A 57671-nucleotide genomic window follows, 5' to 3' on the forward strand; every position below is an offset into this window, starting at 1 on the left:
TTAAACACCCGAGTAATACAAACAATCATTGGAAAGCTTCGAGGCCTTAAACAAGTGATAAGCGCCGGTATTTCTTAAGTTCGATTTCACGGTTTCGAGTTCTCGTGCTCAATTCCTTGAACTCAATTTCTTAAGCTCAATTTCCCGCGGTTTTTAGTGATTTTCCTAGCGGTCTCGAAGGTAAGAAATTGAGCTTGCGATATTGAATGTGCGATCTCGAACTTAAAGGCGACAGGCTTCAGATGTTCAATAGGGCGACTTCACGGTAACGACTTCGCGTACTCAACTTCTTAACGGACGACACCGCTCCGAAATCAGCGTAGCGCCGAGGGAAATCGCACTACGTGAAGTCGCCTGTTAAGAAGTCGCCGTTTAGTCCCAGCTTCCAGCCCATCAATACACCCTGTTGTCGATGTAAAACTGGAGGAGCTAAATAAAAAACAACTTTTGGCCACGGATTCCCATGTCAGCGGGGCTAAAAGTTGCCCAGTTGAGCAAAGGTTTGCAACCACGCGTGGGCTGTTAACAGGGGAGTCGGAGAAAAGAACTTTTGCGTTTCGAGTATCAAAATCATAAAACAGCCTTATATACTTCTGGTTATGGCGAAGAATTCTCGAATCCGATACAGCGCGTCCATTAAACGTGGCGCGGCTGCAATCCTTACAGCAGCTGCAACTTCTGTCGCGCTGATCGCTGTGCCAGCAACTGCTTCGGCGCAGGATCTCGCAACAACTAGCTCCCAAATTCAAAACGATGCCCGCGAAGGTGCATGGGCAACCCGTAACAGCATCCAGGATCAGTTGGCTACTGTTGGCCCAGCAGCGCTTCCAGTGCGAGCAGCTGTTGATAATGCCATTAACGGTATGTTCCCTGGCCTTGTTGATGAGAAGATGGCAGCCGAGCAGGAGGCTGCACGCATCCAGGCTGAAAACGAAGCAGCTGCTGCACGTGAAGCTGAGCAAGCTCGCGCAGCAGCAGAAGAGGCAGCTCGTTTTGATCGTGGCTCTTGCCCTGCAAGCGCTGATGTGTGTGTTGACATTGATGGTGGACGCAGCTGGTTGCAGGATAATGGCCAGGTCACTTATGGTGCGGTTCCGGTATCTTCTGGCGGTATTGGTCAGGAAACCCCTCGCGGTACTTTCTACATCAACCGCAAAATTAAAGATGAGATCTCATACGAGTTCAACAATGCGCCTATGCCTTATGCCATGTACTTCACCAACAATGGACATGCATTCCACCAGGGTAATGTGGCAACAACCTCTGCAGGTTGTGTTCGACTAAACGCTCAGGATGCCATTTACTACTTCAACAATGTTGATATCGGCGACATGGTGTACATCTACTAAAATCTGATGCCGTTTAAGCGGGCGCTGTCACTGAATTAAGAATCGGTGGTAGGGCCCGATTTCATTGTGTTTTGGGTCCCCGGTTCGCGTGATTTATTTCATGTTTGATATGAGCGAGGAAACCGTGTAGCCTATATCGATGGTGTGTGTACATCTCATGTACTGCCCCATTTTTGAAGTGGAAAAACTTAAGACATCCCGTTTGGGAGTGTTCTGGAAAAGCGGAGGATATGGCTAAGGAAGGCGCTATTGAAGTTGAGGGTCGCATTGTCGAGCCTCTACCGAATGCAATGTTCCGCGTCGAGCTCGACAACGGACACAAGGTACTCGCCCACATCAGTGGAAAGATGCGCCAGCACTACATCCGTATCCTTCCTGAGGACCGCGTCGTTGTAGAGCTGTCGCCCTACGATCTGACTCGTGGACGCATCGTTTACCGCTACAAGTAAAAAGCTTAAAGCCTCCATAAATCAGGGCTGGTCGGGGATATCCCGGCTGGCTGACTCACCTTCAGGCATCGATGGCTGAAGCCCTGCGAATCACAATCCACCTCCCGGTTTCCGTCCGGGGAAAGCATTGCTTGGCAGGGGCGATTATGGGGAAAACCATCGCAACAACCGGAAAGGTAACTGCCACATGGCACGTCTAGCTGGTGTTGACCTCCCACGCAACAAGCGTATGGAAGTCGCTCTCACCTACATCTACGGAATCGGCCCAGCCCGTTCCAAGCAGCTTCTCGAGGAGACTGGAATCTCCCCAGATCTGCGCACCGACAACCTCAGCGATGAGCAGCTTTCTGCTCTTCGTGACGTAATTGAAGGCACCTGGAAGGTCGAGGGTGACCTCCGCCGCCAGGTACAGGCTGACATCCGTCGCAAGATCGAAATCGGTTGCTACCAGGGCATCCGCCACCGTCGTGGCCTGCCCGTTCGTGGTCAGCGTACCAAGACCAATGCGCGTACTCGTAAGGGTCCTAAGAAGACGATCGCCGGAAAGAAGAAGTAAAAAATGCCTCCAAAAGCACGCACTAACGCGCGCCGCACAGGCCGTCGCGTTGTAAAAAAGAACGTTGCTAACGGCAACGCTTACATCAAGTCCACCTTTAACAACACCATCGTTTCGATCACTGATACCAACGGTGCTGTCATCTCTTGGGCTTCCTCTGGCCACGTCGGATTCAAGGGCTCCCGTAAGTCCACTCCGTTCGCTGCTCAGATGGCTGCAGAGAACGCTGCCCGCAAGGCAATGGATCACGGCATGAAGAAGGTTGACGTTTTCGTCAAGGGCCCAGGATCAGGCCGCGAGACCGCTATCCGTTCCCTCCAGGCTGCAGGCCTGGAGATCGGTTCGATCTCCGACGTGACCCCACAGCCACACAACGGCTGCCGTCCACCAAAGCGTCGTCGCGTTTAATAGGGAAGGAAAGGTAATACAAAATGGCTCGTTATACCGGCCCAGCAACCCGTAAATCCCGTCGTCTGCGCGTCGACCTCATCGGTGGAGACATGGCGTTCGAGCGCCGTCCGTACCCTCCGGGACAGGCTGGCCGTGCACGCATCAAGGAGTCCGAGTACCTGCTGCAGCTCCAGGAGAAGCAGAAGGCTCGTTTCATCTACGGCGTCATGGAAAAGCAGTTCCGTCGTTACTACGCCGAGGCTAACCGTCGCCCAGGCAAGACCGGTGACAACCTGGTTATCTTGCTTGAGTCCCGCCTCGACAACGTCGTTTACCGCGCAGGTCTGGCACGCACCCGTCGTCAGGCTCGTCAGCTTGTTTCCCACGGTCACTTCACCGTGAACGGCAAGGCTATCGACGTTCCATCATTCCGCGTTTCTCAGTACGACATCATCAATGTTCGTGAGAAGTCCCAGAAGATGAACTGGTTCGAAGAGGCTCAGGACAACTTGGTCGACGCAGTCGTACCAGCTTGGCTCCAGGTCGTTCCTGAGAACCTGCGCATTCTTGTGCACCAGCTCCCAGAGCGCGCACAGATTGACATCCCACTACAAGAGCAGCTCATCGTCGAGCTTTACTCGAAGTAGTTTCTGCTTACCCGGCTGCCCCGGGTGCACAGGAATCTTCCGAATTTTTTAAAAACATCCTTCATGGCTTAAAAGCCTTTACCGACGTCAAATAGCGGTCGTCACTCAAGGAGAGTTCAATGCTCATTTCACAGCGCCCAACCATCACCGAAGAATTTGTTGATAACGCACGTTCTCGGTTTGTTATCGAGCCACTGGAGCCAGGCTTTGGCTACACGCTTGGTAACTCCCTGCGCCGTACCCTGCTGTCTTCCATCCCAGGAGCTGCAGTAACCAGCGTCAAGATCGACGGTGTACTCCACGAGTTCACCACCATCAGCGGTGTTAAGGAAGATGTTTCTGACATCATCTTGAACATCAAGGGATTGGTTTTGTCTTCTGATTCCGATGAGCCAGTTGTTATGCAGCTGGTCAAGGAAGGCCCAGGAGTTGTTACTGCCGGCGACATTCAGCCACCAGCAGGCGTGGAGATCCACAACCCGGATCTGCACATCGCAACCCTGAACGAGACCGCCAAGATTGAGATTGAGCTCATCGTCGAGCGTGGACGTGGCTACGTCCCAGCAACGGTTACTGCAACCGGTGGAGAGATCGGCCGCATTCCGGTTGATCAGATCTACTCCCCAGTACTGAAGGTCAGCTACAAGGTGGAAGCTACTCGTGTTGAGCAGCGCACCGACTTTGACAAGCTGATCATCGACGTTGAGACCAAGAACTCCATTACTGCACGTGACGCTCTGGCGTCGGCAGGCAAGACCCTGGTTGAGCTGTTCGGTCTCGCACGCGAGCTGAACATCGCAGCCGAAGGCATCGAGATCGGACCATCTCCTCAGGAGACCGAGTACATCGCTGCTTACAGCATGCCAATCGAGGATCTGGACTTCTCCGTCCGTTCCTACAACTGCCTCAAGCGCGAAGACATCCACACCGTGGGTGAACTCGCAGAGCGCGCTGAGTCCGATTTGCTGGATATCCGCAACTTCGGACAGAAGTCGATCAACGAGGTAAAGATCAAGCTTGCTGGCCTGGGTCTAACCCTGAAGGATGCTCCTGAAGACTTCGATCCTTCAACTCTTGAAGGTTATGACGCCGAAACTGGTGGCTACATCGATGTCGAGGCGGAAGATTCCGAGTAAGTCGCATGGTCCAATCTTTGGGCCGCGCTAAATCAACGTACAAGGAGTACATCTAATGCCTACCCCTAAGAAGGGCGCCCGCCTCGGCGGATCCGCAAGCCACCAGAAGAAGATCCTCTCTAACCTGGCTGCATCTCTGTTCGAGCACGGCGCAATCAAGACCACCGATGCCAAGGCTAAGGCTCTGCGTCCATACGCTGAGAAGCTGATCACCAAGGCTAAGTCCGGTACCGTTGCGGATCGCCGTAACGTTCTTGCACTGGTTCCTAACAAGGAAGTTGTTGCATACCTGTTCAACGAGCTTGCACCTAAGTTCGAGAACCGTGCAGGTGGTTACACCCGCATCATCAAGCTGGAGAACCGTAAGGGCGACAACGCTCCTATGTCCCAGATCTCCCTCGTTTTGGAGGAGACTGTCTCCGCAGAAGCATCCCGCGCAACCCGCGCAGCTGCTTCCAAGAAGGCTGCTGAAGAGGCTCAGGCTGAAGAGGCTGAGACCGAAGAGGTAGCAGAGGCTCCAGCTGAGGAGACCGCAACCGAAGAGGCTGCAGAAGAGAAGTAAATTTTCTCTAACTCCGCATTAAATGCTCGTAGTGAACAACGTTTACTGCGGGCATTTTTTATATATCTTTTCCCCGCCCGGCTGCAGCAAGCAGCTGTAAAGGTGGGGCGTGGCGTCGAAAAGCAAAAATAGAAGGGCAGACATGGACAATTCAACGGTGCGCATCCGGCTGGATCTGGCGTATGACGGCACGGATTTTCATGGCTGGGCGAAGCAGGGGACCAGCGAACTACGCACGGTGCAAAAAGTGTTGGAAGACAATTTGAGCATGGTGTTGCGTGAACCTGTTGAATTGACCGTGGCCGGGCGAACGGATGCGGGTGTGCATGCAGCTGGCCAGGTGGCGCATTTTGATGTTCCGGTGCAGGCTTTAGAGCAGCGCAGCATTGATGGCGATCCCACCAAATTGGTTAGGCGCCTGGGCAGGTTGCTGCCTGATGATATTCGCGTGCACGGCGTACGTTTTGCCGAGCCCGGGTTTGACGCCCGGTTTTCCGCATTGCGCAGGCACTACGTGTATCGCATTACGACGCACCCTGCCGGCGCACTCCCAACCCGCCGGTATGACACGGCGCAGTGGCCAAAACCCGTGGACGTCGAGCGCATGCAATTAGCTGCCGATGCGTTGCTGGGCCTGCATGACTTCGTGGCGTTTTGTAAAGCAAAGCCCCACGCGACAACGGTGCGTGAATTACAAAAATTTGAATGGCGCGATGTATCCACTGATATCGAGCCACAGGTATATGAAGCCCATGTGGTGGCAGATGCCTTTTGCTGGTCAATGGTGCGCTCGCTTGTTGGATCGTGCATGGCAGTGGGAGAGGGGCGACGATCATCCGGTTTTACTGCAGAATTGCTAGATGCAAGTGAGCGCAGCCCGATGGTTCCTGTAGCACCTGCGAAAGGTTTAAGCCTGGTTGGCGTTGATTATCCAAGCGCTGATAAGTTACAGGAAAGAGCTCAGGAAACCCGGGCTGTCCGGGAGTTTCCTGACGTGTCCGCGAGCCTAAAACTAGAAGATCAATAAAAGGGACTAAACTCGTTTTTCGTATCTTTCAGTCATCACGGCTGTTTAGAAGACGCGCGCCACGAAATTGGCACAATCACAAGAAAGTGAAGTGGAAACCTAGATGCTGACGACACTATGGATTGCGGTGTTGGTTTTTACCGTTCCAGGATTGGTCGTCTCGTGGGTTTCTGGATTAAAAGTGCCGTGGGCTATCGCAGCGTCCATCCCCGCCACCTTTGGTATTTATGGTCTTTCCGCGTGGTTGCTAGGCATGTGGGAGATGCGTTTTGATCTCCACTCGGTAGTTATATCCACCTTGGTGTTCGCCGCAGTTGCTTTAGTATGGCGGCTGTTGTTTGCTGGCGGTTGGTTGTGGCGCAGGCGTAAAGCACGGATCCGTAGGCAAGCACTTGTAGAGGAAGAGCCTGCTGAAGATTTGGATGTTTCGGCAGAAGAACCAGAAACCCCGCAACGCCGTGGTTTTTGGCGTTTTCTCTTTGATTACATGCGCACCGGTGGCATTTTAGACCACCGGTGGTTGCTCCCTGCAGCAGGTTCGATTGCTGGCGCATGGCTGATTATTGACCGAGCAGTGGACCTGCTTTTGAGCACCGAACATGGTTTGGGCGATATTGTCCAAGGCTGGGACGTGCACTGGCATGCCTCAACGGTGCGTTTCATTGACGAGACCGGTATCGCATCATCAACCATGATGGGGCAGCTGCGCAACATTGAAACGCAGCAAGACTTGTTCTATCCCAGCGCATGGCACGCAGGTGCCTGGGTGCTTTCTGATGTGGGCAACTTGACCATCGTTGAAGCCACCAACCTAACCGGTATTGTGCTGTCCGGTTTACTGCTGCCGTTGGCCATAACGTTGATTGCCTGGCGGATGATCAACAACCGTGGGTTAACAGCTCAGATCGGTGCAGGTCTTGCAGGATTAATCACCATGGCATCCCCGGTGTTGTTCTGGGTTGGCAACTACGTGGGAGCTTGGCCATATGTTGCAGCAATTGGTGCATCCGGCGTTGTGCTTGCGCTGTTTATGTCTACACCTGCGGTCCCGATCAGGATTTTTGCAGCTGCGCTGGCGTTCATGGGAATGTTCCAGCTGCACCCAGCTCCGGCAACAATTGTGATCATGGCCTTGCTGCTGTGGTGGGTATTTAACCTTCTGGTAATTCCAAGCCGCAAAGTAAAGGGCTGGAAAGCAGGGATTGGCATCCGATTAAAGGATGTTTCAGTTCTAGCAATCACGGGCATCATTGGTGTGATTTTGATGCTGCCTCAGGTGATTTCCGGTTCCGAGCAAACAGAAGATGTGCTGTCTTATTCCGCAGAGGAACAAGTCACCCGCGGTGAATCATGGCTGATGTCGATCTTCATGGAAACACGTCACGTTGATTTCTTTGGTGATATTGATATCACCCCAGTACTAGTCTTCGCTGCAATCGGTGGTGTGATTGCACTGATTTGGCGTGGCAACCTGTGGGCACCGCTGTTCTACTTTGCCAGCGTCGCGCTAACAGCGAACTCTTTGAAGCCTTTTGACCAGCCGTGGGGTGATTGGCTCAATATTGTTGGTGGATTGCATTACTCCACTGGACACCGTTTGATCATGCCAGTAGCCCTATTTACTTTTGCTGCTGCGGGCATCGGCATGGCTGCATTGATTCGGTTGATCTGCCTAGGTCCCATCAAGAAGTTCGCCGCTGTGTCCGGTGTGGTTTCTGTAGTGATGGCACTAGTTGTTTCAGTGCCATTGCAGTCATGGGCAAAGGACTTTGTGGAGCAAGGATCAGAAACCACGATTCTTGCACCACACAATGATGAACGCATGGTCAGCAACAATGACCTAGCTGCATGGGATTGGTTGATTAAGCAGCCAGGCGGTGCAGACATGAACATCATGGGTGATCCAGCAGATGGCAATGGCTGGATGTACGCCTACAACGGCTTGCACTCAGTGGCTAGACACTACGCATGGCCAGCAGCAGGAGAAGGATCTGCAACAGCAATGTTGTTCTGGTGGCCACAACTACTTGGCGTGGGTACTGAAGAAAACCCAGACCAAGTCAATGATGTAGATCAAGCTGCTCGTGACCTCAACGTTGGTTACTTCATGATCAGCCCGTGGACGTTCTGGGACTTCCAGATCCCGAACTTCCGCCAGATTGATCTGCTATGGGAAACCCCAGGTGTGACACCGGTGTACAAGAAGGGCGACTCAGTGATCTTCGCAGTCAACGATATGTTCACCGACGCTGAACTTGATCAAATGCGTGCTCCTGGAAATTCCCCAGAGCCACTGCCAGAGCTCCCTACTTTGGGTGAGCTTGGTTTGGCAGAAAATGAAGATGAATGGGATCAGACCTATTACCATCGTCCAACGGTCCCAGCTGGCGAAATCCCTGAGTCAACGACAGATGAGGTTCTGTACGCACCAGATCCCACCAAACCTCACACGGTACCTAACTGATTACAAGGAGTATTCAGTAAAATACCCACAGTTGGTGAAACCTAGTTTTCGATAAACAGGCTCACCATCTTCCGAGGCTTGCAACACGGCGGTGCCATAACCTAAATCGCGTGCAGCATGCAGCGTTGCCAAGGTGATGGCTCCGCCGAAGCCTTGTCGACGCTCACTTTCAAGCGTGGAGATATTGTAAATCCCGGCCACCCCTGAATGCAGGAAAGCTTCCGCCGAACACACTGCGCGGCCTTGAACATAGCCGACTAGATAGATCGCTGGTGAATCCTTAGCTAAAGCAAATTTTGCAGCTTCGGAATAGAAACGCCTCACAGTTTCAGCCGGTGGATTCCAATTCGCGGAAAGAACCGCAGCATAATCTTCTAACTCTTTAACAGTTGTCACGATTCGGATTTCTAAACCTTCAGCAGTTGCTTCAGGCAGCGGCTGGGTTAGATCTTTCCACATGCCGCCTTCGGTTTCAGATGCGCTCCACTGGGCTTTTTCCAGGAGTTCGCCGAGGTTTTCAGGAGTTGATGCTGGTCCGACCCACCAGGAAAACGGACGTTGTGTGTTTTTAACGTAAGTGGTGGTTTCAGCAATGCGGTTGACTGCTGTGTTTGAGGTAAAACTAGCGCCTGCAATGATGTTGAAGGTGTCATCATCAAGACCACTATCTGCAATGAGGAGATCATTGGTCTGCGTGATTGTTGCTCCATCAAGATGTCGGTGCAGATGGCAGGAATGTTTCGCCAGGTTGTTTTCTAATGCGCGTTGTAATTGAAGTAGATCGTTCATGGAGCTTCATTCTATGATGCGCCGCATGACCTGTGGCTCAGGAGATGAAGAGCTGGTGCCAAACAAACCTAGGCACCGCCATATTCGACCAAAAATGTGTTTGCTGGATGCTTCCTTGGTCACCAGTGCTGGTTTTAAGATCTTGAAACCAGCGTAGGCGACCAAGAACTTCAATTCCCCAACCCTTTTTGGTCGCTATACAAAGTAAAGCAGGAGCCCTGAAAAGTAACGCACAAATCAGCAGCCATTGGGGGGACGGGGGCTAATAGCGGTGGCCAGATTGCAACTGTAGTTGGTTTGGGTCCTATAACCATCCGATAAACAGCACACACGACCAAATCCATAGGAGCTCACAAAATTCTTGGTCGCCAGATCAAATGTGCAGGCCCGGAAACGGTCGTATTTGACCAAAACTTGCTCTTGGAAGAGCTCGCTTGGTCTCTAAGTGAAGTGGGGTGGAAAAACTGAGATTGAGCCCAGAAAAAGTGATTCCACAGATTCACTTCTAAGGCTCTTACAGGCCCTGGGTGATACAAACACTCATGTGGAATTTTCAGTGGCTTAAATGGCTTGTTAGAGGCATTCGTTAAAAATGATGGTTGGCCAACCGCAGGGGATTAAGCAGTATCGCGAAAATAGCGCATGACTTTAAAAAACCTACCCATTGTTAGACTGCAAAATCCGCCATTTGGTTCCCTGAAAGGCCATTTTGAGAACTTTCCCACTTCGACTAGCCCCGTAACCTGGATTAGCACTAAGGTTCCAGCTCAAGGGGATTTTTAACGCTGGGGGAATACATGGCTGAAGGTATGTTGATGCCCACGACATCGGCGCAGGTGTCGGGGCATAAATTTCTAGTTCGGCGCATTGAGCACGGGCTGGTGATGGGCGATGTGCGCATGATTCATGATCCGTTGAGTAGGCGTCGCCGGGCGTTGATTTTTGGTGCAGTGGCGTGTGTGATGCTGGCGGTGGGATCGTTGGCGTTGGCTATTTTTCGCCCGGCCATGGATCCGGCAGATGCGCCGTTGATTCGTTCGGAATCTGGGGCGCTTTTTGTTCAGCTTGATGGGGTGGTGCATCCGGTTGCCAATATGGCGTCAGCGCGGTTGATTTTGGGGGAACCTGTCGAGCCGGTCAATGCCAGCGATGTGATCATTACTGAGATGCCACGCGGGGTGCCGATGGGGTTGCCGGATGCACCGGGGATTTTTAGCACTCCAACAGATGAGGAGCCGGAGCGCGATTGGTTTGTGTGCCAGGACGTTGGCACGGGGGACCTGCACGTTGTGGTCACTAGGGATGGGCTAGGGCCTACCCTAATTGCGGAAGGAAATGGGTGGCTGGGGGCGTCGAAAAGCGAAAACGGTGAGGTGAGCTGGCACCTGATCACCGCAGACGGACGCCGCGAATTGCCAGCGTGGGACAGCCCGCACGGGCGTATTATGCGCCGCTACCTGGGGATTTCCGATCATACCCCGCGCATTTACCTCACCACCGAACTACTCAACGCGATCCCGGAGCGCAGCGCCATCGCCTTCCCAAACCCGCTACCTGAGCTTGTCGACGCCTTCCCCCGCAGCTGGTTACGCGCCGACGGGGCGCTCGCGGAGATCACGCTACTGCAGCGTGCTGTGCTTATCGACGCCGGCTCCAGTGTTTTCTCCGACCCCACCGCAGTCTTGGGCCTGCATCCAGATATCGATGCTTCATTACAGCTGCCCGCTGACACAGTTGCGTGGCAAGATTTATCCGGTGGTTTTGCCTGCGCGGACGGCGAAGGCCAGATGGGATTTTTGGAAACTTTAGAATCTGGTGTGGAGCTATCGGGGGATTCCCGCGCAAAAAGCTTTAGCACGCACACTGGTGGGGCCGTGGGCGTGGACAGCGGATTCGGCTACTACGTGGTCTCTGATGTTGGGCTAACGCATGCTGTTTCTAGTGGTGAAGAAATGGTGGCATTGGGGTTAATGGATGTTGATGTCGTGCCGTGGAGCGTATTGAGGTTGCTGCCGCAGGGGAGTGAACTGAGCCGGAAAACTGCACTCGCGCCTGCATATTAAAGAGTATGGTGGCCTTACATGAGTGCATTAGTTGACCCGGACAGTACTTTTTTAAAGACCATCGGAAAACTGAGCAACAGCTTGTCCATTGGTCGAGGGGTGGATCAAAAAGAAGTAATCCCCAAAGGTTGGAACGCCCATTGGGAAGCCGTGAGGAAACTGAAAAAAAGCTTTTCCGGGATTCCCGATGGCCAGCGGGTGCGGTTAGCCAAGAAAACTTCCAACCTTTTCCGAGGACGATCTGATTCAGGTGTCGGCTTAGATGTATCGGGCCTTGCCGGGGTTATTGCCATTGACCCCATCAACGCCACTGCTGATGTGCAAGGCATGTGCACGTATGAAGATCTAGTCGATGCCACGTTAAGTTATGGGCTGATGCCTTTGGTCGTGCCCCAACTAAAAACCATCACCTTAGGTGGTGCGGTGACTGGAATGGGTGTGGAATCCACCTCTTTCCGCAACGGACTGCCACACGAATCCGTGTTGGAGATGGACATTTTTACTGGCACTGGGGAGATCGTGACGTGCTCGCCAACCCAGAACGTGGATCTTTACCGAGGCTTTCCCAACTCATATGGTTCACTTGGCTATGCAGTCCGGCTAAAAATTGAACTTGAACCGGTCCAAGATTATGTGCAGCTGCGCCATGTTCGCTTTAACGATCTGGAGTCGTTGACCACAACTCTTGAAGAGGTTTCAACTTCAAAGGAATTTGATGACCAGCCAGTTGATTATTTAGACGGCGTGGTATTTTCACCCACCGAAGCCTACTTGGTTTTAGGTACCCAAACCTCTCAACCTGGGCCTACCAGCGATTACACCAGGGACACAAGCTACTACCGTTCCCTGCAGCACCCAGAAGGTGTTTTATACGATCGCCTCACCATCCGCGATTACATCTGGCGTTGGGACACCGATTGGTTCTGGTGCTCCCGAGCCTTTGGCACCCAAAACCCAGTGGTGCGCAAATTCTGGCCTAGAGATCTTCTGCGGTCAAGCTTCTATTGGAAAATCATTGGTTGGGATAGGAAATATTCCATCGCAGACCGCTTGGAAGCCCGCAAAGGCCGGCCTGCCCGGGAACGTGTTGTGCAAGACGTAGAAGTCACAGTGGATAAACTTCCCGAATTCCTTGAGTGGTTTTTTGCCTCCTGTGAGATCGAACCCGTGTGGCTGTGCCCAATCAAACTACGGGACACTTCCGAGGTAGCCGTTGAATCTGGGGAAATTTTAAATTCCCAAGATGCCCTTGATGCCGGTGCTGATGAACACCCGTGGCCGCTGTATCCCCTTAAAAAGGACGTGCTGTGGGTCAATATCGGATTTTGGTCATCAGTTCCTGTTGATCTGATGGGCTCCGATGCACGAGAGGGAGCATTTAACAGAGAGATTGAACGCGTCATGGCAGAGCTAGGCGGACATAAATCGCTGTACTCCGAGGCGTTTTACACCAGGGAAGACTTTGAACAGCTCTATGGCGGAAAGATCCCCACACTGTTGAAGAAACGTTGGGATCCTGACAGCCGATTCCCTGGTTTATATGAAAAGACCGTAAAAGGAGCCTAAGATCGCTCACTGTAGGTAGAGGCTCGTGGTCACTACTGGTGGCCACAAAAATATGCCGATAATTACACAAAGAGAAAGCACAGAATTATGAGTAACGCCGTAGCGCAGGACCTCATGACCATCGCCGACATCGTCGAGGCCACGACCACTGCACCCCTTCCATTCCACATCACTGCTTTTGATGGAAGCTCAACTGGTCCTGAAGATGCTCCCTACCAGCTGCATGTTGCTAACACCGATGCAGTATCTTATATCGCAACCGCCCCAGGTGACCTGGGATTAGCACGCGCCTACCTCATGGGTGATCTGATCGTTAAAGGTGAACACCCCGCGCATCCTTACGGCATTTTCGATGCTCTGCAAGAGTTCTACCACTGCTTTAAACGCCCAGACGCATCCACCACGTTGATGATCATGCGGACGTTGCGCAAGATGAACGCCCTAAAGTTCCAAGAAATCCCACCAATGGAACAAGCACCCGCATGGCGCAAAGCACTGATCAATGGGCTTGCCTCCAGGCATTCAAAATCTAGAGACAAAAAAGCCATTAGCTACCACTACGATGTGGGCAACGAGTTCTACTCACTGTTTTTAGATGAGTCCATGACTTATACCTGCGCGTATTACCCAACACCAGAAGCAACCCTGGAAGAGGCCCAAGAAAACAAATACCGCCTTATCTTTGAAAAGCTGCGCCTCAAAGAAGGAGATCGCCTCCTTGATGTGGGATGCGGCTGGGGTGGAATGGTGCGCTACGCCGCCAAACACGGTGTGAAAGCAATCGGTGTCACCTTATCTGAACAGCAATATTTGTGGGGCCAGGAAGAAATTAAACGTCAAGGACTAGAAGACCTGGCAGAAGTTCGCTTCATGGATTACCGCGATGTACCCGAATCTGATTTTGATGCGATCTCAGCCATCGGTGTCATCGAGCATGTTGGTGTGAACAATTATCCTTCCTACTTTGAGAAACTCAGCAGCAAACTCAAACCAGGTGGGTTGATGCTCAATCACGGAATCACCTACCCAGACAACCGACGCCGCCAGGCTGGTGCGTTTATCGATCGCTATATTTTCCCAGACGGTGAACTCACCGGCTCTGGCACCGTCATCAAACACATGCAGGACAACGGATTTGAGGTACTGCATGAAGAAAACTTACGTTTTGATTACCAACGCACGCTTAGTGCATGGTGCGAAAACCTCAAAGAAAACTGGGATGAAGCAGTAGCTCTTGCTGGTGAACCCACCGCCCGTCTTTTTGGTTTATACATGGCAGGTTCAGAATGGGGATTTGCCCACAATATTGTTCAGCTCCACCAAGTGCTGGGAGTGAAACTCCATGAGCAGGGAAGTCGCGGAGAAGTTCCTGAAAGAATGTGGTGGACTGTCTAAACAAACAATCTTTGTTTGAAAATCTGCTAGGGACAGGTGCTAATTGTGGGTAAACTCGATTAGCAATTAGCGACTGTCCTTTTCCCGCGTGCTTTTGCAGCCATACAACATATTTCAGGATGCATCTTTACTTATGCCCATGTCACCATTGATGTTTAGTGAGGTTTCCTTTTTGAGCACGGGGATATTCAATTAACCCATGGGCACGATGCGAGAAATGGTCAGTGACCGCATTGACCGGCTACAAGAAGCGCATGCGCGTTCAAAGCAGAAGAAGTTCGGCTTCTTAGTTCGTCCAGGCACCCTCATTTTGGGTTGGTTGGTCACGATCATCGGGCTGATCACCATCCCATTGCCAGGTCAAGGCTGGTTAACAACCTTCATCGGTGTGGGTATTTTATCGCTTGAGCAAAAATGGGCGAAGAACCTACTGGGGTGGGGAGTGCATCAATATGACCGCTTCTTCACCTGGTACGGCAAAAAATCATTCCGTTTCCGCATGGCCATGTTGGCATTGATGATCCTGCTGATTTGGGTGGTGTTTATCGTGACATTTTGGTTGATGTGGCACGCTGGCACCATTCCGTGGGCTGATGAGTTTTTCACCTGGTTGGGGTTGAGCCGCTAGTTTTCCAGGAGCGGGAATTAGACAAGAGTTGGCGAATCTTAATAAAAATTAATTTGGAGATAGCTGAAGAAAAACTGATTGAGTGGCATAGCAAATGAACTATCTTGGTGGTAGATTGGTGATTTTCTGTAGTCGCGACGCAATCTCTTCTACATCAGGATGATATGTAGCGACATCAGTAATGAGGGCGAAAAAGTCATCGTCAGAAATTGCCGAATCGTGTATCCCATGAACTTGAAGCATCAAAGCACTAAGCAGGGCACCTAGTCGTTTGTTTCCATCAATCAATGGGTGGTTTGCTTCGATACTGCTCAGAAGTGCAGCAGTTTTGTGCCATATGTCGGGGTATAAATCCTGACCTTCAAATGTAGCCCAAGGGCGCTCAACTGCAGCGGATAGTAATCCCCAATCACGGGAATAGAAACCATGTTCCTCCAACCACGGACGTAGAGACTCTAATTGGAAGAATTCACGTGGATCGTTCATGCGTCTTTAAGTCTTTCCATTAATGCGCTTCGTCTTGAGAAAATTTCATCTAGCGCATTTGATGTGGTTGCGCGCGCTTGGACTTGCTCCCATTCTTGCTTGATGAGAGAAGTGATCACTTGTTGCTTAGATTTTCCTTCAAAAGCCGCGAGCTCAGAAAGTTGTTGGGATTCCTGAGGTGTTAAACGGAGATTCATAGCCATTCCTCAATAGTACTATTTTGGTACCAAATTTTGAAGGGGTGAGTAGAAGTTAATTCACGCTACTGTTTCGTTGTAGCCCAAACACCACAGCCAACACCGTGAGAATCCCAACGATAACTGCCATTACTATGAGACTTCGCTGCCGTGGTGAATCATCCGGCGGTGCAGGAACACTTAAGGCGATCTCACGAACTAGGGGAGTCGTGGGATACATCTCTTGGGTTAAAGCAAGGTAGGGGTCGATTGCTCCTCTGGCAGGGTCGATGCTGTTGAAGATCCGTGTGCGAATTTCTTCAGGTGTGGCAAAAGGAAAATGTTGCCGAAGCAGTGCTGCGGTAGCGCTGACAACGGGAGCTGCAAAACTTGTTCCTTCGAAGGGGCTTTCACCTGCGGTGGTGATCATGTGGCTGGCAAACCCGTCGCCGCGTGGTGATAGACCGGCGGGGATATGGCTTGGGGCAGAGAGGACTTGTTGGTTTCCTGGCATGGAATATTCTGCGAGGGTGTGTGAGTCAAAGCGTGCGGACACTGAAAGTACTGTGTCTGAATGTGCTGGATAAACAATAGAACCGATGGGGCAATCTTGGCCGAGGTTTCCGGCGGCAGATACGACGATGACACCTTGGTGTTCTGCGCGGTTGAGGGCATCGGTGAGAGGTTGGAAGGCATCGATACCTTCGGGGATATCTGATAAACAAGACACCACAGAAATGTTGATGATGTGCGCGTCGGCATCAAGTGCGCGGTGGATTGATTCGGCCAGAGTGCTAAGTGTTCCCACGGAGGAATCTTCGCGGGTGCGTACATAGGAACTGGTTTGTTTGATTGAAATGATCCCGGCGTCTGGGGCTACACCAATATAAGGGTCGGAGCTGCCGTCATAGGGCCAGCCTGTGCCGGGGTTTCCTTTAGAAGCTATAACCCCTGCGACGATGGTGCCGTGGCCGTCGCAGTCAATGAGTTCTCCTGGAAGATCTGGGCTTTGGTGGGCATTGACAAAGTCACCGCCGGGAACCAAATGGGGTAGGCGGGGATGAGGGGATACTCCGGTGTCGATAACTGCAACCATCACGCCTGCCCCAGTTGCTAGCTCGTGGGCTTGTGAAAGTGATTGGGCTAAATGTTCATCGAGTGCGGCTGATGATGGATCTGTGATTGCAACTTCGGGGCAGGGTAGGGCTTCAACTTCTTGGGCCGTTGAGATGGGAGTGGTAGATAACATCAAGGCTGCCACCAAGCTGATGGAAAGTTTCCGGCACATTTATCCACCGAATCCAATATCAAGTGCACGCAGCATCCCAAACACATCAAGTAAATGCAGTGCGAGTGGCAGGCTAACGGCAAGGCAGAGAGATTCCAGTCGTTCTAGCCACACAATGGTGGTGGGTTCTAGCGTGGGGATTGTAGAAATCCACAAAGCAACGGTGATCAGCACTGCCATGATGACAACCGCGCCAATTAAAGTGACGATGGAGTGTGAGCGGGCAACTGAACATGTTAGAGCTATAAAGCTTAAGGCAGAGAGCGTCATCAATGACCACGTGGGAACGGCGGCTTGGTGTCGGTTGGCGTGAAGCAGGGTTGCCACAGCGATACACAGGCAAAAGATGGTGCTGGTCCACGTTGCTGGGGTGGTGACCAGCAATATTAAAGGCCCGCTGATAACCGTGATGCCTAGGATCTGGGCGTCGAAAAGCGTCTTGGTTTTGTGGATTTTTATATCCGGATTGGTCATGGTGAGGTCGCTGACGGAGAGATCTTCGCCGGCGGTGGGCAGGGTGGGTACGCGAAGGCCTGCGAGTGATGCTGCAATTTTCGGGGCAAAGCAGATCCCGATCGTGGCTAAAGTGACCGTGGTTGCTGCTGGTCCGCTGAAATCTTCGGTTGCGTTTTTGTCCCAAAGCGCGGTGATTGAGCCCAGTGTGAAAAGGCATATTCCTGCAGTGGCCAATGTGGCGATAAGCAGAAGTGGTGGGTGGTAGACCACGTGAACGACTAAGCATGCTACTAAAACGGCGCAGGAAGATGAAAGAAGTATCCAGGTCCACGACCACGAACCTGCATCACCACTGCCTGCAACCAGCAACGCCACCGCCACTCCTGCGCCAACAATGATCAAAATCGGCAGGATATTTCTGAGAAGAGGTGTGCGTGACCCCGGGAGGAACAACAACAAAAGTGCACACAGAGCAGCGAAAATCCCGATGCGCCCAGGAAGAGCGATGCCAGAGGCCGCCGGGCTGGATAATAAAACCGCGCTTCCACATAACCCAGCGAAGGTCATCAATTCAACTAGATAACCGTTGCGGTGTTCGGAAGATAACTCCACCAAAGCTTCTGCCACATCGCGGACAACGGGCGCTTCCAAATCTCGTTCGGGTGATAGCACCACTACGCTTCCTTGCTCTACTTGAGTTTGGGAGAGCGGAATGCCGCAATCAATGGGACTTCCCGCTGCGGTGTGGGCAACCCATGGCCTGGAAATGCGAGGAGCTTGGGTGAGTTCTAAGACTTCGTCCAAGATGTCAGCAATGCTTGAACCTGCTGGTAGTGACATATCTGCTACGGCGGCTGGTGTATCACCAACCGCAAGGTCGATTCGGATGCTTACTCTTAAGGCATTAGAGATCGCCAAAATTTTTCAAACCCCCAAATTAAAAAATCCCCCAATGATGTGTAGTTGAGTATGCCAGCAAACATGCCTGCGTAGCAGTGTTGGTGAGAATTCCCCCAATTTTGAAAAGTAGGGAACCTTTTGGCTGATTTTGCAGTCAAACCCTATTGATAGCCCTTTTTTAAAAAAGGACCTAACGCCGCAGAAGCAACAGGGAAACTCGGGGGAGTTGAACAATTCATGACAACATCGATGGAATCACAACAGGTATCTGAACATGTTGTAGAGCCTTTAACATGGCCAGAACGTGATCCGGCACCGCCACTGCCAACGGAACCACTGATTGCAGAAACCGTGCCGCAAGCGGTACGACCAAAACCGAAACCGCTGCTCAAAGTACTCATGCCAGTGATCATGGTGGCTATGGTTTTAGCGATGGTCGGTCTAATGATCCTCACCAGCGGCCAGCTCAACCCCATGGTTTTAATTTTTCCTTTGATGATGGGAATGAGCGTGTTGATGATGTTCGCCCCACCTGAAGGTGATGATACTGATGAGATCCGGCGTACTTATTTACGCCACTTGGGGGCATTGCGGGCAAAAGCCACTGAACATGCAGCGATGCAGCGCAGACATGAATGGCACAGGCATCCGGATCCTTCCACATTGTGGTCAATGCTGGGCAGTAGGCGGATGTGGGAGCGCGCTAAAGATGATCAAGATTGTTTAGAAATCCGTTTTGGTTTGGGTGTGACCAGGCTTGATCCAGCGATCACCGTCAGTGATTCCGGTGCGCCGGAAGATCTCGATCCGGTGTGTGCGGTGTCGTTGCGTCACACCATTAGGGATGTGGGCTCGGTGCAAAGCATGCCGGTGTCAGTACAGCTGCAGGCCTTTCGTTTCATTGGGCTTAATGGGGCGGGCGCGCATGATTTGGCGCGTGCGTTGGTGTTGCAGTTGTTGTATCACCACGGCCCAGAAGTAGTGGGCATTAAAGCGATCGGGGAGTCTAATTGGGAGTGGCTGAAATGGGTGCCGCATACGCGTGATCTGGACAAAGCAGCCTTCCGGATTTTGTTGGTGGATTCCGTGTTGACCAACGGCACTGAAAGCTACATTGATGATCCCAAATGGACCACGATCATTAATGTCGGCGCCCAGGCGAGCACCGCGTTGGGCCAGCTGGCGGAGGATGAGGGGCTGCTGCTGCACGTCGATAAGCGTTTGCAGGTAACCACCGCCCACGGCGTGGAGGAGCTGGGTACACCGGATGCGGTGAGCTTGGAGCTTGCGGCTGCCTTTGGCCGCCGGATGACTGCTTTTCGACGCACCCCCACAGCACACGCCGCCATTTCCGGGGAATTGTTGTCCTTGTTGGGAATCGAAGATGTGGAGCATTTAACTCCGGAAACTTTATGGGCGACCAAGCGGACTCAACCGCGCACGCGTCTGGCGGTGCCGTTGGGACTCAACGCCTCGGGACAGCCGATGGTGTTGGATTTGAAGGAATCCGCCCACGGTGGAATGGGGCCGCATGGGTTGTGCATCGGTGCAACAGGCAGCGGAAAATCCGAATTGCTTAGAACGCTTGTTCTAGGGTTGTCTATCACTCATTCGCCTGAAGAACTAAACCTGGTGCTGGTTGATTTCAAGGGTGGTGCCACCTTTTTAGGCTTTGAGCAATTGCCACATACGTCTGCGGTGATCACCAACCTGGAGGAAGAATCAGTGCTGGTTGAACGCATGCACGATGCGATTTCCGGTGAAATGAACCGCAGGCAAGAAGTACTTCGCCAGGCCGGAAGTTGCGCCAACGTGGATGAATACAACCAGCTAGAGGGTGTTACCCCGATGCCAGCGCTGCTCATTGTCATTGATGAATTTTCTGAACTTCTAGGCCAGCACCCTGATTTTGCTGATCTTTTTGTTGCAGTCGGCCGGTTGGGGCGTTCCCTTCATATTCATTTGTTGCTCGCCAGCCAGCGCTTGGAGGAGGGACGGCTTCGTGGCTTGGATTCTCACCTGTCCTACCGCATTGGCCTGAAAACTTTCTCCGCTTCTGAATCTCGCCAGGTTTTAGGTATTACCGACGCATATCAATTACCCAGTCAACCCGGTGCAGGTTTTTTAAAATCCGATGTTGATACCGTCACCCGATTCCAGGCAAGTTACGTTTCCGGCCCCATTGTGCGTCGCCACCGCCTTGCGCCAACACAATCTCGGGTGCGGCTTTTTGCTGGGTGGGAAGAGGCGGAAGAAGACATCGTTGTTGAAACAGGAAAAGAATCGCTTATCGACGCCGTGGTCACCCGCGCAATCACCGCAGCTAATAAGCGGGGCTTAAGCGCTCATCGCATTTGGTTGCCACCACTTCCCGCAGAAGTATCCATCGGTGCGTTGGCTGAAGATATCGGTGAATTACGTGCCGTTATTGGGATGATCGACAGGCCATACCAGCAACGCCAAGACCCATTAGAAATCAATTTCTCACTTAGTGGTGGTAGTGGACACTGGGCTATTTGCGGTGGGCCACAAACCGGAAAATCAACAGCATTGCGCAGCATCGTTGTGTCCATGGCAGCTACCCACAGCACAGAGCACATTAGATTCTACGTGCTTGATTTATCCGGAACCTCGCTGGAAAACCTCTCCCGATTACCCCACGTTGCCGGAGTGGCAGGACGTAAAGATCCAGAACGAGTCCGCCGCGTTGTCGATGAAGTACAAGGACTGATCAACCACCCAGAACAACGCCACACCTTCCTCATTGTTGATGGCTGGCACACCATCACCCAAGAATTTGAAGAACTTTTTGACGCCTTTGTCAGCATCGCCGCCAACGGCTTAGCCGCTCGAGTCCATCTAGTGTTAAGCACCCAACGCTGGAGCTTAATCAGACCCGCCGTTCGAGACCTGATAACCGGCAGGATCGAATTGAAGCTGGGCGAAGCAATGGATTCTGTCATCGACAGAAAAGCACAACTGCGCGTTCCCGCAAAACCTGGCAGAGGTCTCAACCTTGATAAAGAACACATCTTGATTGCTCAAACTTCAACCCAAGACGTCGCCCAAGTAAGCCTCATGGCGAAAGAGCAAGGCTGGCAACCAGTTCCACAACTGCATGTGCTCCCAGCACAGATCCTCTTGCATGAACTTCAATCCACTACCGCGCCGGGAATCCCGATTGCACGAGGCGGAGCAGAGCTTTCTACTTTGACCTGGGATCCAGAAACAAGCCGCCACCTTTTAGCTTTTGGTTCCCAAGGTTGCGGTAAATCTTCACTAATCCGCACGATTGTTACAGGGCTGACCATTGTTGGGCGTGACAAAGCCCGCCTAGTGTTTTTTGATCTTCGCCGCACCCACCTTGATCTCGTGCCAGCCGATATGCTGGCTGCTTATTGTGCGACATCAACGGCAGTGCACAACACGGTCAAAGATATGGTGACCACGCTATCTGCCAGGCTTCCCGGCCCGGGTGTCACTGCCCAAGAACTCCGCGATCGGTCCTGGTGGCAAGGCCCTGATATTTACCTTGTCATTGATGATTATGATCTGCTTCCCGCAGGTACGCTGCATCCACTGCGCGAGATCATCCCGCATGCCCGTGACGTCGGCCTGCACATCGTGCTTGCCCGCAAAGCAGGCGGCGCATCACGCGCGCTATATGATCCGGTGCTCGCTGAGATCAAGGACCAATCACCGCAGGTAGTGCTTTTCGACGCCGACCGCGACGAAGGTGCCATCCTAGGCATTAAGCCCTCGGCCCAACCACCTGGACGCGCCACAATGTCCATCCGAGGTGAAAATATTGGTGTTGCACAGATGGCACGAATGGGTGATGAATCATGAGTATTGAAACTATCGCCATCACAGTTTTAGAAACCGTCACGATCTTTGATGGCCCTGAAACCATTTACCGTTATGACCTCACCGCAGAAGGCATTCTGGATGGATGGGCATTGCCTGCCGTGTTGGATCAAACACAACAAATCGCTGCAGATAATTGGCCATCAGTAGACGTGGTGGTCGATGCCACAGATGCTGTGGTTGAAGCCCTAACAACGATGTTTTCTTCCAAGGGGGTGAAATGCAGTGGGGTTGAGATTGAGGTGGAAAAACCTCCTGTTGAACAAGCACCCAAAATTGACCGCCCCACCAGTGGAAAGCAGGTCCGCCACTTCTACGGCATCAAACCGCTTCATCTGGTGTTGGTGAGTGTGCTTGTTGGATCAATAGCAGGGGTGTGGTTGATTTCAGGATTTATGGGGCCAGTGGATTCACCGCCAGTGGATAAGGTGGTGGAAATTGAAACGGAGGAGGCGTCGATAAGCAATCAACCCCAGCCACAGCCGACCGTGCTGGTGACCGAGGACTTGCTTATTGAGGCACCTTTTGGCTTTGAACTGCGAAGCGACGGGCAGTCGCGCTACCTGGAAGGCCCTGATCCGAACCTGCGCATCCACATCGGTGTCGACCCACTGCACGGCGCAGACGCCGAGCTGGTCGCAGAGGAACTGCGCAGACTTATCGCGGACGACCCTGTGCTAGAAGAAATTCCGGCAGGGCAGTGGGGTGAGAAAACCACCATCGACTACCGCGAAACCCCCGGCGATGGCTCCAATGTGTTGTGGGTGACCTGGTTTGGAGCCGACCGACAATTCAACGTTGGATGCCACAGCAAAGCCGCAGAAACCCTTGTTCACAAGGCACAATGCCGCAGCGTGATTGAACACCTGACGCTGAAATAACTCCTGCAATAAGGGCAAAATAAAAAAGTTTTGAAAAATAGGGAACCAAAACGCGATTTTTACAGTCCAACATAGATAGGAAAGGCAAAAAGACTTTTCCGGGGGAACACCAGAAAAACCTGGTGAACTTAAAAACCATTTCGTTCGAGGAGGGGCGAACCAATGTCGAATCTTTTTAGGACAGAATCCGATGTCATGCTGGCCACCGCAGGCCAGGTAGACGATACAAACGACCAAGTCCAAAGCGAACTCAGCCGACTGCGTGGAGTTGTTGATTCCGTACGCGGAAGCTGGGCTGGACAAGCACAAGTCAGCTTCGATGCGCTGATGAACCGCTGGAATGCATCCGCACGCCAGCTCCAAGAAGCACTGGCATCAATCTCCGACAACATCCGACACAATGCCCGCAGCTTTGAAAACACTGAAGCTGATAACTCCCAGGCATTCAACGCTGTCGGTGCAGGCGCCGGTGACAGCGCTGGACTACCACTGTAAAACTCTCAAAGAAGAATTAAGGAACCAAGAACATGGATATGATCCGCTATGAATTCGGTGCCATCCAAGGTGCCGCAACCGACATCAACTCCACCTCAGGCCGCATCAACTCACTTCTTGATGGCCTAAAATCCCAACTCCAGCCCATGGTGGCGAGCTGGGAAGGTGAATCCAGCGAAGCGTACAACGAAGCGCAGCTCAAGTGGGACCGCGCAGCAGCAGAGCTAAACACCATCCTTGCCACCATCTCCAACACCGTTGCCCAAGGCGCTGAGCGTATGTCTGACGTTAACCGCCGCGCAGCAGCAAGCTGGGGTGCATAAGGACTAAAAAACTATCGCGGGGGTTTTGTTGAAAGATTGTAGAGGCGAAAACACACCCCAGTTTTTCTAAATTCTTCTCTCACCCCGCCCGCTGAAGAAAGAAGGTCATCAGCTTTATAGCTGGTCACTTTCTTTTTGGTATTTTGATAGCCGAGATAGTACACTTTTATCTTTGTGTGTGGAGTCAAACCTCCTCTTATTAAAGGGAAGCGTTTGCACAGCAGGGCAAATTCGGGTCACCACCGGCCGCCGAACTTGATCCTTCCTCAACATATACCTGGCTGGCAGTTCTAGACAGACTAATTCAAGGAGTCATAGTGTCTACTTACCACCCGAAGAGCGGTGACATCACCCGTAAGTGGTACGTCATCGACGCCACTGACGTGGTCCTGGGTCGCCTGGCAACTCACGCCGCTGACCTACTTCGCGGCAAGGGCAAGCCTTTGTTCGCACCTAACGTTGACTGCGGCGACCACGTAATCGTGATCAACGCTGACAAGGTTGCAGTTACCTCCAACAAGCGCGAGCGCGAAATGCGTTACCGCCACTCCGGTTACCCTGGTGGACTGAAGTCCATGACCCTGGGTCGTTCCCTGGATCTGCACCCAGAGCGTACCGTTGAGGATTCCATCGTCGGCATGATGCCGCACAACAAGCTCAGCGCTGCTTCCGCAAAGAAGCTGCACGTCTTCGCAGGTTCCGAGCACCCATACGCTGCTCAGAAGCCTGAGACCTACGAGATCAAGAAGGTGGCCCAGTAATGTCCGAGCCTATCCAGAACGAGAACGTAGAGAGCAACGTCGCAGACGCTGCTGACATCGCAGCAGCAACCGCTGCAACCGAGGAGTTCACCAACACCATCGGTGACGCAATCGCAACCTCCTCCGAGGAAGAGACCATCGAAGCTGCACCAGTAGTTCTCGACGGCCCAATCCAGACCGTCGGTCGCCGTAAGCGCGCCATCGTTCGCGTCCGCCTTGTAGCTGGCTCCGGCGAGTTCAAGTGCAACGGCCGCACCCTGGAAGAGTACTTCCCTAACAAGCTGCACCAGCAGCTGATCAAGGCTCCTCTGGTCCTCCTGGACCGCGAGAACCAGTTCGACATCGTTGCAACCCTGAAGGGTGGTGGCCCAACCGGACAGGCTGGCGCATTCCGCCTCGCAATTGCACGTGCACTGAACGCATACAACCCAGCAGAGCGTGGACAGCTGAAGAAGGCTGGCTTCCTCACCCGTGACGCTCGTGCAGTTGAGCGTAAGAAGGCTGGTCTGCACAAGGCACGTCGTGCACCTCAGTACTCCAAGCGTTGATATTTACTCAACGTTTGCGCAAACCCGTTTCGCCGAATTTCTCGGTGGGGCGGGTTTTCCGCATTCTTGGGGTTTTGTGCTGTGAGATTAGAACGGTATAGGTCTGGGCGAGTATTGATATCGCACTGGGAACAGTAATGACTGCTAATGGATTTTTTTATGCAAGAGTCTATGGTGATCTACTACGAAAAGTGAGAATTCCTCATCTATAGCTTTTTCAAGTATGTAACTACGAGCGACGAAATGATCAATCATAAATAAGGCCAAAAGTACTTCTGACCGGGAACTTAGCCTTACTATAAGAGAATAGGGTCAGGCAAATACGTCCTTTTCCCTTACCGCTAGGTGCAAGGAAGATGGAGTTTCAATGACGAGATGAAGCATGATGACTCTGACAGTCTTGATGATCTGTAGTGTGGGTGTTTCCGGATGTGGCAATTATTTGGGAGATATCAACGTTAAAGGGCGCGCTGGTTTTTCGGTATCTGAATCTGGCGACCTTATTGTTCGTGTACAGCCGTGTGGTCTACCGATTGATACGGTCGACATGGCGGGCCCAATGCCGCAGGATCTACCACCCCAGGCAAACCCTCTGTATCTCGAATTAAGTGATCCCGACGGTCGTACCGATCCTTTTATAGTTGATCCCAGGAACTTAGAGTCTAGTTGGACGGTTGTAGCAGGTGAAGGGCTGCCGACAGATCCTGATGCGCTAATTATTGTTAATGCGAATGTCGAGGGTGAGAGTACTCAAACCTCACAGGTGTCAGCTTATATCAGGGATATTCAGGGTTTGAGTTCAGATCAAATCTATGTAGGGAACCTTGAAAGCTCACGAATTATTGATGAGAGTGAATTTCTTCATTGTCGCAAGTAGCGTGTGAATCAAACGTAAGCACACGATTTCTTCTTCGAGAAGATCCTGCACACCTCTAACCATGTATTTCTAAGCACCTGACACCTGGTCAATGACCACGAGGACCGTCTCGTGGTCATTGACCAGTCTTTTTCACCGTCTCTGCCTTCAGATCCTGTCTTAGCTGGGGGTGTCGCCTGACCTAAACCTGATACAGGTATGTCAGTGACGGTCAATTTCACAGCCTAATCTGGATTACGCTGACTTGGTTTTGGGGAATCAGTTGTTTCGTATCAGCGTCGTTATTTTGTTAATGACAAACAGTTAGTGTTCTGTGCGTTACGTTTACACAGCTTAACTGAAGAAATATTGTTCAACAGAGTTTTAGAACAGGTCGATTTGCGCTAAGCAGTGCATAATTAATCGCATGACTCGACTTTTTGGAACTGATGGCGTCCGCGGACTAGCCAATGAAGTACTCACCGCACCTTTGGCTTTGAAACTCGGTGCAGCAGCAGCCCACGTACTCACTGCAGAAAAGCGCGTGGATGGGCGTCGCCCGGTTGCGATTGTTGGTCGAGACCCTCGAGTTTCTGGAGAGATGCTCGCAGCAGCGCTTTCAGCAGGTATGGCCAGCCAGGGTGTTGATGTCATTCGCGTCGGTGTTATCCCAACCCCCGCCGTTGCATTCCTCACCGATGATTATGGTGCGGATATGGGCGTGATGATTTCTGCGTCGCACAACCCAATGCCTGATAATGGCATCAAGTTCTTTTCGGCAGGTGGACACAAACTCCCTGATGATATTGAAGATGAAATTGAGCGCGTTATGGACAGCTTGCCTGCTGAGGGGCCAACGGGGCACGGAATTGGTCGTGTGATCGAGGAAGCGCCAGATGCTCAAGATCGCTACCTAGACCACCTTAAAGATGCGGTCCCAACGTCTCTTGAAGGCATCAAAGTGGTTGTAGATGCTGCTAACGGAGCAGCCAGTGTCGTGGCTCCTAAGGCATATGAGGCTGCAGGGGCAACAGTCATTGCCATTCACAATAAGCCAGACTCCTACAACATCAACATGGATTGTGGTTCAACCCATATCGATCAGGTTCAGGCCGCAGTTTTGAAGCATGGTGCTGATCTTGGTTTGGCACACGATGGCGATGCTGACCGATGCTTAGCGGTAGACAAAGACGGCAATATTGTTGATGGCGATCAGATCATGGCTCTTTTGGCCATCGCTATGAAAGAAAACGGCGAACTTCGCAAGAACACCCTGGTGGGCACCGTCATGAGCAACCTTGGTCTAAAGATCGCGATGGATGAAGCGGGTATTACTCTGCGAACCACCAAAGTGGGTGACCGCTACGTGCTGGAAGACCTCAACGCAGGTGGATTCAGCCTTGGTGGAGAACAGTCTGGCCACATTGTTCTCCCAGATCATGGCACCACAGGTGATGGAACCTTGACAGGTTTATCCATCATGGCGCGCATGGCTGAAACCGGAAAATCCCTAAGCGAGTTGGCGCAAGCAATGACGGTACTGCCACAGGTTCTGATCAATGTGCCAGTTTCTGACAAATCCACCATCGTTTCCCACCCAAGCGTCGTTGCAGCAATCGCTGAAGCAGAAGCGGAGTTGGGTTCTACCGGTCGAGTGCTTCTTCGCGCTTCGGGCACTGAGGAACTTTTCCGCGTCATGGTTGAGGCTGGCGATAAGGAACAGGCACGCCGCATCGCAGGACGTCTTGCTGCTGTGGTTGCAGAAGTTTAGTTCACCTCTCGTGGGCTATATAAAACTCACCAAAAGTGATTGTATGGCCCCCATTCGCTGGTCAATGAATGCACCTCGGGGGAAGCTAGTACAACTTTTAAGAAAAATTTTCTGCGAATAGGGAACCTAAACGCCTTTAAAACAGTCAAACCATAGTGAAGGGCAAAATCACTGCCACGAAGCTGATATTGGTTGACACATTGTTAAAAAAAGGGGGAATTTTAGGTGTCTGGATTCGAACTAAAAATAGAAGAAACCTTAGCTACGCTGCGCGGACTTTTGGGGGAAACCGCGCAACAGCACAGTAAACATCGGCAACAAGTCCCGCACTTTTCACCATCGGCCTCTGGCCGAGGTTTTAGCGCGCAGGGCCGGGCCTTGGCGGAAATGTTTGAGGGGCTGCACCGTGGCGTCGAAAAGCGTATCGACGCTTTCACCCACACAACCCAAGCCGCCGCAGAAGAAGTTAAACGATTTGGCGATGCCGACCGCGTGTTTGGCGCTGGATTTGATGGGATTGAACCGAAGTGAATGATCCTTTAACCGGCTACGGAGCAGCAGTTTCCACGCTACAAAACGCAAGTGCAGGACTGTACCTCGGGCCCTCGAAATCCGAAAGCTACCTGCGCGGAATATACCAATCCATTGAAGGACTAAACACTGGCTCGTTAAGAGAAGCCGCCCAAGTAGCAGCAGGTGGAACAAACGAAGCCAGAATCCAAGGATGGCTAGGCCCGCTGGTGAAATTCTTCGGAACAGTCGGCGGAGGAATGATCGCCTCCGAGATAGCTGAGCGGGCAATTGACTGGTTTAAAAACCGCAACGATGTAGAAGAAGTAAGCGACGCTGCAGGTAAAGCCGCAGATGCCATTGACACTACCGTTTCTGAATCCGACCAAGGCATGATTCATATCATCCAGCAACTACTGGATATCGTATCGACCTTGGTGAAGGTTTTAGGCAGTATTGATCGAGGAAAATTTCCACAAGAGTTCAGAGACTGCGTGCAAACAGGATCTGATCTTATCGATCAAGCAGGGGACATGCTCGAAGGCGTGTGCGCTGACCGAGACGATGCAATCTCACAGTGCTTCTCCGCGTTGACGGAACATGGAAAACAGGTTTGTGAAACTGAGCAGAAGCCATTGTGCAGTGCAGCTTCTGCGACTTCTGGAGCTTCTGGAGCTTCTGGAGCAGCGGTTTCGTCGGCTTCGTCTGCTAGTAGTGCTGGTGGCTTTGATAGTTCTACGGACACTTCCACTTCAACCAATGGTGAGAAAGACAAAACTGCACCTGCATCTGCGGAGAAACTGGTCGAAAAGCAGGTTGAGAAGCCTGCCGGAAAGCCTGCTGAAAAGCATGAGTGTGAAGACAAACCGAAACCTGAACCAGTCGAGTGTGAGCCGACACCCGCCCCTGAGCCAGAGCCCGAGGAATGCGCGCCGGAACCTGAGCTGGAAGAGTGTGAACCTGAACCAGAGCCCGAGGATGTTTCTGAAGAATCTGATCTGATTGGGAAACTGATCAAGGGTGCTATAGGTATTGGAATTGTTGTTGTAGGTGTGGGATTGCTGGTGAACTTCCTGGAGCAGAGCATACCCATGATTGAAGAACCGCCTGCACCAGAACCTGAGCCGATTCCAGAACCAATTTCTGTAAAACCACTAGAGGCTGACTTAGATAAGGTGGCTGAACCTGCACCAAAGCCAATTCCACAAGCTAATTACACCGCAGCTGCAGCCACCAACTATTCCGCACCTGCTCCTGCTTCCCCAATCGCGCCAGCAGCACCTGAGGTTGAGGAACACCCTGCTCCAGTTGTTAACGTTCACAAAGCTGGCGGGTGGTAGTTGTGGAATACGCAGAATTTCTTCAACAGTTTCGGGAGCGCACAGCAAAGCGGATGGAGGAGTTTGAAAAGGCGATTGCCTCGACTCAACGAAAGCTTGATGACGTAGCGGAAGATGTAGAAAAGAAAAAACAGCCGATTGAGGTGGAGCCTTTGGAGAAGCCAGTTCGGGTGGCACGGCGATCATCAAGAGGCCGGGGACCAGTGAAATCGGTGTTAAGAGAAGCTTAAAGTGGAGTTCCGATTGAGATTTTAGTATTGAGTCGTTTAAGCGACGCGATTTCTACAATGAGTATTTGTATTACTCGGACCCCAAAAGGCGCTTAGAAGCGATTCTAGAAGGGCACTTTTCCAGCGGCAGGTGGTCAGATTTTTCGCGGGAGAAGAGAGCCCAAACATACATGACAAGAATCTTGAAAATCAGAAATCTTGGCACGCCTGTCTGGTTTTGAAAAAGAGACCGCACGATCACGGCTCGCATAGGGGAAGAAGAGCCAACCGGTAGACCTCAGGATTCACATCTGACACGCCAGCCACAGCCAGAACACCCCAAGGCCCCTACGCCAGCGAAACTACTTCTCGTTGAGGAACGCGAATGGAGAGGTGTCCTTTGGGAAGGCGTGCTCTTGGAGTTCCTCGCCGAAGTAGGAGGTAACGTTTTTAGCTTCGGCGTCTGGTTCGGAGAAGGCTTTGTACTTTTTCTCGTCGGCAAGCTGGTGGAGCAGGAATCCTGTGAGAAGACCACGGACGGTTTCTTGTGCTCCCGTTTGTGGTCGACCGATTCCTACGGCAAGTTTGAACATGGTGTCTTCTGAGAAGCCTTGTTGGTTGCCTTTTTCGGATTCGCGGTAGCAGATATCACCAGCCCAGTTTGCAGCTAGTTTTGCAGGTTCACCGGATTCGAATAGCCCAAGGCTGGAGGATCCAATGATTAGGCCGGGAGCTTTCGCTGCGAATGCTGCGTCGATTGCTGATGGTGAAGTTTTCGCTGGATAGATGGCTCCAACGGCGCGCACTAAGTCACGGTTTGCTGAGGCTAATACTGCAGATCCGCCACCCATTCCGTGGCCCACGATACCGAGGCGGCCAGGGCTGACGGTAACTGCGCCGGATCCAAGTTTCACTCCACCGAGAATCTGGATGGCGGATTCAAGATCAGAGGCGAAGCCTTTATGGTCGGGGATGAACCCAGTTTCAGTGTTGGGGGCGGCTACGGCGATGCCCCACGATGCTAAGTGCCTTAACGTTTGGTGATAGTACTTGATGGGTTTCATCCAGTCGTGGCCGAACGCTACACCTGGAATGCCATTTCCTTCTGCGGGGGTGTAGATTTTTCCCGGAATGCCGGCGTAGTTCATATCGCCCACCAGCACGCGGTGCGGTCCACGCTTGGACAGTTTGGATAGGTGTTTGTTCAGATTGTCAGCCACGTGTTCAAGGATAGTTGAAAGCTTCGGCCAATACTGGCACTAACCCTGATACCAATCACATTTTTTGGCAGTGGTGGTGGCACAATAGTTCAACATGAACTTGTTGACCACCAAAATTGATCTGGATGCCATTGCACATAACACGAGGGTGCTTAAAAAGATGGCGGGTTCAGCGAAGTTAATGGCAGTGGTCAAAGCGAATGCCTATAACCATGGGGTGGAAAAAGTAGCGCCGGTTATTGCAGCTCATGGTGCAGATGCTTTTGGTGTGGCCACATTGGCGGAGGCGTTGCAGCTGCGTGAGATCGGTATAGCTCAGGAAATTTTGTGTTGGATTTGGACTCCGGAACAGGATTTTAAAGCCGCACTTGAGCGAAATATTGATTTGGCTGTTATTTCCCCCGCACATGCGCAGGCTTTGATTGATTCTGATGATCAGCCGATTCGGGTGTCCATCAAAGTTGAGACTGGCCTGCACCGTTCAGGTGTGGATGAATCTGAGTGGGAAGCCGTGTTCGATGCATTGGCTGCAGCGCCACACATCGAGGTCACGGGGCTGTTTACGCACTTGGCGTGCGCAGATGAGCCTGAGAATCCAGAAACAGATGAGCAAATAATTGCTTTTCGACGCGCCCTTGCGCTCGCCCGTAAGCACGGGCTTGAGTGCCCGGTCAACCACGTATGCAACTCTCCCGCATTTTTAACACGTTCTGATCTTCATATGGAGATGGTCCGACCAGGTTTGGCTTTTTATGGATTGGAACCTGTGGTGGGACTGGACCATGGTTTAAGGCCGGCGATGACATGGGAGGCGAAGGTGAGCGTCGTAAAGCAAATTGAACCCGGGCAGGGCACGTCCTATGGCCTGACCTGGCGCGCTGAGGATCGCGGTTTTGTGGCAGTAATACCTGCAGGTTATGCCGATGGCATGCCGAGGCATGCGCAGGGGAGGTTCTCCGTCACGATTAATGGTGTTGATTATCCGCAGGTTGGGCGTGTGTGCATGGATCAGTTTGTGATTTCTTTGGGTGAGAATCCGCATGGTGTCCAAGCAGGTGCGCAGGCTGTGATCTTTGGTGAAAATGGGCATGATGCCACTGATTTTGCAGATCGTTTGGGCACCATCAACTATGAAGTGGTGTGTCGCCCGACTGGCCGAACTGTTCGTGAATACATTTAAAGGAGCGTCAATGAAATCTGAGTTTCCGGGGTCCGGTACTAGGCGTTTTGAGACCGCCGCCGATACCCAAAGTTTTGGTGAGGAATTGGGACGCCATTTAGAAGCTGGCGATGTGGTGATTTTGGATGGCCCGCTAGGTGCTGGAAAAACGACATTCACCCAAGGTATTGCGCGCGGATTACAAGTTAAGGGGCGGGTCACATCGCCGACGTTTGTGATCGCGAGGGAGCACCGTTCAGAAATTGGTGGGCCCGATCTCATCCACATGGATGCATACCGATTGCTGGGCGAAGACACTGAAGATGCCGATCCGATCGGTGCGCTGGACTCCTTAGACTTGGACACTGATTTGGATTTGGCTGTGGTTGTCGCCGAATGGGGTGGTGGCTTGGTGGAGCAGATCGCTGATTCCTATTTGTTGGTCACCATCGATCGTGAGACCGCTGTGCAGGAAGATCCTGATTCTGAAGCGCGAATTTTCACTTGGGAGTGGCGCGAAGGGCGCTGAGAAACTTTCCTGCAACGAAATAGTGTGATTCTTTCCGTTTCTGTTGTTTTAGTTTTGGATCTGCGGGATTATAGAAAGTAGTGAAAAGTGAATATTAGTTCTCTAGTTTTCTCTGCCTTCTTGAAGTAAGCCCTATCGCTGGACTGTTTCGTGGGATTACTCTCTGGGGATTGCTCTGTGGGCAAGAAACTTCCTTAACACACAAGGGATGTGATTGTGCATGCTTGATTTCCTAGCTGCGAACCCGCTGATTGCCCTAATTGTCATTTTGGCAATCGGCTTAGCGATAGGACAGATCAGAGTCTTTGGGCTTTCGCTTGGTGCAGCTGCAGTGTTGTTTGTAGCGCTTGCTTTTTCCACTGCAAACATTGACATTGTGATTCCAGTGATCGTGTATCAGCTAGGTTTGGCGATGTTCGTCTATGTCATCGGTTTGTCCGCCGGACCAGCATTTTTCAGTGAGTTCGCCAAAAAGGGCTGGAAACTTACTATTTTCATGATCTTGCTGCTGGTAGCACTCATTGGATTTGCGTGGGTGCTGATCAAAACCCTGAACCTTAATACGGCAATTGGTACAGGCATGTTCACTGGCGCCTTGACCTCCACACCAGGTATGGCAGCAGTGGTTGAACTGATTGAAGGTATCGATCCAAGCATTGCCAGTGATCCAGTTATTGGTTATTCCTTGGCATATCCGGGTGCTGTGCTTGGTTCCATTTTGGTGGCAGCAGTTGGTGCGAAGCTGCTGAAAGTTAATCACCGGGAAGACGCTCGAAAAGAAGGACTGATTACTGCACCATTGGTATGGAAAGGAGTGCAGCTTAAACCAGGAATCACAGGCCGGGTAGGTGATCTTCCACGCCTTGCAGGGGAAAGTATCATTGCTACCCGTATTGTGGACGACCCGCATTCACACCGACTTGCTGACCCCGACCTGCCCATCACCGAAGGCATGGAATTGCTGATCAACGGCACCGAAGAAGCCGTCAACAACGCAATCAAAGCATTAGGCGAAGAACGCGAAACAAAGATTGAAGATACAGAATTAATCTACAAACGCGTCACAGTATCCAACCCGGATGTTGCAGGTAGAACTGTTGCAGAACTTGATACCGTTGCCCACGGATTCATGATCGCACGTATCCGCCAAGGCGATTCAGAAGTTGTTCCACGCCCTGACACGGTGGTCAATTACTCCGATCGCGTTCGTGTGGTGGTGGCTCCAGGCCGTGTGGCTGAGGTACGGAAATTCCTTGGCGATTCTGAAAAATCACTCGCCGATGTCAACTTACTTCCCTTCGCCATCGGCCTTTCTCTCGGCCTGTTGCTTGGCGCCATTCCAATCCCTCTTCCAGGCGGTACCACCATGTCCCTTGGTTTTGGTGGTGGCCCCATCATCGTGGGTCTAATTTTAGGCGCACTCAAACACACCGGACCGTTAACGTGGCAGATGCCTTTCCACGCTAATCGAACGATCTCAACCTTGGGTTTGGCCCTCTTCCTTGCCGGCGTAGGAACCTCCGCGGGTGCAGGTTTTAGAGCAGCGCTTACTGATTCATCCTCACTGATCTACATGGGTGTTGGTCTTCTTATCACCTTGGCATCAGCACTGTTGTGCGCAGTGGTTGGCGTGTGGGTACTCAAGCTGAAGTGGGATGAAGCCATGGGAGTTGCCGCGGGAACAACAACCAACCCCGCGATTATTTCCTATCTCAATGGCCAAACAGGAACAGATCTTGCCAACAGGGGATACGCAACGGTGTACCCCACAGCCATGATTGGAAAAATCCTAGGCGCGCAGTTGTTGTTCTTGCTGCTCTAGTGATGTTTGTGGCTGTGCGTTGGAGAAGGCCTCGAGGTTTTGTAATAGGCGACTTCTTAACGGGCGACTTCACGTACTCAACTTCACGTGGTGCGACTTCGCTGGGCGATGGGCCGATTTCGTAGCGATGTCGCCTGTTAAGAAGTTGAGCACGTGAAGTCGCTACCGTGAAGTCACCCTGTAGAATTTCTGAAGCTGCACCTTGGCTGCTTTAACTTCGAGATCACACCTTCGAGAGCTCGTACTCAATTTCTTATCTTCGAGACCGCTAGGAAAGTCACCCAAAACCGACTGGTATCGAAAGTAAGAAATTGAGTACGCGAAATTGCTAACGAAAAATCGAAACCGAGAAATCGCAGTTAAGGTCTCGACACCGTGAAATCGAACTTAAGAAACCAAGGCATTTACAGCCCGTTTAAGGCCTCTAATTTTTCACATAAGTGTTTGTATCAACAGGGTTCCCAAAGGCCGGGAGGGGAGATTCTGTGGGGTCACTTTTTCTAGGCCCTTTGGGTAGTTTTCACCGCATTTCATCTGGTGACCAAAGCAGCCATCGGGAAGGCCGGTCTTGGTCACATGCAACGGTTATCGGACCAGCAAATTTGATCTAGCGACCAAGATCTCCTTGTTTCACCTATGGATTTGGTCAAATTTGACGATGACTGGAGGTTAACCCGGCCAGATAGCTCGAGAACTAGTCATATTGCGGTGCTTAAGTGGCGAAATCCAGATAGAGAAATCCAGATAGAGATAGAGATTTTCAAATAGTGCTTGATGTATGAGCACTGAATTTCGACACAGCTCTGATTCTTGCTGCTCCAGTAATGGGTGGTGTCCGCCTCTGCGCGTAACCTTGGGTACATGATGAAAACTCTTGGCTCGCTGAACTTAGAAGAAATCACATTAACCTTGCCGTTGACGCAGGATCCTGACGATCAGCGCACGATTGATGTCTTCGCGCGGATTGCTACTCGTCGTGGTGGGGAAGACCTTCCGTATTTGGTGTTTTTGCAGGGTGGTCCAGGTAATGAATCACCTCGTCCGAGTCTTAATCCTTTAAATCCCAGCTGGTTGGGTGTGGCCTTAGAGGAATATCGGGTGGTTATGCTGGATCAGCGTGGTACGGGGCGTTCCACTCCAGTGGGTAATGATATTTTGCAGCAGCCTACTGAAAATGTGGTGGAGTATTTAACCCATTTGCGTGCTGATGGCATTGTGCGTGATGCAGAAGCGTTGCGGGAGCATTTGGGTGTGAAGCAGTTCAATCTTTTAGGCCAATCCTTTGGTGGGTTTACCACGTTGCATTATCTGTCCTGTCATGCGGATTCTTTGGACAAGGTGTTTATCACTGGTGGTTTGAGTGCTATTGATCGCCCGGCTGAAGATGTCTATGCCAATTGCTATAACCGGATGCGGAGAAACTCGGAGGTGTTTTATCGTCGTTTCCCTGAGTTGCGGGAGACTTTCCGCGGGTTGGTTGATCGTGCGCGCGCCGGGGAGATTGTTCTTCCAACTGGTGAGGTGGTTTCGGAATCCCGGTTGCGTTCTTTAGGGCATTTGTTGGGTAGCAATGACGGCTGGTTTGATCTGTATAACCTGCTGGAATTAGATCCAATGTCTAATGCTTTTGTTCATGATTTGGCAGGGTTACTGCCTTTTGGCAATCGAAACCCAATTTATTATGTGCTCCATGAGTCCTCTTATGCCGATGGGGTGGTAACCAATTGGGCTGCTGAGCGCGTGTTGCCGCAAGATTTCCGTGAGGATCCCACGCTGCTAACGGGTGAGCACGTGTTTAAGGAATGGGCTGATACCGTGCCATCACTTAAACCTTGGAAAGACGTGGCCTTAGCATTGGCTCAGCAAGAATGGCCCAAACTTTATGATGCCAAGGCACTAGAAAATTCAAACGCCACCGGAGCTGCAGCAGTGTATGCCAATGATGTGTTTGTGCCGTTGGATTTCTCTTTAGAAACCGCTCAGCACTTGCCTGGCGTGGAGCTTTTTGTCACCAGTCAGCATGAGCACAATGGGCTTCGCGCCAGCCAAGGCACAGTTTTAAAGCACCTTTTCGACCTTGCCCACGGCCGAGAGGTACGCTGATTCTTCGTGTTAGTACTAGCCCTAGACACCTCAACCCCTGATCTCATCGTTGGTATTGTCGATTCCGCCACGGGGACAACGCTTGCCCAAACCATCATCGAGGACACTCGCGCGCACAACGAGCAGCTCACGCCCACCGTTAAAAAGACGCTTCTCGACGCCACCCTAAGCTTTTCAGACCTCGACGCGGTTGTCGTGGGTTGCGGCCCGGGACCGTTTACTGGTCTTCGAGTCGGCATGGTTTCTGGTGCAGCTTTTGGTGATGCCCTAGAAATCCCTGTTTTTGGTGTCTGTTCCCTGGATGCGATTGCTCATAATATTGGTGCCCAAGATATCGCCCATGCTTTGGTTGCAACTGATGCGCGTCGTCGTGAAATTTATTGGGCAACCTACCGTGCAGGTCAGCGCGAACAAGGCCCTGATGTGGTGGCTCCAGCTGACTTGGATATTGGAGGAGATGTTAATGCCATTTCCATTCCATCCCATTTGGTGGAAAAGCTAAGCGTGGATCTCCAGGAAAAAACTCTGCTTCCAGGCAAACCTGCCCCGGCAAGTTTGGTGGCGGTTGCTGATTTAACCGCCACACCCAAGCCTTTGGTTCCGCTGTATCTGCGCAGGCCAGATGCTAAAGAACCCAAACCTAAACCCAAATCCGCAGCCATCCCTGAGGTTGATCTTTCATGAGTGAACAGTTTGAATTGCGAGAGCTTCGCAGGGAAGATGCCCAGCGGTGTGCAGATTTAGAACAAATCCTGTTTCCTGGGGATAATCCCTGGCCACGTGATGTATTTGCTGTCGAGTTTTCTCATCCCACCAATTTCTACATCGGTGCATTTGATGATGATTTCTTAGTTGCCTATGCAGGGCTTGCCATGATGGGGCCAATCGATGATCCAGAGTTTGAAATCCACACCATCGGCGTAGACCCTGATTATCAACGAAAAGGTCTGGGGCGGGTACTCATGGATCAAATGATGCACGCAGCAGACAGCCACGATGGCCCGGTGTTTTTAGAAGTTCGAACTGACAATGTGCCAGCAATTTCTATGTATGAATCCTTTGGTTTCAACACTCTTGCGGTAAGAAAAAACTACTACCGCCCCTCAGGTGCAGATGCCTACACCATGCAACGTCCACGTCTTAGCGACCGCAACAAGCAATCGCAATAAAATCAAGGAAGCAACATGATTGTTTTAGGAATTGAAAGCTCCTGCGATGAAACAGGCGTGGGAGTAGTCCAGCTGGATAGCCAAGGAAACCTAGAAATCCTTGCTGATGCAGTGGCATCCTCTATGCAGGAGCATGCACGTTTCGGTGGTGTTGTGCCAGAAATAGCATCCCGGGCCCACCTGGAATCTATGGTCCCCGTGATGCGTGAAGCGTTGAGGGAGGCGGGCGTCGATAAGCCAGATGCAGTAGCCGCAACCGTGGGGCCTGGTTTGGCGGGCGCACTGCTGGTGGGGGCGAGCGCTGCGAAAGCGTATGCGGCCGCGTGGGATGTGCCGTTTTATGCAGTCAACCACCTGGGCGGACACGTAGCTGTGGCCAATTTGGAAGGTGAAACTTTGCCACATTCGGTGGCGTTGTTGGTTTCTGGCGGACACACTCAGCTCCTTGAGGTAGAAGCGGTGGGCTTGCCCATGAAGGAATTGGGCTCGACGTTGGATGATGCCGCAGGTGAGGCCTATGACAAGGTCTCTCGTCTGCTGGGCTTGGGCTACCCGGGTGGGCCAGTGATTGATAAATTGGCGCGCCGGGGAAATCCAGAGGCCATTGCGTTTCCTCGAGGATTGATGAAAAAGTCCGATTCGCGTCATGATTTCAGCTTCTCTGGGTTAAAAACTGCCGTTGCCCGTTTTGTGGAAGCAGCAGAGCGAAACGGTGAAGTTATTTCCGTGGAAGATGTGTGTGCTTCTTTCCAGGAAGCCGTGTGTGATGTGTTGACGTTTAAGGCTGTGCGCGCGTGTCGTGATGTGGGCGCGAAGGTGTTGTTGCTCGGTGGTGGCGTGGCAGCCAATTCGCGTTTGCGTGAGCTCGCGGAGGAGCGTTGCGCTAAGGCTGGGATCGAATTGCGGGTGCCTCGTTTCAATTTATGCACCGATAATGGTGTGATGATAGCGGCGTTGGCGGCGCAAAGGATCCATGAAGGTGCCAAAGAATCACCAATTTCGGTAGGAACTGATCCTTCTTTGTCCGTTGAGACCCCACAGGTGTTTTAAACATTTACTATTAAACCCATGAAACCAGTCTTCTCCGTGGACCAAATCCGACGTGCAGAAAACACACTTCTTGGGCTCCAAGCAGACCCGGATGAGTTGATGATTTCAGCTGCATCCGCGGTGGCAGATGTAGCTTTGGCGATGCTCGACGGGCCTGCACCTGCCACATCCGAAGAGGAATCTGTGCTGTTGTTGGTAGGTCCCGGTGGCAACGGCGGAGATGCGTTATATGCAGGCGCTTTCCTTGCCGAAGAGGGGCATCACGTGGATGCACTGCTGCTGGGAAACGGGAAAGTTCACCAATCTGCGTTGGCGTATTATGAGTCGCTGGGTGGGCATATCATTGAGGATTTCCCGCCACATAACCTCTATCGCCTCGTCATTGATGGGCTGTATGGCATTGGCGGTAGGGGAGGGCTGTCGCCGGAGTTGGCGGTGTTGGTGGAGTCCTTTTCCTCCTCTGGTATTTCGATTTTGGCTATCGATACCCCGTCTGGCGTTCATGCTGATACCGGCGAGCTGCCGCCCGGGGTGATAGTGACCGTTGAGGGTTTTGATGATGACGCCCCCATGGCGCGGCAAAAAGTGGCCACCCACATCAACGCAGACGTCACCATCACCTTCGGTGGTTTGCGCCGAGCACACGCGGTCAGTCCTGCGTGCGGTGAGGTCTTGCTGGCCGATATCACCATTGCCGGTGGTGGCGGTAAGTCGTTGTCTGCTGAATTAGCCCACGTCCAGACGTCAGATGCCACACCTCAGATGTTTGCCTCAACCGCGTGGAACAAACCTGATTCCCTTTATGAACAGGCGAATCTCAAAGTGACGGCTCCGCACCTTCAGCAGATTGGCCAGCATTTCACGGTCTTGAATATGGAACCTGGCCCAGATCATGACAAATATAGCGGCGGAATTGTCGGTATCGTTGCTGGTAGTGATACGTATCCTGGGGCAGCTGTATTGGCGGTTAAAGCAGCGGTGCGTGCAACAAGTTCGATGGTGCGCTACGCCGGGCCGGCGGTGAATTTCGTTTTACAGGTGCTGCCGGAGGTCGTCGCAACGCGTTCTGTGGAGTCCACGGGCCGCGTGCAAGCCTGGGTACATGGACCCGGACGTGGGCTGGACGCGGAGCAATCCGCCGAGCTTGGGCAGTTGCTCAACCGGCCGGAGCCATTGCTTATCGACGCCGACGGCCTCACATTACTCCAACTCTCAGCGGAGCTGCGGCTAGCACTGACTAAGCGCACAGCACCCACAGTGCTAACTCCTCACAAAGGTGAGTTTGAGCGTATTGCTAAGGAGTTGCGTTCGGAAGGGGTTTCGATCCCCAACGCGCAAACTGATCCGATCGGTGCAGCGCAAGCATTAGCCAAAGAGTTTGATTGTTGTGTTTTGCTGAAGGGAAAATTCACAGTTGTTGCAGCGCATGACTTTGTGCATGTGGTCAACGCAGGACATTCGTGGTTGGCAACACCAGGTTCCGGAGACGTGTTATCGGGACTCATTGGTGCGCATTTGGCACAAAGCTATGCGGAGCTGAATCGGCTGCCAGAATTTTTCCCTGATGTCGTGTTGTCTGATTCCGCGATTTATACCCAAGTTGCCCCTGCGGTGACCATTCATTCTGTCGCTGCTGCTTTGTCTGCGCAGACCGAATTTGGCCCAGCCCCCACATCTGCTGGCTTGATCGCAGAAGCCATCCCTGCTGCCACCGCGAAGGTTGATTTCAAACGAATTCTTTAGCAGCACATGAATTTGAAATGAATTCTTGAGCTTCAAGTGGCCGGGATGGGTAACGCACGGTTTATTGAGAGGCATGACCCATGGATTTCTTGTGAACCCAGACCTTACCCATCGCGCAATTGATTTTGATTTGGAAAATGCAGCGAAGTTCCTCGGTGGCGCTGACGACGGCCGCGTTGCTGTTGCTTTCCAAGAAGATGGCACCTTATATGCTGCGCTTTACAGCGCGGAAGCAAAAAATGAAGGTGCGGCAGCTAACCCAGTGGCATCACTGGGCCGAAACGCAGCAGCAACCGGCGACGGTTCATTCTTCTCTGATCCCTCCACCGCCATTTGCGGTTCAGTGATTTTTGTTGGTGCTGAAGGCCAGGACATTACGTTGGATGAAATCGAACGCGTTAAAGACGGCATCCGTGCTGCGCGTAACTATCGTGACGATTATCCAGAAGAGTTCCAACTGTGGCGGAACGCGGTGTATAACCTGCGCACAGCTTGATGTTTGCCTCCTGTGTGAATTTTTAGCACCCTCAACAGTTGAGTGCTGGCACTCTCAGGGGTAGAGTGCCAAATAGGTTGTTTGACACACAGTTGTTCACCCGCGACGACGGCTGTGCTGGAAACCCACAACCGGCACACACAAAATTTTTCTCATGGAGGGATTCACCGTGGCAAACGTCAACATCAAGCCGCTAGAGGACAAGATCCTCGTTCAGATCAACGAGGCAGAAACCACCACCGCTTCCGGCCTGGTCATTCCAGATTCCGCAAAGGAAAAGCCACAAGAGGCAACCGTTATCGCAGTCGGCCCAGGCCGTTTCGATGACAAGGGCAACCGCATTCCACTAGACGTCAAGGAAGATGACGTTGTTATCTTCTCCCGTTACGGTGGCACCGAGATCAAGTTCGGTGGCGTAGAGTACTTGCTTCTCTCCGCACGTGACATCCTCGCAATCGTCGAGAAGTAGGGGATAAGTTCATGGCAAAGCTCATTGCTTTTGACCAGGACGCCCGCGAAGGCATTCTCCGGGGCGTTGACGCTCTGGCAAACGCTGTCAAGGTCACCCTCGGCCCACGCGGCCGCAACGTGGTTCTTGATAAGGCATTCGGCGGACCACTGGTCACCAACGACGGTGTCACCATTGCCCGCGACATTGACATTGAGGATCCTTTTGAGAACCTCGGTGCGCAGCTGGTGAAATCCGTAGCCGTTAAAACCAACGACATCGCTGGTGACGGCACCACCACCGCAACCCTGCTGGCACAGGCACTTATTGCTGAAGGCCTACGCAACGTTGCTGCTGGTGCAAACCCAATGGAACTCAACAAGGGTATTGCTGCAGCTGCAGAAAAGACCCTCGAAGAGCTTAAGGCTCGCGCAACTGAGGTGTCTGACACTCAGGAAATCGCAAACGTAGCCACTGTTTCATCCCGTGATGAAGTTGTCGGCGAAATCGTTGCAGCGGCGATGGAGAAGGTCGGCAAAGACGGTGTCGTCACCGTTGAGGAGTCCCAGTCCATTGAGACTGCACTCGAAGTCACCGAAGGTATCTCCTTTGACAAGGGCTACCTGTCGCCATACTTCATCAACGACAACGACACCCAGCAGGCTGTCCTAGACAACCCTGCAGTGCTGCTTGTTCGCAACAAGATTTCTTCCCTTCCTGACTTCCTCCCGCTGCTGGAGAAAGTTGTGGAGTCCAACCGTCCTTTGCTGATCATCGCAGAAGACGTCGAGGGCGAGCCTTTGCAGACCCTGGTTGTGAACTCCATCCGTAAGACCATCAAGGTCGTTGCCGTGAAGTCCCCATACTTCGGTGATCGCCGCAAGGCGTTCATGGATGACCTGGCAGTTGTTACCAACGCAACTGTTGTGGATCCAGAAGTGGGCATCAACCTCAATGAGGCTGGCGAAGAAGTTTTCGGTACCGCACGTCGCATCACCGTCTCCAAGGACGAAACCATCATTGTTGATGGTGCAGGTTCCGCAGAAGACGTTGAGACCCGTCGTGAGCAGATCCGCCGCGAAATCGCCAACACCGATTCCACCTGGGATCGTGAGAAGGCAGAAGAGCGTTTGGCTAAGCTCTCCGGTGGTATCGCTGTCATCCGTGTTGGTGCAGCAACCGAAACCGAAGTCAACGACCGCAAGCTACGTGTCGAAGACGCCATCAACGCTGCTCGTGCAGCTGCACAAGAAGGCGTTATCGCCGGTGGCGGTTCCGCACTTGTGCAGATCGCTGAAACCCTAAAGACTTACGCTGCGGAGTTTGAAGGCGATCAGAAGGTAGGCGTTCGCGCACTTGCAACCGCACTGGGCAAGCCAGCATTCTGGATTGCATCCAACGCAGGTCTCGACGGCTCAGTTGTTGTCGCCCGCACCGCTGAACTTCCAAATGGTGAAGGCTTCAACGCCGCAACCTTGGAATACGGCAACCTGATCAACGACGGTGTCATCGATCCTGTGAAGGTCACCCACTCCGCCGTTGTCAATGCAACCTCTGTTGCACGCATGGTTCTTACCACTGAAGCTTCTGTTGTAGAAAAGCCAGCAGAAGAAGCAGCTGATGCACATGCAGGACACCATCACCACTAATTTTTAGGTGATTGTTCTTTAACTAACACCGTGGAACTTCAATGAAGTTTCACGGTGTTTTTGGATGCTCAGAAAAATGCATTTAAAACCCGACTTGGGTCAAATTAGTGCCGAAATAATTGTTTGACCCGTGTGGATTTAGGTGTTCGTGTGCTTGGCGGCATAAGACCGGCTTAAGACCGGCTTAAGACCAAACCAGGAGACCCAGAAATCACGTTTTCGACGTTTGTGGGTCTCCTGGTTTGGTGTATCGAGCTGAATACCAAACACAGAGACCCAACATTTAAGTTTTTGAAGATTCTGGGTCTCCCGGTTTGGTCGCTCTCACATTTTGGTGCGACACCTGAAAAGTCATACCTCCCCAGAAGCGCGTCTAAGACGTTTTCAGGGGCTGCTTCATATAAAAGGTCATGTGAAAAACCCGAGGCCTTAAACAGGCGATAAACGCTAACGCGCTTTTTCACGCCATCTGCTTTTCGGGTTCCAGGTAAAGTTGCGTTGGTCGGGTTTGCCGAGTCGGGCCACATTAGTGCCGAAAATTGTCTCCTATGCCAAAATCTGCACTGGTCAGAGATGCAATATGATCTTCCTCTAGTGAGATTTTCCGAAGTCGGTACTTAAAACTTTAAGACCCGGTCATGGTGACCGGGTCTGCGTTTTACACTGCGATTGGTTGTTTCCGCTCGTTGTTACGGAGGATAACCAGCCGTTCGGACTCTGATAGCCCGCCCCATACTCCATAAGGTTCTGCTACTGCTAGGGCATGCTTGCGGCATGATTCTAGAACTGGGCAGGACGCACAAATAGCTTTTGCGCGAAGCTCTCGACGCTGACGAGCACGACCGCGCTCGCCGTCAGGGTGGTAGAACACATCGGAGGTTTCGCCACGGCATGAGCCATGCAACTGCCAGTCCCAGAAGTCGGCATTTGGTCCTGGAAGCTGGTGAGGCAATGTCATCTTCAAATACTCCCTATTCTTAGCTACTTGTTGTAGCTGTGAATCATCTTTTAAATCGTCTTCTTCGTGGGTGTTCGCCCGAGAACACAGTGTTGACCGCAATGATGAACAAATTGTGACTAATTAGTGACGCAAAGCTGACTAGTTGGCCATCTATAGACGAACTTAAGCCAGTACGCGCATTCTGACCTGCGGTTATAGGCCCAGATGAATCTCCGGTGAATTCTTATTATTCGCTTGTTTTTGCAGGTCAGGGCAGGGCTAAATGGGTACGTATTATCTGTCAGTATGTGAGGAAATCAAGGGATTGGGAGTTCTAGTTGCTAAGATGGTGAAAACTCATGGGCCAAAACGCCTTTGGGTGAAACACCCCTGCATTTTCGCATGAGGGCTTTATAAATTGTTTATTTTTTATTGATGCAGGAAGGTGCGAGATCTTGGCTGACACTGAGCGCGAGCTCGCTGACCTGGTGCCGCAGGCAACGGCGGGCGATCGTCGGGCATTGCAAAGAATCATGGAGATCATCCACCCGATTGTTTTGCGTTACGCCCGCGCTCGTATCGGAGGGGGTAGGCAGCCAACGGCAGAAGATGTTGCTCAAGAAATCTGCCTTGCTGTAGCCACGTCGATTAAAAATTTCGTTGACCAGGGTCGTCCCTTCATGGCGTTTGTGTATGGCATTGCGTCCAACAAGGTAGCTGATGCTCACAGGGCGATGTCGAGGGATAAATCGACTCCAATTGAGGAAGTTCCTGAAAGCTCACCAGATACTTTTACCCCCGAAGAGTTTGCCCTGGTGAGCGATGGAAGTAACAGAGTGAGGGAACTTCTCGATCTACTGAGTGAAAAGGCACGCGACATTCTTATCTTGAGAGTAATCGTTGGTCTTTCCGCAGAAGAAACTGCAGAGATGGTGGGCAGCACCCCGGGTGCTGTGCGAGTTGCTCAACACAGAGCGCTCACGACACTTCGAAGCACACTTGAGCAGCAGGAGAACAAGTAATGACTCGACGTCTAAATGGTGGTGACCAGGATGGCCAAGACCACGTCAAAGGACAGCTGAAGCAGCTGTTCGATGATGACGCGTTTTTGACTGACCTGTCCCGCGGCGTTGATCCCTCAGAGGGCTCTGATGCCCTTGCTGGCCTCCTCCTCGATTTAACTAAGGAAGCACAGGAACCACCTGCAGCAATGCCTGATTGGTCCACGTTGCTTCCTGGTGTTTTGGATCAGGATCAGGATTCGCCAGTGGAATCCACTTCGGACACCACGGTTATGCAGGCTTCTAGCCCTGCAACCCAAGAATTCGCACCTGTTTCTATTTCTGATACCCCAGACAACGCAACTAACGAAGCTGATTCTGGCACTGTTGTTCCACTTGCCGCGCGCCGTGAAAAGCGTGCTAAGAGGGGGACAAAGAGTGCTCATACGCTTGATTCTTCAACGTCTCAGCGTAGGTCTCACCCATTCCTTCACGGTTTGGTGGGCGCAGCAGCTGCAACTCTTGTTATCGCTGGTGGTGGAGCAGCAGTGTACAACGCTGATGAAAGCTCCCCGCTGTATGGCATGAATCAGCAGTTCTTCGGCAATCAAGATTCTCCAAGTGTGGTAGAGCTTGCATCTACTTTGGAAGAAGTTGATAGCCGAACGGCTAGTGGCGATGTCGAAGGGGCGCGTGCTCTTCTAGAGCAGGCACGAGCAATGCTTGACAGCATGGATAATCGACGGGCACCAGCAGAAGAAGTCCCAGTGACCCAACCTGCACCAGCTCCAGAGACATTGACTGCAACGGTGACTGAAACCGCAAGCCCGGAACCACCGGTCACGGAAACTCAGACTGTTACCTCCACGCAGGTTCAAACAGTAACTACCACTGCAGTTGCTCCGCCGGTTTGGACACCTAACCCTGAGCCAACAGCTACGACCACCACACCGTTACCGGGTGATGGTCAAGAAGGCGGCAATGATGGTGATTCTGGACTTGTGCCACCTCAGACACCTGGAAACTAGGTAAAAATTTTAAAAACTGCTAGCACCTGTAAGAAGGTTGCTAGCAGTTTTTTTATTTGGCTTCTAAACCGTCAAGATAGCCAATGCAATAGTCCCATGGCACATAGGCATCAACGTTTGGTTTTGCACTTGGTTCATGCACAGGGCTGAGCTCACCGCTTAGGGTGGCGCGCATGTTGGCTGCCATGATGTCCCAGTCGTAGTAGTGGAATTCTTCGCAGTCCTCACACATAAAAAAGACACCTTCGATGCCACGTGGGCCGAGGACCTTTTTAAATTCCAGCACTAGCCGAAGATCTTGGCGCACATGGATGCGTTCTTCTTCGGTAATAGGTGGGTGTTCAAAGGGGTCATCGTCGGTGATAAACGATGCCGGGTCATTTGGATCATCGGCAAACGGGTCGCGGGGCATCATCGCATCAAAGTTCACATCACCCACCCTATTGCTAAGGGAAGTAAAACCCAACTATAAACCCAACTATAAACCCAACACCGCGCCCAAAATATTGGTGTGGAATACCGTGTGAGCTGCATCGGTTATCCGATTTAAGGACAAGCTACTAAAGTTTAGATAATTGTGGACACAAAATGAGGAGGAACTGTCGCACATGACCAACCAAGCCCGTGTTTCTACCGGAGGAGACGACCCTAACAAGGTTGCCCTCGTTGGATTAACCTTCGATGACGTACTTTTGCTTCCAGATGCGTCGGATATTGTTCCTTCAGAGGTTGATACCTCGACGCAGTTAACACGTAATATCCGTCTTAACACTCCTATTCTTTCTGCCGCAATGGATACCGTCACTGAAGCCCGAATGGCTATTGGGATGGCGCGCCATGGCGGCATTGGTGTTTTGCACCGCAACTTGTCTGTTCAGGAGCAGGCTGAAAACGTTGAGTTGGTAAAGCGTTCCGAGTCTGGAATGGTTACTGATCCTGTTACTTGTAGCCCTGATATGAGTATCCAGGAAGTAGATGATCTGTGTGCGCGTTTCCGCATTTCAGGTTTGCCGGTTGTTGATGAATCCGGAAAGCTTGTTGGTATTTGCACCAACCGTGATATGCGTTTTGAGCAGGACATGAATCGTCGTGTCGCTGAGGTTATGACGCCTATGCCTTTGGTTGTTGCTGAAGAGGGCGTGACCAAGGAGCAGGCGCTTGCACTGCTTTCCGCGAACAAGGTGGAAAAGCTTCCTATTGTGGCAAAAGACGGCAAGCTTGTCGGTCTGATCACCGTGAAGGACTTTGTTAAAACTGAGCAGCACCCAAATGCGTCTAAGGATGCATCGGGTCGTCTGCTGGTTGCGGCTGGTATCGGCACGGGCGAGGAGTCATTCCAGCGAGCTGGAGCGCTTGCCGACGCCGGCGTTGACATTTTGGTTGTAGACTCTGCACACGCCCATAGCCGTGGCGTGTTGGACATGGTGTCTCGCGTAAAGAAGGCCTTCCCTAACGTGGATGTCGTTGGCGGTAACTTGGCTACCCGTGAAGCTGCCCAGGCCATGATTGAGGCCGGTGCAGATGCTATCAAGGTCGGTATTGGCCCAGGTTCTATTTGCACCACCCGTGTCGTTGCTGGTGTGGGTGCACCTCAGATCACTGCGATCATGGAAGCTGCTGTTCCTGCGCACAAGGCGGGCATCCCAATTATCGCCGATGGTGGTATGCAGTTCTCCGGTGATATCGCGAAGGCTCTTGCAGCTGGCGCTAACTCAGTGATGTTGGGCTCCATGCTTGCTGGTACTGCTGAAGCCCCTGGTGAGACTATCACCATCAACGGCAAGCAGTACAAGCGTTACCGCGGTATGGGTTCCATGGGAGCTATGCAAGGCCGTGGACTTAGCGGTGAGAAGCGTTCCTACTCTAAGGATCGCTACTTCCAGGCTGATGTTAAGAGCGAAGACAAGCTGGTTCCAGAAGGAATCGAAGGCCGCGTACCTTTCCGTGGTGCTATCGGAGACATCCTTCACCAGCAAGTCGGTGGACTTCGTGCAGCAATGGGCTACACCGGTTCCGCCACGATTGAAGAGCTGCACAAGGCTCGCTTTGTGCAGATCACCAGTGCGGGTCTGAAGGAATCCCACCCGCACCACATCCAGCAGACTGTGGAAGCACCTAACTACCACTAGATTTTTTGCTCGACGTAAATAGCCTGATTTCTTCACGGAAATCAGGCTATTTCTGGTTGTGTCGCATGACTCAGGTAAAGTCTTCGTCGTATACGACCATTTAAGGGAGGCCCGTCACAATGCGTGACCATGTTGAAATTGGCATCGGCCGTGAGGCACGACGCACCTACAGCTTGGACGATATTTCTGTCGTTTCCAGCCGCCGTACCCGTTCATCCAAAGACGTTGACACCACGTGGCATATTGATGCCTACAAGTTTGATTTGCCGTTTTTAAATCACCCAAGTGATGCTCTGGCAAGCCCTGAGTTTGTCATTGAAATGGGCAAGCAGGGTGGCCTTGGCGTGATCAATGCGGAAGGTCTGTGGGGCCGTCACGCTGATCTTGAGGCAGCTATCGCAAAGGTGATTGCGGCATATGAGGAAGGCGATCAGGCTGCAGCCACTCGCACGTTGCAGGAACTGCACGCAGCGCCACTAGATGCTGATCTGCTCAGTGAGCGCATCGCGCAGGTTCGTGAATCTGGTGAGATCGTTGCTGTGCGTGTGTCTCCACAAAATGTTCGTGAGATCGCACCGATTGTGATCAAGGCAGGCGCTGATCTGCTGGTTATCCAGGGCACCTTGATTTCTGCGGAACACGTCAACACTGATGGCGAAGCGCTGAACCTGAAGGAATTCATTGGTTCTTTGGATGTCCCAGTTATTGCAGGTGGCGTAAACGATTACACCACTGCGCTGCACATGATGCGCACCGGTGCGGTGGGCATCATCGTTGGTGGCGGTGACAACACCAACAGCCTTGCTTTGGGCATGGAGGTATCCATGGCCACTGCGATCGCCGATGTGGCAGCGGCGCGTCGTGATTACTTGGATGAAACCGGTGGTCGTTATGTGCACATCATTGCAGATGGAAGCATCGAAAACTCCGGTGATGTAGTCAAGGCTATTGCCTGTGGCGCAGATGCTGTGGTGCTGGGTTCACCGTTGGCTCGCGCTAAAGAAGCTGCTGGAAAGGGCTACTTCTGGCCAGCAGTGGCGGCACACCCTCGTTTCCCACGCGGTGTGGTCACCGAATCTGTGGAATTGGATGAACAAGCACCAAGCTTGGAGCAGATTCTGCATGGTCCGTCCACGATGCCGTGGGGTGTGGAAAACTTCGAAGGTGGATTAAAGCGTGCGCTGGCCAAGTGTGGCTACACCGATTTGAAGAGCTTCCAAAAGGTAAGCCTGCACGTTAATTAGGTGTGTGTACTCGCCCCTTTGCTTTGTGTTTTGAGTGGAGGGGCGCGTCGATAAGCATCTTTTTGGGCTCCCAGGTCACCCCGATGCTGGCTGCGATGACAAGGATGATCGCAGCCCATTTCAGCGCGGTGGGGATTTGGTTTAGCAGGATCCAGCCGACCGCTGCGGCGAAGGCTGGTTCGAGGCTGAGCAGGATGCTGAAGATGGGGGCGGGGAGTCGGCGTAGTGCCGAGAGCTCGAGCGAATAGGGGATAAGCGAGCCCAGAAGTGCTGTGCCAAGTGCCAGGATAAGCAGGGTGGGGGTTTCCATGATGGGGCCCATGCGCGTTGCACCCAGCGGGAACACTGCTGCTGCGCCGATGATCAGCGCGACGGCGAGGCCACTTGTACCGGGGATGAGTTGGCCGATTTTCTTTGACGCCAGGATGTAGCACACCCAAAAAATACCCGCGGTGGCCGCGAAAATAACGCCGAGTGGATGTAGTGCTTGTCCTTGAAGTGAATCAATGCCTAATAGCGCCATGCCCAGAAATGCTAAAGCTACGCAGATGCCGTTTTTTAGAGTGCGAGCCAGCACAGCGGAGAAGATTAGCGGGCCTAGAAACTCAATGGTCACGGCGGTACCCAGCGGAATTAATTCGATGGATGCATAAAACAGGCTGTTCATGCCTCCCAGGGATAATCCCAATAACACCACGGCAATCCATTGTTTTTTAGTCCAGGACCGCAGACGTGGGCGGATAATCAGGCACATGATCGAGCCTGCGATGAAAAGCCTTAACGAGGTGACAGCCCACGGGCCGATGTGGGGGAAAAGCTGCGTTCCAATGGCAGCACCAAATTGCAGGGACAGGGCAGAACCCATCACCATCAACACTGCTGAGGACTGTTTATTCATGCCTTTGATTATTGCCAAAGAAACATTTAAGGACTAGCTCGAAAAACAGCCAACTATGGTTAAGTAATAGTGAACAATTGCTCGACGCTTTAGAGGCTTGGAGGTGACATGCTCAATCTCAACCGCTTACACATCCTGCAAGAATTCCACCGATTGGGAACCATCACGGCAGTTGCAGAATCCATGAACTACAGCCGCTCCGCCATTTCCCAACAAATGAGCTTGCTGGAAAAAGAAATGGGCGTGAAACTTTTTGAAAAAAGCGGCAGGAACCTGTACTTCACCGAACAGGGGGAAGTGCTAGCCAAAGAAACACACGCCATCGTGGCGGCAGTTGATCACGCACGCGCCGCCGTGCTGGATTCACTGTCGGAAGTTTCCGGAACGTTAAAAGTCGCCTCGTTTCAATCCCTGCTGTTTACCCTCGCGCCGACCGCTATTGCGCGCCTGAACGAAGAGTACCCACACCTACAGGTGGAAATCTCCCAGCTGGAAATCAACTCCGCGCTAGAAGAACTGCGCGCTCGCCGCGTTGATGTGGCACTCGGTGAGGAATACCCCGTGGATGTCCCCTTAGTTGATCCCAGCATTCACCGCGAAATCCTTTTCGAAGACCCCATGCTGCTGGTTACCCCAGCAAACGGCCCATACTCTGGCCTTAAATTATCAGAACTTCGCGATATCCCCATCGCGATCGATCCACCCAACCTGCCCGCCGGTGAATGGGTCCACAGGCTGTGCCGCCGCGCCGGGTTTGAACCCCGCGTGACCTATGAAACCATCGATCCGATGCTCCAAGCACACCTCGTGCGCAGCGGTTTGGCCGTGACTTTTTCGCCAACACTACTCACCCCGATGCTTGAGGGCGTGCACATCCAGCCGCTGCCCGGAAACCCCACGCGCACGCTCTACACCGCGGTCAGGGAAGGCCGTCAGGGGCATCCGGCCATTAAAGCTTTTCGACGAGCCCTCTCGCACGTGGCCAAAGAATCTTATTTGGAAGCCCGTCTAGTAGAGTGAGTTCTTGTGAGCCTTCAGACTAATCATCGCCCAGTACTCGTCGTTGACTTCGGCGCACAGTACGCGCAGCTGATCGCACGTCGTGTGCGTGAAGCCGGCATCTACTCCGAAGTCATCCCGCACACCGCCACCGCAGACGATGTGCGCGCTAAAAACGCAGCAGCCCTCGTCCTTTCCGGCGGCCCATCTTCCGTGTACGCCGAGGGAGCACCATCCCTAGACGCTGAGATCCTAGATCTTGGATTGCCAGTATTTGGCATTTGCTACGGTTTCCAAGCCATGACCCACGCGCTTGGCGGCACCGTGGCCAACACCGGAAAGCGTGAATACGGTCGCACCGACATCAACGTTGCCGGAGGTGTTCTCCACGAAGGCCTCGAAGCCTGCCACAAGGTGTGGATGAGCCACGGCGACGCCGTCTCTGAAGCACCAGAAGGTTTCGTAGTCACCGCGTCCTCCGAAGGTGCGCCTGTCGCAGCTTTCGAAAACAAGGAACGCAAAATGGCTGGCGTGCAGTACCACCCTGAGGTGCTGCACTCACCACACGGCCAGGCAGTTCTGACCCGCTTCCTCACTGAGATCGCAGGTCTAGAGCAAAACTGGACCGCAGCAAACATCGCTGAAGAACTCATCGAAAAGGTCCGTGAGCAAATCGGCGAAGATGGCCGCGCTATTTGTGGCCTTTCCGGTGGTGTGGATTCCGCTGTTGCAGGTGCTTTGGTGCAGCGTGCAATTGGTGACCGTTTGACCTGTGTTTTTGTTGACCACGGTCTGCTGCGCGCAGGTGAGCGCGAGCAGGTGGAAAAAGACTTCGTCGCAGCAACCGGTGCCAAGCTTGTTACCGTTGATGAGCGCCAAGCATTCCTTTCCAAGCTGGCAGGCGTTACCGAACCAGAAGCAAAGCGCAAAGCCATTGGCGCCGAATTCATCCGTTCCTTCGAACGCGCAGTTGCCGGTGTGCTGGAAGATGCACCAGAAGGTTCCACCGTAGACTTCCTGGTTCAAGGCACCCTGTACCCAGACGTCGTGGAATCCGGTGGTGGATCTGGTACCGCAAACATCAAGAGCCACCACAACGTCGGCGGACTGCCAGACGATGTGGAATTCAAGCTCGTTGAGCCACTGCGTGACCTCTTCAAAGACGAAGTCCGTGCCGTTGGCCGTGAACTTGGCCTGCCTGAGGAAATCGTTGGCCGCCAGCCATTCCCAGGACCAGGACTTGGTATCCGCATCATCGGTGAAGTTACCGAAGAGCGCCTGGAAACCCTCCGCCACGCTGATCTGATCGCCCGCACCGAGCTCACCGAAGCCGGACTCGATGGCGTGATCTGGCAGTGCCCAGTCGTCCTCTTGGCAGATGTCCGCTCTGTTGGCGTCCAAGGTGACGGCCGCACCTACGGACACCCAATCGTGCTGCGCCCAGTCTCTTCTGAAGACGCCATGACTGCCGACTGGACTCGACTTCCATACGAAGTCCTTGAGAAGATTTCCACCCGCATCACCAACGAAGTTCCAGACGTAAACCGCGTGGTTTTGGACGTAACCTCCAAGCCACCAGGAACCATCGAATGGGAATAAGACTTTGATTAAGCGGCAATCACCTCTCCGGTGGTTGCCGTTTAGTCATTTCTCCGGGTTTTATGTGACTTTTTGGGAGTATGCTGGGAATGATTCTATTATTGCCAAGTCAGAAAGCAGGAGAGATCCGATGAGCGAAATCCTAGAAACCTATTGGGCACCCCACTTTGGAAAAACCGAAGAAGCCACAGCACTTGTTTCTTACCTTGCTCAAGCTTCCGGGGACACTATTGAGGTGCATACCCTTTTCGGGGACTTAGGACTAGATGGACTCTCTGGAAACTACACCGACACTGACATCAACGGCTACGGTGACGCATTCTTAGTGGTAGCAGCACTTTCTGTGCTGATGGCAGAAAACAAAGCCTCAGGTGGTGTGAATCTGGGCGAGCTTGGGGGATCTGATAAAACTATCCGGCTGCATGTTGAATCCAAGGAAAACACCCAAATCAACACCGCTTTGAAGTACTTTGCGCTCTCCCCAGAGGATCACGCAGCGGCAGAGCGCTTCGATGAGGATGAGCTTTCAGAGCTCGCTGACCTTAGCGAACAACTACGCGGACAGCTGGACTAAATTTTGCATCTAGACTGCTTCGGCTGAAGTCTCGGGGGACTCTAGGCTACTCAGGGAACAAATATGCGAATATTCACCACGAGACGCTGGATTTTAGTGGTTTGTGGTGGATATTCCCCGTTTGAAGGGGTGGAGATGCAAATTTTTGACCGATTTGGGTTCCTGGAGCCTGTTTGTGGTGAGTAGTTGATCAGTAAATTTTCAGGAATCACATTTGCCCCACGAGCCTCAAAATGAACACCTTCTAGAATCGTTTTTAAGAGCCTGAAAAGGTACCGCCGATAGGGGGAGTCGTTTGGGGAACATTGACTCCTTAAATCGGCTCCTACAGTTAAAGGAGTTGGTGCTATTTAGGAAGTCTGATCAGCGAACTCCACCTTCACATCGCCAATTCCAGAGTTCACCGTGAGATTCAGCATCGGACCTTCCAATTCAGCATTGTGGGCGGCGAGATCTCCGACATCACAGCGCGCGGTGCCCACACCAGCGGTACACGTTAGGCTCACTGGCACATCATCGGGCAGGGTCACGATGACTTCTCCGATACCTGAGGTGATTTGGATGTTTTGTTCCTGATCCAATTGGGTGAGGTGACTGAAATCAAGGTTCATTTCACCCACGCCTGAGGTGTAGCTGCTGAGGAGTTCATCGTTGGTGGGGGAGAGGTAGACATCGCCGATTGCAGCGTCGTCTTCGAAGTGGATAGGATCGATGCTTGCAATAAACAGACCGCCGAGGACGCTTATGACGGCTCCGGTACCAACCGCACCGCCGATAACCCACGGCCAAACGTGGCGCTTCTTCTGAGGTTTTTGCGGAGGGACTTGGACATCCCAGGTGTTGTATTGGTTTTGGGCGAGCGGATCCCATTGAGGTGCTTCGGGGGTTTGTTGCGCGAAGGGTGCGTAGTAGCCCTCAACTGGGGTGATGGTGCTGAGATCTGGTTGGGGTTGTGGGTAGAGATCTTCGTTTTTCATGGTGGGATCCTCAGTGACAGTGAATTCGGTGGTTAAAAGTCCGCGGGGTGGAAGGGGGTGTTTCTTATGCAACGCCCACCACATGGCTAAAAGGCAAAGGTAAGTAATGGCTGCTGCTGGGCCGAATATGCCTCCAGCGCCGGAGGTTAAAACACCTGAGAACATAAAGAACGCGATGACCAGCCACCAGCCGTGGTTGCGGTCTTTGGGGTGGCCCGGGGTCCAGAGGGCTTCGATTGGGGAGACTGGAACGGAGTAGCGGGGCATGCACAGCCACGCGATGAGATAGGCTGCGACACCGGCACCGAAAACACCAGTGACCACGAAAAATAGACGAATGAGCACCGGGTCAATTTGATAACGCACACCAATGCCTTCACAAACACCGGCTACTTTAGCGTGACCACCCTGCTTGGCAGGAATGCGTGCGGGGCGGGTCTGCCACATTTGCTGAAAAGTGCCAGTTGCTAGGTGTGGTGTTGGAGCTTCATAACCAGGTTGGGCAAAAGGGATGAATCCCTGGTTGTGGTGGGGCTCCTGAAAAGTACTCATAGACTCTATTGTGGAGTGTTGTGGCTGATAAGTGAATGGGGGAAAGCCCTGAAAAGGTGGCGTTCAGGGTGTTCCCTGATGGATACGTGTCGCAGGGGCATGACATGATCGAAGATATGAGTAACACACCTGCGCCCTATACCCCGCAGCCTGCGGGGCAAGCGGTGCCTTTATATCCCACGTTTACCCGGTCCAGAGATGGTCGGGTTGTTGCGGGTGTCGCATCGGGGTTGGCTAAGCACCTTAATGTGTCGGTGTTTTGGGTTCGTGCGCTGCTGATTTTCGCGGCGTTGTTAAGTGGCGCGGGTCTTTTTGCGTATGCCTTGATTTGGATTTTTACGCGCATTGAGAAAAAGGGGAGTGGGGAGGCGTCGACAAGCAAGCGCTGGGTGTCGTGGTGCCTGGTGCTGCTCGCTATCGGTGGTGCTGCGGCGTCGGTGATGCTGAGCACCGGCTTCGCGGTGGGCACGCTGGTGCCCATCGGCGTGGTCGGTGTGGGCCTGTTGATGGTGTGGCTGGCGTATGACCGCGGGGTGGAATCCGGCCCGAATCTGCTGATCATTGCCACCGGCGGTGTGCTGATGCTGGCGGCAATCGTGCTGATTGTCATGAATTGGAGCACCCAAGACGGCTTCGTGCTGGCGCTGGTTGCCGTGGTGCTCACGCTGGTTGGTGTCGCAGCACTCGGCGTGCCGTTGTGGGTACGGATGTGGGATCAGCTGGGCGAGGAGCGCGCGGAAAAGGCCGCAGCTGCTGAGCGCGCGGACATTGCTTCCCGCCTGCATGATTCGGTGCTGCAGACCTTGGCGCTGATTCAAAAGCGTGCCGACGACCCCGCCGAAGTCGCCCGCCTAGCCCGCGGGCAGGAACGCGAGCTGCGTCAATGGCTGTTTGATTCCCAAGATAAAACACCCCAAACAACCGGCACTGTATTTACTGCGTTGGAACGCGCCTGCGGTGAAGTTGAAGATATTTACGCCCTGCGCATCGTGCCCGTGACGGTGGGAACTGATGAGCCGTTGACTGAGAAAACGCAGGCAGCGGTGATGGCAGCGCGGGAAGCGCTGGTGAATGTGGCCAAGCATGCAGGTGTAGAAACCGCCGATGTGTACGCCGAAATTATGCTCGGTGAGCTAAGCATCTTCGTCCGCGACCGTGGCAAAGGATTCGACCCCGACAACATCCCCGACGGACACCACGGCCTGGCTGAATCTGTGCACGGACGCGTGGAACGAGCGGGAGGAAAAGTACGCATTAAATCTGACGTCGGTGAAGGTACAGAAGTGGCAATCACCATGGATGTGTAGCTGTTGGTACGCGGTTGGCTGTGTCACTGTAACCTGAAAGACATGGTTGATGTGTTTTTGGTGGATGACCACTCCGTGTTTCGCTCCGGCGTCAAAGCAGAATTAGGCGATGCCGTCACCGTAGTCGGCGAAGCTGGCACGGTGGCTGATGCCGTAGCCGGCATCAAGGAAACCAAGCCGGAGGTCGTGCTTCTCGACGTCCACATGCCCGACGGCGGCGGCCTCGCAGTCCTCCAGCAAATCAACGATTCCGATGTAGACACCATCTTTTTGGCACTAAGTGTCTCTGATGCTGCTGAAGATGTCATCGCCATTATTCGCGGCGGTGCCAGGGGATATGTGACCAAATCGATCTCCGGTGAAGAACTCGTTGAAGCCATCAATCGTGTGAACTCCGGCGACGCATTCTTCTCACCCCGACTGGCAGGCTTTGTTCTCGACGCCTTCGCCGCCCCCGACTCCGCCGCAGGCGCCGGTATTGTTGACGCACCCGAAAAAGACGCCGCCGTTGAATCCGGAAAAATCCTCGATGACCCAGTTGTCGACGCCCTTACCCGCCGCGAACTCGAAGTCCTTCGCTTGCTAGCCCGCGGATACACCTACAAAGAAATCGGCAAAGAGTTGTTCATCTCCGTGAAAACTGTAGAAACCCATGCCTCAAATATTCTGCGGAAAACCCAACAATCCAACCGCCACGCACTCACGCGTTGGGCTCACTCGAGGGATCTTGACTAATGGCTGATAAGAAGAAGGGTGTTGGGTCGGGTTCTCGGGCTGGGGCGCGTGGTGGGGCTCGCGGGGGTTCTCGCGCCGGGGCCGATAAGCAGATTGATCAAAGCCAAGCGAAATTTACCTTCCAACCCACCAGAACACTACTGTTCAGCATCATTTTCACCGTTTTGGTGATGTGGCAATCCGGCTTTTCCCTTTGGTACGCGATCCCCATGTGGTTCTTCATCTGGGCGATCTTCATCCTCGGCCACAGTTTCTACAACTGGGCGAACCTCAAGCTGATCCAAATGGGGCGCCGGAACAAACAAGTTCTGGAAGAGCAGGAAAGGCAGAAAAAGAAAAGAGGATTTTAGAGTTTCTTTATCTTGGGTTTTGCTTAGGTGTTGTGGCGGGGACCTTCAGCGAAAGCTAGCTT

The 57671-nt window shown here is 52.5% G+C and carries 57 protein-coding genes (1 of these 57 running past the window's edge); 46 read left to right on the forward strand and 11 right to left on the reverse strand.

All coding sequences use genetic code 11. The features are described 5' to 3' along the window. The first annotated feature begins 599 nt into the window (after positions 1 to 599). From N24_RS03595 to N24_RS03635, 9 genes are all read left to right on the forward strand, one after another. The gene (locus N24_RS03595) at positions 600 to 1349 is read left to right on the forward strand and encodes a L,D-transpeptidase (protein ID WP_096454405.1); all 750 of its coding nucleotides are present in this window, start codon (positions 600 to 602) and stop codon (positions 1347 to 1349) included. A gap of 230 nt (positions 1350 to 1579) precedes the next feature. Continuing rightward, positions 1580 to 1798, forward strand: coding sequence for a translation initiation factor IF-1 (infA, locus tag N24_RS03600; RefSeq protein WP_003854422.1), 219 nt, complete (start codon positions 1580 to 1582; stop codon positions 1796 to 1798). 187 nt (positions 1799 to 1985) lie between these two features. After that, positions 1986 to 2354, forward strand: a complete 369-nt coding sequence (rpsM, locus tag N24_RS03605) for a 30S ribosomal protein S13 (protein ID WP_096454407.1) — start codon at positions 1986 to 1988, stop codon at positions 2352 to 2354. 3 nt (positions 2355 to 2357) lie between these two features. Next, positions 2358 to 2762 carry a 30S ribosomal protein S11 gene (gene rpsK, locus N24_RS03610; protein WP_003854428.1) on the forward strand — a complete coding sequence of 135 codons (405 nt, stop codon included), beginning with the start codon at positions 2358 to 2360 and terminating at the stop codon, positions 2760 to 2762. A 23-nt stretch (positions 2763 to 2785) separates the two neighbouring features. After that, positions 2786 to 3391, forward strand: coding sequence for a 30S ribosomal protein S4 (rpsD, locus tag N24_RS03615; protein WP_096454409.1), 606 nt, complete (start codon positions 2786 to 2788; stop codon positions 3389 to 3391). A gap of 119 nt (positions 3392 to 3510) precedes the next feature. Further along, a complete protein-coding gene (locus N24_RS03620; RefSeq protein ID WP_096454411.1) occupies positions 3511 to 4527 on the forward strand; it encodes a DNA-directed RNA polymerase subunit alpha in 1017 nt (338 codons plus the stop codon). A gap of 55 nt (positions 4528 to 4582) precedes the next feature. Next, positions 4583 to 5089: a 50S ribosomal protein L17 gene (rplQ, locus tag N24_RS03625; protein ID WP_096454413.1), complete on the forward strand. Its 507-nt coding sequence runs from the start codon at positions 4583 to 4585 to the stop codon at positions 5087 to 5089. A gap of 142 nt (positions 5090 to 5231) precedes the next feature. Then, complete coding sequence (gene truA / locus N24_RS03630) at positions 5232 to 6116, forward strand: tRNA pseudouridine(38-40) synthase TruA (RefSeq protein ID WP_096454415.1); 885 nt, start codon at positions 5232 to 5234, stop codon at positions 6114 to 6116. Between the two features lie 103 nt (positions 6117 to 6219). Next, a complete protein-coding gene (locus N24_RS03635; RefSeq protein ID WP_096454417.1) occupies positions 6220 to 8580 on the forward strand; it encodes a DUF6541 family protein in 2361 nt (786 codons plus the stop codon). Here the strand turns inward: N24_RS03635 and N24_RS16525 are convergent, their stop codons facing one another. Further along, the gene (locus N24_RS16525) at positions 8581 to 9369 is read right to left on the reverse strand and encodes a GNAT family N-acetyltransferase (protein WP_167382016.1); all 789 of its coding nucleotides are present in this window, start codon (positions 9367 to 9369) and stop codon (positions 8581 to 8583) included. Between N24_RS16525 and N24_RS16200 the strand changes: the two genes are divergently transcribed. The 5 genes from N24_RS16200 (at position 9368) to N24_RS03665 (ending at position 15021) form a co-directional block, all read left to right on the forward strand. Further along, positions 9368 to 9526, forward strand: coding sequence for a hypothetical protein (locus N24_RS16200; RefSeq protein WP_157736394.1), 159 nt, complete (start codon positions 9368 to 9370; stop codon positions 9524 to 9526). The two genes, N24_RS16525 and N24_RS16200, sit on opposite strands and share 2 nt — an antisense overlap. A 640-nt stretch (positions 9527 to 10166) precedes the next feature. After that, the gene (eccB, locus tag N24_RS03650) at positions 10167 to 11432 is read left to right on the forward strand and encodes a type VII secretion protein EccB (protein WP_096454421.1); all 1266 of its coding nucleotides are present in this window, start codon (positions 10167 to 10169) and stop codon (positions 11430 to 11432) included. An 18-nt stretch (positions 11433 to 11450) separates the two neighbouring features. Continuing rightward, complete coding sequence (locus N24_RS03655; RefSeq protein WP_096454423.1) at positions 11451 to 12998, forward strand: FAD-binding oxidoreductase; 1548 nt, start codon at positions 11451 to 11453, stop codon at positions 12996 to 12998. Positions 12999 to 13085: 87 nt separating this feature from the next. Beyond that, positions 13086 to 14393, forward strand: a complete 1308-nt coding sequence (locus N24_RS03660; RefSeq protein WP_096454425.1) for an SAM-dependent methyltransferase — start codon at positions 13086 to 13088, stop codon at positions 14391 to 14393. Positions 14394 to 14592: 199 nt separating this feature from the next. Beyond that, positions 14593 to 15021, forward strand: coding sequence for a TIGR02611 family protein (locus N24_RS03665; RefSeq protein ID WP_096454427.1), 429 nt, complete (start codon positions 14593 to 14595; stop codon positions 15019 to 15021). A gap of 99 nt (positions 15022 to 15120) precedes the next feature. Here N24_RS03665 and N24_RS03670 read toward each other — a convergent pair whose 3' ends face one another. From N24_RS03670 to eccD, 4 genes are read right to left on the reverse strand one after another with little or no spacing between them, the layout of a single operon-like run. Next, complete coding sequence (locus N24_RS03670) at positions 15121 to 15507, reverse strand: type II toxin-antitoxin system death-on-curing family toxin (protein WP_231910852.1); 387 nt, start codon at positions 15505 to 15507, stop codon at positions 15121 to 15123. Then, positions 15504 to 15704, reverse strand: a complete 201-nt coding sequence (locus N24_RS03675) for a hypothetical protein (RefSeq protein ID WP_096454429.1) — start codon at positions 15702 to 15704, stop codon at positions 15504 to 15506. The genes N24_RS03670 and N24_RS03675 overlap by 4 nt, the downstream gene beginning before the upstream one ends. A gap of 55 nt (positions 15705 to 15759) precedes the next feature. Further along, on the reverse strand, positions 15760 to 16971 hold the full coding sequence (gene mycP, locus N24_RS03680; RefSeq protein WP_096454431.1) for a type VII secretion-associated serine protease mycosin: 1212 nt from the start codon (positions 16969 to 16971) through the stop codon (positions 15760 to 15762). Continuing rightward, complete coding sequence (gene eccD, locus N24_RS03685) at positions 16972 to 18348, reverse strand: type VII secretion integral membrane protein EccD (protein WP_408607600.1); 1377 nt, start codon at positions 18346 to 18348, stop codon at positions 16972 to 16974. It lies immediately after the preceding gene. A gap of 216 nt (positions 18349 to 18564) precedes the next feature. Here eccD and eccCa point away from each other — a divergent pair, with 216 nt between their 5' ends. The 11 genes from eccCa (at position 18565) to N24_RS03740 (ending at position 29909) form a co-directional block, all read left to right on the forward strand. Beyond that, complete coding sequence (gene eccCa, locus N24_RS03690; protein WP_167382017.1) at positions 18565 to 22176, forward strand: type VII secretion protein EccCa; 3612 nt, start codon at positions 18565 to 18567, stop codon at positions 22174 to 22176. Then, entirely contained in the window at positions 22173 to 23075 is a 903-nt protein-coding gene (locus N24_RS03695) for a type VII secretion-associated protein (RefSeq protein ID WP_096454437.1), read from the forward strand. Before eccCa ends, N24_RS03695 begins: the two co-directional genes overlap by 4 nt. Positions 23076 to 23237: 162 nt before the next feature. Further along, entirely contained in the window at positions 23238 to 23570 is a 333-nt protein-coding gene (locus N24_RS03700; RefSeq protein ID WP_096454439.1) for a WXG100 family type VII secretion target, read from the forward strand. Between the two features lie 32 nt (positions 23571 to 23602). Next, positions 23603 to 23893 carry a WXG100 family type VII secretion target gene (locus N24_RS03705; protein WP_096454441.1) on the forward strand — a complete coding sequence of 97 codons (291 nt, stop codon included), beginning with the start codon at positions 23603 to 23605 and terminating at the stop codon, positions 23891 to 23893. Between the two features lie 317 nt (positions 23894 to 24210). Continuing rightward, positions 24211 to 24654 carry a 50S ribosomal protein L13 gene (rplM, locus tag N24_RS03710; protein WP_096454443.1) on the forward strand — a complete coding sequence of 148 codons (444 nt, stop codon included), beginning with the start codon at positions 24211 to 24213 and terminating at the stop codon, positions 24652 to 24654. After that, complete coding sequence (rpsI, locus tag N24_RS03715; RefSeq protein WP_096454445.1) at positions 24654 to 25202, forward strand: 30S ribosomal protein S9; 549 nt, start codon at positions 24654 to 24656, stop codon at positions 25200 to 25202. The genes rplM and rpsI overlap by 1 nt, the downstream gene beginning before the upstream one ends. Positions 25203 to 25584: 382 nt before the next feature. After that, the gene (locus N24_RS03720) at positions 25585 to 26079 is read left to right on the forward strand and encodes a hypothetical protein (protein WP_096454447.1); all 495 of its coding nucleotides are present in this window, start codon (positions 25585 to 25587) and stop codon (positions 26077 to 26079) included. 406 nt (positions 26080 to 26485) lie between these two features. Next, positions 26486 to 27829 carry a phosphoglucosamine mutase gene (glmM, locus tag N24_RS03725; protein ID WP_096454449.1) on the forward strand — a complete coding sequence of 448 codons (1344 nt, stop codon included), beginning with the start codon at positions 26486 to 26488 and terminating at the stop codon, positions 27827 to 27829. A 225-nt stretch (positions 27830 to 28054) separates the two neighbouring features. Next, positions 28055 to 28360 (forward strand): hypothetical protein, encoded by a 306-nt coding sequence (locus N24_RS03730; protein ID WP_096454451.1) that lies wholly within the window; start codon positions 28055 to 28057, stop codon positions 28358 to 28360. Further along, positions 28357 to 29679: a hypothetical protein gene (locus N24_RS03735; protein WP_096454453.1), complete on the forward strand. Its 1323-nt coding sequence runs from the start codon at positions 28357 to 28359 to the stop codon at positions 29677 to 29679. Before N24_RS03730 ends, N24_RS03735 begins: the two co-directional genes overlap by 4 nt. A gap of 2 nt (positions 29680 to 29681) precedes the next feature. Further along, positions 29682 to 29909, forward strand: a complete 228-nt coding sequence (locus N24_RS03740) for a hypothetical protein (protein ID WP_231910853.1) — start codon at positions 29682 to 29684, stop codon at positions 29907 to 29909. A 341-nt stretch (positions 29910 to 30250) separates the two neighbouring features. Here N24_RS03740 and N24_RS03745 read toward each other — a convergent pair whose 3' ends face one another. Beyond that, positions 30251 to 31108, reverse strand: a complete 858-nt coding sequence (locus tag N24_RS03745) for a poly(ethylene terephthalate) hydrolase family protein (RefSeq protein WP_096454457.1) — start codon at positions 31106 to 31108, stop codon at positions 30251 to 30253. A 94-nt stretch (positions 31109 to 31202) separates the two neighbouring features. Between N24_RS03745 and alr the strand changes: the two genes are divergently transcribed. The 11 genes from alr (at position 31203) to groL (ending at position 43276) form a co-directional block, all read left to right on the forward strand. Next, positions 31203 to 32288, forward strand: a complete 1086-nt coding sequence (gene alr / locus N24_RS03750; protein WP_096454460.1) for an alanine racemase — start codon at positions 31203 to 31205, stop codon at positions 32286 to 32288. Between the two features lie 10 nt (positions 32289 to 32298). After that, positions 32299 to 32796 carry a tRNA (adenosine(37)-N6)-threonylcarbamoyltransferase complex ATPase subunit type 1 TsaE gene (gene tsaE / locus N24_RS03755; RefSeq protein ID WP_096454462.1) on the forward strand — a complete coding sequence of 166 codons (498 nt, stop codon included), beginning with the start codon at positions 32299 to 32301 and terminating at the stop codon, positions 32794 to 32796. 220 nt (positions 32797 to 33016) lie between these two features. Next, on the forward strand, positions 33017 to 34618 hold the full coding sequence (locus tag N24_RS03760) for an aspartate:alanine exchanger family transporter (protein ID WP_096454464.1): 1602 nt from the start codon (positions 33017 to 33019) through the stop codon (positions 34616 to 34618). Between the two features lie 861 nt (positions 34619 to 35479). Continuing rightward, positions 35480 to 36721, forward strand: coding sequence for an alpha/beta fold hydrolase (locus N24_RS03765; RefSeq protein WP_096454466.1), 1242 nt, complete (start codon positions 35480 to 35482; stop codon positions 36719 to 36721). Positions 36722 to 36727: 6 nt separating this feature from the next. Beyond that, entirely contained in the window at positions 36728 to 37405 is a 678-nt protein-coding gene (gene tsaB, locus N24_RS03770; RefSeq protein ID WP_096454468.1) for a tRNA (adenosine(37)-N6)-threonylcarbamoyltransferase complex dimerization subunit type 1 TsaB, read from the forward strand. After that, positions 37402 to 37890, forward strand: a complete 489-nt coding sequence (gene rimI, locus N24_RS03775; RefSeq protein WP_096454470.1) for a ribosomal protein S18-alanine N-acetyltransferase — start codon at positions 37402 to 37404, stop codon at positions 37888 to 37890. The genes tsaB and rimI overlap by 4 nt, the downstream gene beginning before the upstream one ends. 15 nt (positions 37891 to 37905) lie before the next feature. Further along, positions 37906 to 38940 (forward strand): tRNA (adenosine(37)-N6)-threonylcarbamoyltransferase complex transferase subunit TsaD, encoded by a 1035-nt coding sequence (gene tsaD / locus N24_RS03780; RefSeq protein WP_096454472.1) that lies wholly within the window; start codon positions 37906 to 37908, stop codon positions 38938 to 38940. An 18-nt stretch (positions 38941 to 38958) separates the two neighbouring features. Continuing rightward, a complete protein-coding gene (locus N24_RS03785) occupies positions 38959 to 40683 on the forward strand; it encodes a bifunctional ADP-dependent NAD(P)H-hydrate dehydratase/NAD(P)H-hydrate epimerase (protein WP_096454474.1) in 1725 nt (574 codons plus the stop codon). A 73-nt stretch (positions 40684 to 40756) separates the two neighbouring features. Next, positions 40757 to 41179, forward strand: coding sequence for a hypothetical protein (locus N24_RS03790; protein WP_096454476.1), 423 nt, complete (start codon positions 40757 to 40759; stop codon positions 41177 to 41179). A 169-nt stretch (positions 41180 to 41348) separates the two neighbouring features. After that, a complete protein-coding gene (gene groES / locus N24_RS03795) occupies positions 41349 to 41648 on the forward strand; it encodes a co-chaperone GroES (protein WP_015650462.1) in 300 nt (99 codons plus the stop codon). Between the two features lie 11 nt (positions 41649 to 41659). Beyond that, positions 41660 to 43276 carry a chaperonin GroEL gene (gene groL, locus N24_RS03800; RefSeq protein WP_096454478.1) on the forward strand — a complete coding sequence of 539 codons (1617 nt, stop codon included), beginning with the start codon at positions 41660 to 41662 and terminating at the stop codon, positions 43274 to 43276. A gap of 658 nt (positions 43277 to 43934) precedes the next feature. Here groL and whcB read toward each other — a convergent pair. After that, positions 43935 to 44234: a WhiB family transcriptional regulator WhcB gene (whcB, locus tag N24_RS03805; protein ID WP_096454480.1), complete on the reverse strand. Its 300-nt coding sequence runs from the start codon at positions 44232 to 44234 to the stop codon at positions 43935 to 43937. Positions 44235 to 44671: 437 nt separating this feature from the next. On the opposite strand from whcB, the gene N24_RS03810 reads away from it, so the two are divergent. Further along, positions 44672 to 45238 (forward strand): sigma-70 family RNA polymerase sigma factor, encoded by a 567-nt coding sequence (locus N24_RS03810; RefSeq protein WP_096454482.1) that lies wholly within the window; start codon positions 44672 to 44674, stop codon positions 45236 to 45238. Next, positions 45238 to 46245, forward strand: coding sequence for a hypothetical protein (locus N24_RS03815; RefSeq protein ID WP_096454484.1), 1008 nt, complete (start codon positions 45238 to 45240; stop codon positions 46243 to 46245). The genes N24_RS03810 and N24_RS03815 overlap by 1 nt, the downstream gene beginning before the upstream one ends. Before the next feature lie 52 nt (positions 46246 to 46297). Here N24_RS03815 and N24_RS03820 read toward each other — a convergent pair whose 3' ends face one another. Continuing rightward, positions 46298 to 46675, reverse strand: coding sequence for a DUF5319 domain-containing protein (locus tag N24_RS03820; protein WP_197702371.1), 378 nt, complete (start codon positions 46673 to 46675; stop codon positions 46298 to 46300). Positions 46676 to 46853: 178 nt separating this feature from the next. Here N24_RS03820 and guaB point away from each other — a divergent pair, with 178 nt between their 5' ends. Together guaB and N24_RS03830 are read left to right on the forward strand one after the other, a co-directional pair. Further along, on the forward strand, positions 46854 to 48374 hold the full coding sequence (gene guaB, locus N24_RS03825; protein WP_096454488.1) for an IMP dehydrogenase: 1521 nt from the start codon (positions 46854 to 46856) through the stop codon (positions 48372 to 48374). A gap of 119 nt (positions 48375 to 48493) precedes the next feature. Beyond that, positions 48494 to 49618, forward strand: a complete 1125-nt coding sequence (locus tag N24_RS03830) for a GuaB3 family IMP dehydrogenase-related protein (RefSeq protein ID WP_096454490.1) — start codon at positions 48494 to 48496, stop codon at positions 49616 to 49618. Here N24_RS03830 and N24_RS03835 read toward each other — a convergent pair. Continuing rightward, entirely contained in the window at positions 49611 to 50516 is a 906-nt protein-coding gene (locus N24_RS03835; RefSeq protein ID WP_096454492.1) for an EamA family transporter, read from the reverse strand. The two genes, N24_RS03830 and N24_RS03835, sit on opposite strands and share 8 nt — an antisense overlap. Before the next feature lie 108 nt (positions 50517 to 50624). Here N24_RS03835 and serR point away from each other — a divergent pair, with 108 nt between their 5' ends. The 3 genes from serR to N24_RS03850 all read left to right on the forward strand — a co-directional run bounded on the left by serR (position 50625) and on the right by N24_RS03850 (position 53688). Then, on the forward strand, positions 50625 to 51536 hold the full coding sequence (serR, locus tag N24_RS03840) for a serine-binding transcriptional regulator SerR (RefSeq protein WP_096454494.1): 912 nt from the start codon (positions 50625 to 50627) through the stop codon (positions 51534 to 51536). Between the two features lie 6 nt (positions 51537 to 51542). Beyond that, on the forward strand, positions 51543 to 53114 hold the full coding sequence (guaA, locus tag N24_RS03845) for a glutamine-hydrolyzing GMP synthase (RefSeq protein WP_060564132.1): 1572 nt from the start codon (positions 51543 to 51545) through the stop codon (positions 53112 to 53114). A 130-nt stretch (positions 53115 to 53244) separates the two neighbouring features. Continuing rightward, the gene (locus N24_RS03850) at positions 53245 to 53688 is read left to right on the forward strand and encodes an imm68 putative immunity domain-containing protein (protein ID WP_096454496.1); all 444 of its coding nucleotides are present in this window, start codon (positions 53245 to 53247) and stop codon (positions 53686 to 53688) included. 350 nt (positions 53689 to 54038) lie between these two features. On the opposite strand, the gene N24_RS03855 is transcribed toward N24_RS03850, so the two are convergent. Beyond that, positions 54039 to 55217 (reverse strand): PspC domain-containing protein, encoded by a 1179-nt coding sequence (locus N24_RS03855; protein WP_096454498.1) that lies wholly within the window; start codon positions 55215 to 55217, stop codon positions 54039 to 54041. A gap of 164 nt (positions 55218 to 55381) precedes the next feature. On the opposite strand from N24_RS03855, the gene esrS reads away from it, so the two are divergent. Genes esrS through N24_RS03870 form a run of 3 tightly spaced genes read left to right on the forward strand, consistent with a single transcriptional unit; the run spans position 55382 to position 57609 of the window. Further along, complete coding sequence (esrS, locus tag N24_RS03860; protein WP_096459678.1) at positions 55382 to 56524, forward strand: two-component system sensor histidine kinase EsrS; 1143 nt, start codon at positions 55382 to 55384, stop codon at positions 56522 to 56524. A gap of 42 nt (positions 56525 to 56566) precedes the next feature. After that, entirely contained in the window at positions 56567 to 57259 is a 693-nt protein-coding gene (gene esrR / locus N24_RS03865; protein ID WP_096454500.1) for a two-component system response regulator EsrR, read from the forward strand. Then, complete coding sequence (locus N24_RS03870) at positions 57259 to 57609, forward strand: hypothetical protein (RefSeq protein ID WP_096454502.1); 351 nt, start codon at positions 57259 to 57261, stop codon at positions 57607 to 57609. The genes esrR and N24_RS03870 overlap by 1 nt, the downstream gene beginning before the upstream one ends. A 23-nt stretch (positions 57610 to 57632) precedes the next feature. Here N24_RS03870 and N24_RS03875 read toward each other — a convergent pair whose 3' ends face one another. Further along, positions 57633 to 57671, reverse strand: partial view of a hypothetical protein gene (locus tag N24_RS03875; RefSeq protein ID WP_096454504.1) — the final stretch only. The gene runs 405 nt beyond the window's last position; 39 of the gene's 444 nt are visible here — the last part of the coding sequence; the start codon falls outside the window, past its right edge; the stop codon is at positions 57633 to 57635.

It is taken from the genome of Corynebacterium suranareeae, from assembly GCF_002355155.1.
GTDB classification, from domain to species: domain Bacteria; phylum Actinomycetota; class Actinomycetes; order Mycobacteriales; family Mycobacteriaceae; genus Corynebacterium; species Corynebacterium suranareeae.

Excerpts from the sequence above, each read along its gene's own strand:
- N24_RS03595 (WP_096454405.1), top strand. The coding sequence starts at position 600 with ATGGCGAAGAATTCTCGAATCCGATACAGCGCGTCCATTAAACGTGGC.
- infA (WP_003854422.1), top strand. The coding sequence starts at position 1,580 with ATGGCTAAGGAAGGCGCTATTGAAGTTGAGGGTCGCATTGTCGAGCCT.
- rpsM (WP_096454407.1), top strand. The coding sequence starts at position 1,986 with ATGGCACGTCTAGCTGGTGTTGACCTCCCACGCAACAAGCGTATGGAA.
- rpsK (WP_003854428.1), top strand. The coding sequence starts at position 2,358 with ATGCCTCCAAAAGCACGCACTAACGCGCGCCGCACAGGCCGTCGCGTT.
- rpsD (WP_096454409.1), top strand. The coding sequence starts at position 2,786 with ATGGCTCGTTATACCGGCCCAGCAACCCGTAAATCCCGTCGTCTGCGC.
- N24_RS03620 (WP_096454411.1), top strand. The coding sequence starts at position 3,511 with ATGCTCATTTCACAGCGCCCAACCATCACCGAAGAATTTGTTGATAAC.
- rplQ (WP_096454413.1), top strand. The coding sequence starts at position 4,583 with ATGCCTACCCCTAAGAAGGGCGCCCGCCTCGGCGGATCCGCAAGCCAC.
- truA (WP_096454415.1), top strand. The coding sequence starts at position 5,232 with ATGGACAATTCAACGGTGCGCATCCGGCTGGATCTGGCGTATGACGGC.
- N24_RS03635 (WP_096454417.1), top strand. The coding sequence starts at position 6,220 with ATGCTGACGACACTATGGATTGCGGTGTTGGTTTTTACCGTTCCAGGA.
- N24_RS16200 (WP_157736394.1), top strand. The coding sequence starts at position 9,368 with ATGGAGCTTCATTCTATGATGCGCCGCATGACCTGTGGCTCAGGAGAT.
- N24_RS16525 (WP_167382016.1), bottom strand. The coding sequence starts at position 9,369 with ATGAACGATCTACTTCAATTACAACGCGCATTAGAAAACAACCTGGCG.
- eccB (WP_096454421.1), top strand. The coding sequence starts at position 10,167 with ATGGCTGAAGGTATGTTGATGCCCACGACATCGGCGCAGGTGTCGGGG.
- N24_RS03655 (WP_096454423.1), top strand. The coding sequence starts at position 11,451 with ATGAGTGCATTAGTTGACCCGGACAGTACTTTTTTAAAGACCATCGGA.
- N24_RS03660 (WP_096454425.1), top strand. The coding sequence starts at position 13,086 with ATGAGTAACGCCGTAGCGCAGGACCTCATGACCATCGCCGACATCGTC.
- N24_RS03665 (WP_096454427.1), top strand. The coding sequence starts at position 14,593 with ATGGGCACGATGCGAGAAATGGTCAGTGACCGCATTGACCGGCTACAA.
- N24_RS03670 (WP_231910852.1), bottom strand. The coding sequence starts at position 15,507 with ATGAACGATCCACGTGAATTCTTCCAATTAGAGTCTCTACGTCCGTGG.
- N24_RS03675 (WP_096454429.1), bottom strand. The coding sequence starts at position 15,704 with ATGAATCTCCGTTTAACACCTCAGGAATCCCAACAACTTTCTGAGCTC.
- mycP (WP_096454431.1), bottom strand. The coding sequence starts at position 16,971 with ATGTGCCGGAAACTTTCCATCAGCTTGGTGGCAGCCTTGATGTTATCT.
- eccCa (WP_167382017.1), top strand. The coding sequence starts at position 18,565 with ATGACAACATCGATGGAATCACAACAGGTATCTGAACATGTTGTAGAG.
- N24_RS03695 (WP_096454437.1), top strand. The coding sequence starts at position 22,173 with ATGAGTATTGAAACTATCGCCATCACAGTTTTAGAAACCGTCACGATC.
- N24_RS03700 (WP_096454439.1), top strand. The coding sequence starts at position 23,238 with ATGTCGAATCTTTTTAGGACAGAATCCGATGTCATGCTGGCCACCGCA.
- N24_RS03705 (WP_096454441.1), top strand. The coding sequence starts at position 23,603 with ATGGATATGATCCGCTATGAATTCGGTGCCATCCAAGGTGCCGCAACC.
- rpsI (WP_096454445.1), top strand. The coding sequence starts at position 24,654 with ATGTCCGAGCCTATCCAGAACGAGAACGTAGAGAGCAACGTCGCAGAC.
- N24_RS03720 (WP_096454447.1), top strand. The coding sequence starts at position 25,585 with ATGATGACTCTGACAGTCTTGATGATCTGTAGTGTGGGTGTTTCCGGA.
- glmM (WP_096454449.1), top strand. The coding sequence starts at position 26,486 with ATGACTCGACTTTTTGGAACTGATGGCGTCCGCGGACTAGCCAATGAA.
- alr (WP_096454460.1), top strand. The coding sequence starts at position 31,203 with ATGAACTTGTTGACCACCAAAATTGATCTGGATGCCATTGCACATAAC.
- tsaE (WP_096454462.1), top strand. The coding sequence starts at position 32,299 with ATGAAATCTGAGTTTCCGGGGTCCGGTACTAGGCGTTTTGAGACCGCC.
- N24_RS03760 (WP_096454464.1), top strand. The coding sequence starts at position 33,017 with ATGCTTGATTTCCTAGCTGCGAACCCGCTGATTGCCCTAATTGTCATT.
- N24_RS03765 (WP_096454466.1), top strand. The coding sequence starts at position 35,480 with ATGATGAAAACTCTTGGCTCGCTGAACTTAGAAGAAATCACATTAACC.
- rimI (WP_096454470.1), top strand. The coding sequence starts at position 37,402 with ATGAGTGAACAGTTTGAATTGCGAGAGCTTCGCAGGGAAGATGCCCAG.
- tsaD (WP_096454472.1), top strand. The coding sequence starts at position 37,906 with ATGATTGTTTTAGGAATTGAAAGCTCCTGCGATGAAACAGGCGTGGGA.
- N24_RS03785 (WP_096454474.1), top strand. The coding sequence starts at position 38,959 with ATGAAACCAGTCTTCTCCGTGGACCAAATCCGACGTGCAGAAAACACA.
- N24_RS03790 (WP_096454476.1), top strand. The coding sequence starts at position 40,757 with ATGACCCATGGATTTCTTGTGAACCCAGACCTTACCCATCGCGCAATT.
- groL (WP_096454478.1), top strand. The coding sequence starts at position 41,660 with ATGGCAAAGCTCATTGCTTTTGACCAGGACGCCCGCGAAGGCATTCTC.
- whcB (WP_096454480.1), bottom strand. The coding sequence starts at position 44,234 with ATGACATTGCCTCACCAGCTTCCAGGACCAAATGCCGACTTCTGGGAC.
- N24_RS03815 (WP_096454484.1), top strand. The coding sequence starts at position 45,238 with ATGACTCGACGTCTAAATGGTGGTGACCAGGATGGCCAAGACCACGTC.
- guaB (WP_096454488.1), top strand. The coding sequence starts at position 46,854 with ATGACCAACCAAGCCCGTGTTTCTACCGGAGGAGACGACCCTAACAAG.
- N24_RS03830 (WP_096454490.1), top strand. The coding sequence starts at position 48,494 with ATGCGTGACCATGTTGAAATTGGCATCGGCCGTGAGGCACGACGCACC.
- N24_RS03835 (WP_096454492.1), bottom strand. The coding sequence starts at position 50,516 with ATGAATAAACAGTCCTCAGCAGTGTTGATGGTGATGGGTTCTGCCCTG.
- serR (WP_096454494.1), top strand. The coding sequence starts at position 50,625 with ATGCTCAATCTCAACCGCTTACACATCCTGCAAGAATTCCACCGATTG.
- N24_RS03850 (WP_096454496.1), top strand. The coding sequence starts at position 53,245 with ATGAGCGAAATCCTAGAAACCTATTGGGCACCCCACTTTGGAAAAACC.
- N24_RS03855 (WP_096454498.1), bottom strand. The coding sequence starts at position 55,217 with ATGAGTACTTTTCAGGAGCCCCACCACAACCAGGGATTCATCCCTTTT.
- esrR (WP_096454500.1), top strand. The coding sequence starts at position 56,567 with ATGGTTGATGTGTTTTTGGTGGATGACCACTCCGTGTTTCGCTCCGGC.
- N24_RS03870 (WP_096454502.1), top strand. The coding sequence starts at position 57,259 with ATGGCTGATAAGAAGAAGGGTGTTGGGTCGGGTTCTCGGGCTGGGGCG.